At 71.2% G+C, this 57671-nt stretch carries 50 protein-coding genes and 1 pseudogene (1 of these 51 running past the window's edge); 46 read left to right on the top strand and 5 right to left on the bottom strand.

Translation table 11 applies throughout. The annotated features are described in order from the left end of the window. On the bottom strand, nt 1-250 hold the 5' portion of the coding sequence (locus tag ACFRFC_RS34985) for an elongation factor G-like protein EF-G2 (RefSeq protein WP_382687629.1). The gene continues 1946 nt to the left of window position 1, outside the view; the window shows 250 of its 2196 coding nt (coding positions 1-250); its start codon is at nt 248-250; its stop codon lies beyond the left edge, outside the window. 227 nt (nt 251-477) lie between these two features. Here ACFRFC_RS34985 and pgsA point away from each other — a divergent pair, with 227 nt between their 5' ends. From pgsA to ACFRFC_RS34910, 15 genes and pseudogenes are all read left to right on the top strand, one after another. Next, nucleotides 478-1278 carry a phosphatidylinositol phosphate synthase gene (gene pgsA, locus ACFRFC_RS34980; RefSeq protein ID WP_382687947.1) on the top strand — a complete coding sequence of 267 codons (801 nt, stop codon included), beginning with the start codon at nt 478-480 and terminating at the stop codon, nt 1276-1278. Next, nucleotides 1275-2192, top strand: a complete 918-nt coding sequence (locus tag ACFRFC_RS34975) for a phosphatidylinositol mannoside acyltransferase (protein ID WP_382687626.1) — start codon at nt 1275-1277, stop codon at nt 2190-2192. The genes pgsA and ACFRFC_RS34975 overlap by 4 nt, the downstream gene beginning before the upstream one ends. Beyond that, nucleotides 2189-3376, top strand: a complete 1188-nt coding sequence (locus ACFRFC_RS34970; protein WP_382687623.1) for a glycosyltransferase family 4 protein — start codon at nt 2189-2191, stop codon at nt 3374-3376. The genes ACFRFC_RS34975 and ACFRFC_RS34970 overlap by 4 nt, the downstream gene beginning before the upstream one ends. Nucleotides 3377-3695: 319 nt before the next feature. Continuing rightward, complete coding sequence (locus tag ACFRFC_RS34965) at nt 3696-4238, top strand: hypothetical protein (protein WP_382687620.1); 543 nt, start codon at nt 3696-3698, stop codon at nt 4236-4238. 125 nt (nt 4239-4363) lie between these two features. Then, complete coding sequence (pdxS, locus tag ACFRFC_RS34960) at nt 4364-5278, top strand: pyridoxal 5'-phosphate synthase lyase subunit PdxS (protein ID WP_382687617.1); 915 nt, start codon at nt 4364-4366, stop codon at nt 5276-5278. 6 nt (nt 5279-5284) lie between these two features. Continuing rightward, nucleotides 5285-5926 (top strand): pyridoxal 5'-phosphate synthase glutaminase subunit PdxT, encoded by a 642-nt coding sequence (gene pdxT, locus ACFRFC_RS34955; RefSeq protein WP_382687614.1) that lies wholly within the window; start codon nt 5285-5287, stop codon nt 5924-5926. A 47-nt stretch (nt 5927-5973) separates the two neighbouring features. Further along, entirely contained in the window at nt 5974-6726 is a 753-nt protein-coding gene (locus ACFRFC_RS34950; protein WP_382687612.1) for a YebC/PmpR family DNA-binding transcriptional regulator, read from the top strand. A gap of 164 nt (nt 6727-6890) precedes the next feature. Then, nucleotides 6891-7466 (top strand): annotated as a pseudogene (gene ruvC, locus ACFRFC_RS34945) (crossover junction endodeoxyribonuclease RuvC); the annotation flags it as partial. Nucleotides 7467-7910: 444 nt separating this feature from the next. Continuing rightward, nucleotides 7911-8516: a Holliday junction branch migration protein RuvA gene (ruvA, locus tag ACFRFC_RS34940; RefSeq protein WP_382687610.1), complete on the top strand. Its 606-nt coding sequence runs from the start codon at nt 7911-7913 to the stop codon at nt 8514-8516. A 541-nt stretch (nt 8517-9057) separates the two neighbouring features. After that, nucleotides 9058-10152, top strand: coding sequence for a Holliday junction branch migration DNA helicase RuvB (gene ruvB / locus ACFRFC_RS34935; RefSeq protein WP_382687607.1), 1095 nt, complete (start codon nt 9058-9060; stop codon nt 10150-10152). A gap of 164 nt (nt 10153-10316) precedes the next feature. Next, complete coding sequence (yajC, locus tag ACFRFC_RS34930) at nt 10317-10832, top strand: preprotein translocase subunit YajC (protein ID WP_382687604.1); 516 nt, start codon at nt 10317-10319, stop codon at nt 10830-10832. 132 nt (nt 10833-10964) lie between these two features. Beyond that, nucleotides 10965-12818 (top strand): protein translocase subunit SecD, encoded by a 1854-nt coding sequence (gene secD / locus ACFRFC_RS34925; RefSeq protein WP_382687601.1) that lies wholly within the window; start codon nt 10965-10967, stop codon nt 12816-12818. Nucleotide 12819: 1 nt separating this feature from the next. Beyond that, entirely contained in the window at nt 12820-13938 is a 1119-nt protein-coding gene (gene secF, locus ACFRFC_RS34920) for a protein translocase subunit SecF (RefSeq protein WP_382687599.1), read from the top strand. Continuing rightward, complete coding sequence (locus ACFRFC_RS34915) at nt 13935-14474, top strand: adenine phosphoribosyltransferase (RefSeq protein WP_382687596.1); 540 nt, start codon at nt 13935-13937, stop codon at nt 14472-14474. The genes secF and ACFRFC_RS34915 overlap by 4 nt, the downstream gene beginning before the upstream one ends. Before the next feature lie 224 nt (nt 14475-14698). Then, on the top strand, nt 14699-17359 hold the full coding sequence (locus tag ACFRFC_RS34910; protein ID WP_382687593.1) for a RelA/SpoT family protein: 2661 nt from the start codon (nt 14699-14701) through the stop codon (nt 17357-17359). A gap of 129 nt (nt 17360-17488) precedes the next feature. On the opposite strand, the gene ACFRFC_RS34905 is transcribed toward ACFRFC_RS34910, so the two are convergent. Further along, nucleotides 17489-18718, bottom strand: coding sequence for a DUF349 domain-containing protein (locus ACFRFC_RS34905; RefSeq protein WP_382687591.1), 1230 nt, complete (start codon nt 18716-18718; stop codon nt 17489-17491). Between the two features lie 142 nt (nt 18719-18860). Beyond that, on the bottom strand, nt 18861-19697 hold the full coding sequence (locus ACFRFC_RS34900; RefSeq protein ID WP_382687589.1) for a peptidylprolyl isomerase: 837 nt from the start codon (nt 19695-19697) through the stop codon (nt 18861-18863). 202 nt (nt 19698-19899) lie between these two features. Here ACFRFC_RS34900 and ACFRFC_RS34895 point away from each other — a divergent pair, with 202 nt between their 5' ends. The 5 genes from ACFRFC_RS34895 (at nt 19900) to rpsD (ending at nt 25325) form a co-directional block, all read left to right on the top strand. Continuing rightward, complete coding sequence (locus tag ACFRFC_RS34895) at nt 19900-20607, top strand: MBL fold metallo-hydrolase (protein WP_382687586.1); 708 nt, start codon at nt 19900-19902, stop codon at nt 20605-20607. Nucleotides 20608-20620: 13 nt separating this feature from the next. Next, nucleotides 20621-21883 (top strand): histidine--tRNA ligase, encoded by a 1263-nt coding sequence (gene hisS, locus ACFRFC_RS34890; RefSeq protein ID WP_382687584.1) that lies wholly within the window; start codon nt 20621-20623, stop codon nt 21881-21883. A gap of 314 nt (nt 21884-22197) precedes the next feature. After that, on the top strand, nt 22198-22857 hold the full coding sequence (locus tag ACFRFC_RS34885) for a vitamin K epoxide reductase family protein (protein WP_382687581.1): 660 nt from the start codon (nt 22198-22200) through the stop codon (nt 22855-22857). Between the two features lie 151 nt (nt 22858-23008). Then, entirely contained in the window at nt 23009-24364 is a 1356-nt protein-coding gene (locus ACFRFC_RS34880) for a replication-associated recombination protein A (protein WP_382687579.1), read from the top strand. A gap of 346 nt (nt 24365-24710) precedes the next feature. Continuing rightward, entirely contained in the window at nt 24711-25325 is a 615-nt protein-coding gene (rpsD, locus tag ACFRFC_RS34875; RefSeq protein WP_382687576.1) for a 30S ribosomal protein S4, read from the top strand. Nucleotides 25326-25351: 26 nt separating this feature from the next. On the opposite strand, the gene ACFRFC_RS34870 is transcribed toward rpsD, so the two are convergent. Next, a complete protein-coding gene (locus ACFRFC_RS34870) occupies nt 25352-27547 on the bottom strand; it encodes an ATP-binding protein (protein WP_382687573.1) in 2196 nt (731 codons plus the stop codon). 169 nt (nt 27548-27716) lie between these two features. Between ACFRFC_RS34870 and ACFRFC_RS34865 the strand changes: the two genes are divergently transcribed. From ACFRFC_RS34865 to nusB, 13 genes are all read left to right on the top strand, one after another. After that, nucleotides 27717-28142 (top strand): DUF948 domain-containing protein, encoded by a 426-nt coding sequence (locus ACFRFC_RS34865; protein WP_382687570.1) that lies wholly within the window; start codon nt 27717-27719, stop codon nt 28140-28142. 16 nt (nt 28143-28158) lie between these two features. After that, nucleotides 28159-28530, top strand: coding sequence for a hypothetical protein (locus ACFRFC_RS34860; protein WP_382687568.1), 372 nt, complete (start codon nt 28159-28161; stop codon nt 28528-28530). After that, nucleotides 28530-31202: an alanine--tRNA ligase gene (alaS, locus tag ACFRFC_RS34855; RefSeq protein ID WP_382687565.1), complete on the top strand. Its 2673-nt coding sequence runs from the start codon at nt 28530-28532 to the stop codon at nt 31200-31202. Before ACFRFC_RS34860 ends, alaS begins: the two co-directional genes overlap by 1 nt. Before the next feature lie 170 nt (nt 31203-31372). Next, nucleotides 31373-31837 (top strand): Holliday junction resolvase RuvX, encoded by a 465-nt coding sequence (ruvX, locus tag ACFRFC_RS34850; RefSeq protein WP_382687562.1) that lies wholly within the window; start codon nt 31373-31375, stop codon nt 31835-31837. A gap of 122 nt (nt 31838-31959) precedes the next feature. Continuing rightward, a complete protein-coding gene (gene mltG, locus ACFRFC_RS34845) occupies nt 31960-33681 on the top strand; it encodes an endolytic transglycosylase MltG (protein ID WP_382687560.1) in 1722 nt (573 codons plus the stop codon). A gap of 103 nt (nt 33682-33784) precedes the next feature. Beyond that, nucleotides 33785-33982, top strand: a complete 198-nt coding sequence (locus ACFRFC_RS34840; RefSeq protein WP_382687558.1) for a hypothetical protein — start codon at nt 33785-33787, stop codon at nt 33980-33982. Beyond that, nucleotides 33982-34809, top strand: coding sequence for a shikimate dehydrogenase (locus ACFRFC_RS34835; RefSeq protein WP_382687556.1), 828 nt, complete (start codon nt 33982-33984; stop codon nt 34807-34809). Before ACFRFC_RS34840 ends, ACFRFC_RS34835 begins: the two co-directional genes overlap by 1 nt. 332 nt (nt 34810-35141) lie before the next feature. Continuing rightward, nucleotides 35142-36326 (top strand): chorismate synthase, encoded by a 1185-nt coding sequence (gene aroC, locus ACFRFC_RS34830; protein WP_382687553.1) that lies wholly within the window; start codon nt 35142-35144, stop codon nt 36324-36326. Then, the gene (gene aroB, locus ACFRFC_RS34825; protein ID WP_382687550.1) at nt 36323-37966 is read left to right on the top strand and encodes a 3-dehydroquinate synthase; all 1644 of its coding nucleotides are present in this window, start codon (nt 36323-36325) and stop codon (nt 37964-37966) included. Before aroC ends, aroB begins: the two co-directional genes overlap by 4 nt. A 220-nt stretch (nt 37967-38186) precedes the next feature. After that, on the top strand, nt 38187-39011 hold the full coding sequence (locus ACFRFC_RS34820; RefSeq protein ID WP_382687548.1) for a Pro-rich N-terminal domain-containing protein: 825 nt from the start codon (nt 38187-38189) through the stop codon (nt 39009-39011). Nucleotides 39012-39420: 409 nt separating this feature from the next. Continuing rightward, nucleotides 39421-40524, top strand: coding sequence for an aminopeptidase P family protein (locus tag ACFRFC_RS34815; protein WP_382687547.1), 1104 nt, complete (start codon nt 39421-39423; stop codon nt 40522-40524). 48 nt (nt 40525-40572) lie between these two features. Continuing rightward, complete coding sequence (gene efp, locus ACFRFC_RS34810) at nt 40573-41139, top strand: elongation factor P (RefSeq protein WP_382687544.1); 567 nt, start codon at nt 40573-40575, stop codon at nt 41137-41139. Between the two features lie 2 nt (nt 41140-41141). After that, a complete protein-coding gene (nusB, locus tag ACFRFC_RS34805; protein WP_382687541.1) occupies nt 41142-41576 on the top strand; it encodes a transcription antitermination factor NusB in 435 nt (144 codons plus the stop codon). Between the two features lie 504 nt (nt 41577-42080). Here the strand turns inward: nusB and bldD are convergent. Continuing rightward, nucleotides 42081-42584, bottom strand: a complete 504-nt coding sequence (bldD, locus tag ACFRFC_RS34800) for a transcriptional regulator BldD (RefSeq protein WP_382687538.1) — start codon at nt 42582-42584, stop codon at nt 42081-42083. Between the two features lie 298 nt (nt 42585-42882). On the opposite strand from bldD, the gene pyrR reads away from it, so the two are divergent. From pyrR to metK, 13 genes are all read left to right on the top strand, one after another. Continuing rightward, nucleotides 42883-43506 (top strand): bifunctional pyr operon transcriptional regulator/uracil phosphoribosyltransferase PyrR, encoded by a 624-nt coding sequence (gene pyrR / locus ACFRFC_RS34795; protein WP_382687535.1) that lies wholly within the window; start codon nt 42883-42885, stop codon nt 43504-43506. A gap of 117 nt (nt 43507-43623) precedes the next feature. After that, nucleotides 43624-44634 (top strand): aspartate carbamoyltransferase catalytic subunit, encoded by a 1011-nt coding sequence (locus tag ACFRFC_RS34790; protein ID WP_382687533.1) that lies wholly within the window; start codon nt 43624-43626, stop codon nt 44632-44634. Between the two features lie 5 nt (nt 44635-44639). After that, a complete protein-coding gene (locus ACFRFC_RS34785; RefSeq protein WP_382687530.1) occupies nt 44640-45926 on the top strand; it encodes a dihydroorotase in 1287 nt (428 codons plus the stop codon). Then, complete coding sequence (locus ACFRFC_RS34780; RefSeq protein WP_382687527.1) at nt 45923-46504, top strand: hypothetical protein; 582 nt, start codon at nt 45923-45925, stop codon at nt 46502-46504. The genes ACFRFC_RS34785 and ACFRFC_RS34780 overlap by 4 nt, the downstream gene beginning before the upstream one ends. Beyond that, nucleotides 46501-47670, top strand: coding sequence for a glutamine-hydrolyzing carbamoyl-phosphate synthase small subunit (gene carA, locus ACFRFC_RS34775; RefSeq protein ID WP_382687525.1), 1170 nt, complete (start codon nt 46501-46503; stop codon nt 47668-47670). Before ACFRFC_RS34780 ends, carA begins: the two co-directional genes overlap by 4 nt. Then, complete coding sequence (gene carB, locus ACFRFC_RS34770; protein ID WP_382687522.1) at nt 47663-50971, top strand: carbamoyl-phosphate synthase large subunit; 3309 nt, start codon at nt 47663-47665, stop codon at nt 50969-50971. Before carA ends, carB begins: the two co-directional genes overlap by 8 nt. 130 nt (nt 50972-51101) lie before the next feature. After that, nucleotides 51102-52211 carry a quinone-dependent dihydroorotate dehydrogenase gene (locus ACFRFC_RS34765; protein ID WP_382687945.1) on the top strand — a complete coding sequence of 370 codons (1110 nt, stop codon included), beginning with the start codon at nt 51102-51104 and terminating at the stop codon, nt 52209-52211. Further along, a complete protein-coding gene (gene pyrF, locus ACFRFC_RS34760; RefSeq protein WP_382687519.1) occupies nt 52208-53089 on the top strand; it encodes an orotidine-5'-phosphate decarboxylase in 882 nt (293 codons plus the stop codon). The genes ACFRFC_RS34765 and pyrF overlap by 4 nt, the downstream gene beginning before the upstream one ends. A 349-nt stretch (nt 53090-53438) precedes the next feature. Beyond that, the gene (locus ACFRFC_RS34755) at nt 53439-53762 is read left to right on the top strand and encodes an integration host factor (protein ID WP_003977346.1); all 324 of its coding nucleotides are present in this window, start codon (nt 53439-53441) and stop codon (nt 53760-53762) included. Nucleotides 53763-53799: 37 nt separating this feature from the next. After that, on the top strand, nt 53800-54393 hold the full coding sequence (gene gmk, locus ACFRFC_RS34750; protein ID WP_382687517.1) for a guanylate kinase: 594 nt from the start codon (nt 53800-53802) through the stop codon (nt 54391-54393). A 72-nt stretch (nt 54394-54465) separates the two neighbouring features. Beyond that, the gene (gene rpoZ / locus ACFRFC_RS34745; RefSeq protein WP_106415143.1) at nt 54466-54738 is read left to right on the top strand and encodes a DNA-directed RNA polymerase subunit omega; all 273 of its coding nucleotides are present in this window, start codon (nt 54466-54468) and stop codon (nt 54736-54738) included. Between the two features lie 193 nt (nt 54739-54931). Continuing rightward, nucleotides 54932-56134 (top strand): bifunctional phosphopantothenoylcysteine decarboxylase/phosphopantothenate--cysteine ligase CoaBC, encoded by a 1203-nt coding sequence (gene coaBC / locus ACFRFC_RS34740; RefSeq protein ID WP_382687513.1) that lies wholly within the window; start codon nt 54932-54934, stop codon nt 56132-56134. Nucleotides 56135-56375: 241 nt separating this feature from the next. Further along, nucleotides 56376-57584, top strand: a complete 1209-nt coding sequence (metK, locus tag ACFRFC_RS34735) for a methionine adenosyltransferase (protein ID WP_382687510.1) — start codon at nt 56376-56378, stop codon at nt 57582-57584. The last annotated feature ends 87 nt before the right edge of the window (nt 57585-57671 follow it).

Genomic DNA, 57671 nt, shown 5'->3' with positions numbered 1-57671 from the left:
GCGGCACCAGGGAGAGCTGTACCGAGCGCTGCTGGCGGTGCTCGATCTCGTCGTAGTCCGAGACGGTGCCGCCGTCCTCCACGCGGCCCGCCCGGTTCACCGCTCCCGCCGTCAGCGCGAGAGCCTCCACCAGCGTCGTCTTGCCCGATCCCGAGGGGCCGACCAGCACCACATTCCGTACGGATGCGGGGTGGTCGGCCGCCATAGCCCTGCCGGCGGCCCCGGGGTGTGCGTTCGCCTTGTCGCCCATGTCCTTGCCTCCCGTGCACGGTGAGGTCATCCGGGGCGCGGGCGCGGCGGGCCGCGTGCGGTGGCGGCTCCGGTGACGCCCGCGGTCCTTCGAGCTTTCCACTCCCGTCATGGTGCGTCCATACAGGCGACACGAACCCGCCTTCCGGTGGGGGTCGCGTGCGGGGAGCGGGCCGCCGTGACCCCTCGACGGTGCCCGGCAGTCGTACAAGCGCCCGCGTGGCTACGATGGGCCAGCCGGTGGCCAGCAGGGGCCGCGCGGCGACAGCAACCCTCGGGAAGGCCATGCTGAACAAGTACGCGCGTGCATTCTTCACGCGTGTCCTCACTCCGTTCGCCGCGTTTTTGATCCGGCGGGGCGTGAGCCCGGACACGGTGACGCTGATCGGCACCGCCGGAGTGGTCGCGGGCGCGCTGGTCTTCTACCCCCGGGGCGAGTTCTTCTGGGGCACGGTCGTGATCACGCTGTTCGTGTTCTCCGACCTGGTCGACGGCAACATGGCCCGCCAGCTCGGCCGCACCAGCCGCTGGGGCGCGTTCCTGGACTCGACCCTGGACCGGGTGGCCGACAGCGCCATCTTCGGCGGCTTCGCTCTCTGGTACGCCGGTCAGGGCGACAACGATGTGCTGTGCGCGGTGTCCATCTTCTGCCTGGCCAGCGGCCAGGTGGTGTCGTACACCAAGGCGCGCGGGGAGTCGATCGGGCTGCCGGTCGCCGTCAACGGGCTCGTGGAGCGGGCCGAGCGGCTGGTGATCTCCCTGGTCGCGGCCGGGCTCGCGGGCTTCGACACGTTCGGCGTCCCCGGTATCCATGTCCTGCTGCCGATCGCGCTGTGGCTGGTCGCCGCGGGCAGCGTCGTCACGCTGATCCAGCGGGTCGTCACGGTCCGGCGTGAATCGGCCGAGGCGGAGGCGGCGGGCCCGCAGGACAATGGGGGTAATGGACGTAATGGGGGCAAGAGGGGCACCGGGGGAGGGGACGGTGGCGCCCCGGCGAACGCGTCCCACGGGAACGAGGCGGCGAAATGAGCGCACGGGAGCGGTTGACCGACGCTCTGTACGGCGCCGGCTGGGCCACCGTGAAGAAGCTGCCCGAGCCCCTCGCCGTGCGCCTGGGCACCTCGGTCGCCGACCTGGCGTGGAAGCGGCGCGGCAAGGGCGTGCTGCGGCTGGAGAGCAACTACGCGCGCGTGGTGCCCGACGCGAGCCCCGCGCGGCTCAGGGAGCTGTCCCGCGCGGGCATGCGCTCGTACCTGCGCTACTGGATGGAGTCGTTCCGGCTGCCCGCGTGGAGCGCCGAACGCGTCAGGACCGGTTTCGAGGTCAAGGACATCCATCACGTCACCGACGGCCTCGCGACCGGGAAGGGCGTCGTCCTGGCGCTGCCGCACCTGGCGAACTGGGACCTGGCGGGCGCCTGGGTCACCACCGAGCTGAAGATCCCCTTCACCACGGTGGCGGAACGGCTCAAACCGGAGACGCTGTACGACCGCTTCGTCGCCTACCGCGAGGGCCTGGGCATGGAGGTCCTGCCGCACAGCGGCGGCACCGCCTTCGGCACGCTGGCCCGCAGGCTGCGCGAGGGCGGCCTGGTCTGTCTGGTCGCCGACCGTGATCTGTCCGCGTCCGGCGTGGAGGTCTCCTTCTTCGGCGAGACCGCGCGGATGCCGGCGGGGCCCGCCCTGCTGGCCCAGCAGACGGGATGCCTGCTGCTGCCGGTGACCCTGTGGTACGACGACACGCCGGTCATGAAAGGCCGGGTGCATCCCCCGGTCGAGGTACCCGAGTCAGGTGATCGCAGCCGGAAGACGTCTGTCATGACACAGGCGCTGGCCGATGCCTTCGCCGCGGGGATCGCCGACCATCCGGAGGACTGGCACATGCTGCAGAGGTTGTGGGTCGAGGACCTCGAACCCAGGGCGCCGGACGAGGAGCACACGTGAGGATCGGCATCGTCTGCCCCTACTCGTGGGACGTGCCCGGTGGCGTCCAGTTCCACATCCGCGACCTGGCCGACTACTTCGTCCGCGAGGGCCACGAGGTGTCCGTCCTGGCACCGGCCGACGACGACACGCCGCTGCCGCCCTACGTCGTCTCCGCGGGCCGCGCGGTGCCGGTGCCCTACAACGGCTCGGTGGCCCGGCTGAACTTCGGCTTCCTGTCCGCCGCGCGGGTGCGGCGCTGGCTGCACGACGGGGCCTTCGACGTCGTGCACATCCATGAGCCGACGGCGCCCTCGCTGGGCCTGCTCACCTGCTGGGCGGCGCAGGGCCCCATCGTGGCGACCTTCCACACGTCCAACCCGCGCTCGCGCGCGATGATCGCCGCGTACTCGATCCTCCAGGCGGCCCTGGAGAAGATCAGCGCGCGGATCGCGGTCAGCGAGTACGCCCGGCGCACGCTGGTGGAACACCTGGGCGGCGACGCGGTGGTCATCCCCAACGGCGTGGACGTCGATTTCTTCGCCCGCGCGGAGCCCGAGCCGAAGTGGCAGGGCGACACGATCGGCTTCATCGGCCGCATCGACGAACCCCGCAAGGGCCTGCCCGTGCTGATGCGGGCCATGCCCCGCATCCTCGCCGAGCGCCCCCGGACCCGGCTGCTGGTGGCCGGGCGCGGCGACGAGGAGCACGCCGTCGCGGAACTCCCGGAGGAACTGCGCGCCCGGGTCGAGTTCCTCGGCATGATCAGCGACACGGAGAAGGCCCGCCTCCTGCGCAGCGTCGACCTGTACGTGGCACCCAACACCGGCGGCGAGAGCTTCGGCATCATCCTCGTCGAGGCGATGTCAGCGGGCGCCCCCGTCCTCGCCGCCGACCTCGACGCCTTCGCCCAGGTCCTCGACGGCGGCGCCGCCGGCGAACTCTTCGCCAACGAGGACGCGGACGCGCTGGCCAAGACGGCGGTACGCCTGCTGGCGGACCCGCAGCGCCGGGCGGAACTCCGCGCACGGGGCAGCGCCCACGTCCGGCGCTTCGACTGGTCGACGGTCGGCGCGGACATCCTGTCGGTGTACGAGACGGTGACAGCGGGCGCGGCAGCCGTGGCGGCGGATGAGCGGGCGCATGGCGGGGACAGCGGGGATGGTGGGGGGCTGCGGGCGCGGTTGGGGTTGGCGCGGGACTGAGCGATTTTCGAGGTCGGGGTGTTTGGCGCGGGTCGGGGATTGTCGGCCGGTGTGGTGTTTGGGGTCGAAGTGGGTCGGGGTGTTTGACGTCGGCCGCGGATACTCAGCGGGTCTGGTGTTGGGGCGAAGTGGGTCAGGGCGTTCGACGCAGGCCGGGAATCCTCAGCCCGTCCGGCGTTTGAGGACGAGGCCCGTTCAGGGCCGAAGCGGGGGCCTGGGGGCGGCAGCCCCCAGACCGACGGCAACGGCAACCCGCGCCCACCCATCGACGCGGCCGAACCGGACAACACCCCCCGCGGAGCGCCTAGGCTGATCGCCCGTGACCGCAACCCTGATCTGGATCCTCGCCGCCCTCGTGGCGATCGGCCTCTATCTGAGCTGGACGGCCGGCCGCCTGGACCGCCTCCACGCGCGGATCGACGCGACCCGGGCCGCACTGGACGCCCAACTGCTGCGCCGGGCCTCCGTGGCCCAGGAACTGGCCACGTCCGGCGTCATGGACCCGGCGGCGTCGATCGTCCTCTACGAGGCAGCGCACGCGGCCCGGCAGGCCGAGGAGGAGCAGCGGGAGGTCGCCGAGAGCGAGCTGTCCCAGGCGCTGCGGGCCGTCTTCGCGGACCCCCACCAGGTCGAGGGCGTCCGCCGGGCACCCGGCGGAGAGGCGACGGCGCACGAGCTGACGGAGGCGGTACGGCGGGTCCCCATGGCCCGGCGCTTCCACAACGACGCGGTCGGCGCGGCCCGCCGGCTGCGCGAGCACCGTAAGGTCCGCTGGTTCCGCCTCGCGGGCCACGCGCCCTTCCCGATGGCCTTCGAGATGGACGACGAGCCACCGGCGGCCCTGGTGGACCGGGCCGCCTGAGCGGAGGCGCCCGCCGCGCCCCTGCAAAAACGATCCACCCCCTCCTCATTGGCCCTTGCAGTGGCCTGGTCGGCTCGCGTTTCCTCAGTGCTGCACCAACCCCCTTTCACCCAGTGAGGTCACCCGTGTCCACCACGCTTCCCGACTCCGCCCAGACTCCCGAGACCGGCACCGCGCGCGTGAAGCGCGGTATGGCCGAGCAGCTCAAGGGCGGCGTGATCATGGACGTCGTCACGCCGGAGCAGGCGAAGATCGCCGAGGACGCGGGCGCCGTCGCCGTCATGGCCCTGGAGCGCGTCCCGGCCGACATCCGCAAGGACGGCGGGGTGGCCCGTATGTCCGACCCGGACATGATCGAGGGCATCATCGGTGCCGTGTCGATCCCGGTCATGGCGAAGTCCCGGATCGGCCACTTCGTGGAGGCCCAGGTCCTCCAGGCGCTCGGCGTCGACTACATCGACGAGTCCGAGGTCCTCACCCCGGCCGACGAGGTCAACCACTCCGACAAGTTCGCGTTCACCACCCCCTTCGTCTGCGGCGCCACCAACCTCGGCGAGGCCCTGCGCCGGATCGCCGAGGGCGCGGCCATGATCCGCTCCAAGGGCGAGGCAGGCACCGGCAACGTCGTCGAGGCCGTGCGCCACCTGCGTCAGATCAAGAACGAGATCGCCCGCCTGCGCGGCTACGACAACAACGAGCTGTACGCCGCCGCCAAGGAGCTGCGCGCACCCTACGAGCTGGTCAAGGAGGTCGCCGGGCTGGGCAAGCTCCCCGTGGTGCTGTTCTCCGCCGGCGGCGTGGCCACCCCCGCCGACGCCGCGCTGATGCGCCAGCTCGGTGCCGAGGGCGTCTTCGTCGGCTCCGGCATCTTCAAGTCCGGCGACCCCGCCAAGCGCGCCGCCGCCATCGTGAAGGCGACCACCTTCTACGACGACCCGAAGATCATCGCGGACGCGTCCCGCAACCTCGGCGAGGCCATGGTCGGCATCAACTGCGACACCCTCCCCGAGACCGAGCGCTACGCCAATCGCGGCTGGTAACGACCGATGAGCAGTCCGGTCAGTCCCGTCAATCCTGTTGATGCCGCCGGTCCTGTCATAGGCGTCCTGGCGCTCCAGGGCGATGTGCGGGAGCATCTGAGCGCCCTGGCCGCGACCGGCGCCGTGGCCAGGGCGGTGCGGCGGCCCGGGGAACTCGCCGAGGTCGACGGCCTGATCGTGCCCGGCGGTGAGTCCACCACCATCTCCAAGCTGGCCGTCCTGTTCGGCCTCATGGAGGCGCTCCGCGCGCGCGTGCGGGGCGGTATGCCGGTGTACGGCACCTGTGCGGGCCTGATCATGCTCGCCGACAAGATCCTCGACCCGCGGTCGGGCCAGGAGACCATCGGCGGCATCGACATGATCGTGCGGCGCAACGCCTTCGGCCGCCAGAACGAGTCCTTCGAGGCCGCGGTCGAGGTCGACGGCGTCGCGGGCGGCCCCGTGGAGGGCGTCTTCATCCGCGCCCCCTGGGTGGAGTCCGTCGGCGCGGCGGTCGAGGTGCTCGCCGAGTACGGCGGTCACATCGTGGCCGTCCGGCAGGGCGACACACTCGCCACGTCTTTCCATCCGGAACTGACCGGCGACCACCGTATGCATGCGCTCTTTGTCGACATGGTGCGCGAAAAGCGGGCCGCGGAGTCCTTGTAGGATCTCAGGCGTCCTACAGAGACTGGTTACGCGAAGGAGACAGGCAGATGTCCGGCCACTCTAAATGGGCCACGACGAAGCACAAGAAGGCCGTGATCGATGCCAAGCGCGGCAAGCTCTTCGCGAAGCTGATCAAGAACATCGAGGTCGCGGCGCGGATGGGCGGCGTTGACCTCGAAGGCAATCCGACGCTGTACGACGCCGTCCAGAAGGCCAAGAAGCAGTCGGTTCCGAACAAGAACATCGACTCCGCGATCAAGCGTGGTGGCGGACTCGAAGCCGGTGGCGCCGAGTACGAGACGATCATGTACGAGGGTTACGGCCCCAACGGGGTCGCGGTGCTCATCGAGTGCCTCACCGACAACCGCAACCGCGCCGCCTCCGAGGTGCGCGTCGCCATGACCCGCAACGGCGGTTCCATGGCCGACCCTGGGTCGGTGTCGTACCTGTTCCACCGCAAGGGCGTGATCCTCGTCCCCAAGGGCGAGCTGTCCGAGGACGACGTCCTCACCGCCGTCCTGGACGCGGGAGCCGAGGAAGTCAACGACCTCGGCGAGTCGTTCGAGGTCATCAGCGAGGCCACCGACCTGGTCGCGGCCCGCACCGCGCTCCAGGAAGCCGGCATCGACTACGACTCGGCCGAGGCCAACTTCGTCCCGACCATGCAGGTCGAGCTGGACGAGGACGGCGCCAAGAAGATCTTCAAGCTGATCGACGCGCTGGAGGACAGCGACGACGTGCAGAACGTCTTCGCCAACTTCGACGTCAGCGACGAGGTCATGGAGAAGGTCGACGCGTGACACGCGCTTAGCCGGCGGGCCGGGACCGGCGCGAGGCTCAACGGGCCGACGGGGCAACCCCGTCGGCCCGTCGCTTTGCCGGGCGTCGCGCGCGGACGTTGTCAGTGGCAGCGGATAGCCTGCGCAAACAGGTGAGCGAGAGGGCGAGGGAGAGGGAGGGGCCGGTGCGGGTACTCGGGGTGGACCCCGGACTGACGCGCTGCGGGGTCGGTGTCGTGGAGGGCGTCGCGGGCCGGCCGCTGACCATGGTCGACGTCGGCGTGGTCCGCACACCGGCGGACGCCGACCTCGGGCACCGGCTGGTCGCCATCGAACAGGGCATCGAGGAATGGCTGGATCGCCACCGCCCCGAGTATGTGGCGGTGGAGCGCGTCTTCAGCCAGCACAACGTCCGTACGGTGATGGGCACCGCCCAGGCCAGTGCCGTCGCCATGCTCTGCGCCGCCCGCCGCGGCATCCCCGTCGCGCTGCACACCCCCAGCGAGGTCAAGGCCGCCGTCACCGGCTCGGGCCGCGCCGACAAGGCCCAGGTCGGCGCGATGGTCACCCGCCTCCTGCGCCTCGCCGCCCCACCCAAACCGGCCGACGCGGCGGATGCGCTGGCGCTGGCCATCTGCCACATCTGGCGGGCCCCGGCGCAGAATCGCCTCCAGGAGGCGGTGGCCCGGCACGCGGGACGCCCAACGGGGGCGGGCGGGGGTGCGGGCGCGGCGGTGCCTGGGGGGTGGGCCGGGCGTTCGGCTGGTGCTGGTGCTGGTGCTGGTGCTGGTGCTGGTGCTGGTGCTGGGGCGCGCGCGGGGGCGGCGGTGCCCGGGCGGCAGGCCGGGCGTTCGTCGGGGGCGGGGGTGACGGGGGCGCGGGGGGAGCGCTCGTCGGAGGCGGAGACGGGGACACTGCCCGCACACCCGCCCGCCGACGTGCCTACGGCGTCGCCGGGAGCGCCGCCCAGACCCGCGCCCGCCGACACCCCAGGCACCACACCCACGCGCCTTCCGCCGGCCACCCCCTCCTCGCCGCCACCCCTGCCCCCGCCCCCGTGACCCCCGCGCGGGCGCCCGCCTCCTCCACGACGCCCGCCCCCCTCACGACACGCACCCCCACCCCCGCCGACCTCCTCCGCATCGCCGCCGAACCCCCGACCCCCGAACCCCCGCCGATCCCCCCGTACCGAAAGGCCGAACGGCATGATCGCCTTCGTCAGTGGCCCCGTCGCCGCGCTCGCTCCTGATGCCGCCGTGGTGGAGGTCGGCGGGGTGGGCATGACGGTGCAGTGCACGCCGAACACGCTGTCCACGCTCCGTCTCGGCCGGGCCGCCAAGCTGTACACGTCCCTCGTGGTGCGGGAGGACTCGCTGACCCTGTACGGCTTCGTGGACGACGACGAGCGGCAGGTCTTCGCCCTGCTCCAGACGGCCAGCGGGGTCGGCCCCCGGCTCGCCCAGGCGATGCTCGCCGTGCACAGCCCCGACGCGCTGCGCCGGGCCGTGACCACCGCCGACGAGAAGGCGCTGACCGCCGTCCCCGGCATCGGCAAGAAGGGGGCGCAGAAGTTGCTTCTGGAGCTGAAGGACCGGCTGGGCGAGCCCCTCGGCGCCCCCGTGGTCGGCGCCCCGGTCACCACCGGCTGGCGCGACCAGCTGCACGCCGCCCTGATCGGCCTCGGCTATGCCACCCGTGAGGCCGACGAGGCGGTGGCCGCCGTGACCCCGCAGGCCGAGGCCGCAGGGGGGACACCCCAGGTCGGACACCTCCTCAAGGCGGCCCTCCAGACCCTGAACAGAGCGCGATGATCCCCTGGGCGGATTCCCGGGCCGATCGCCGGACGGATCCCGGCGGATCCCGGGCGCATTTCCGGGCCGGTCCCCGGCGGATGCGGGGCGGATGCCCGGATTCCCCGGATCCCTGGGGGGGGGCTTCCCACCCGACCCGCCTGCGGAAGCCGCCGCCCCGTCGGTACCCGTCCGGGAGGAGGAGCCGCCGAATCTCCGCCTCCCCACCCATGAGCCGTCCCCTGAGCCACCCAGAACCCACCCCATGAGCCACCCCTTGAGCCACCCAGAACCCACCCCATGACTCACCCATCCAGCTAGGACCCACCGCATGACCCACCCCATGAGTCACCGCGGACCCACCCCAGGAACCCACCCGCGAGCCACTCCGGACACCTGAGGAGGCACCACCGCACCACCCCCGCACCACCCCCGCTCCCCCCTCGCGCGGACGCCACCTTCCCCCGAACGTGACGTCCGCCCCACCGCCGAAGGCCCCGGCGTCCGACCCGCCCCCCCAGCCGCGCCCCGCGCCCCGCACGCCACCGCAAGGAGAACTTCAGTGAACTGGGACGACCCGACCGACGGCCCCGCCGCCGAGCCCCCCGCCGGTGCCGCCGCGGAGCGGCTCGTGGGCCCGGTCGCCGACCGTGAGGACCAGGCCGTCGAGGCCGCGCTGCGCCCCAAGGATCTGGACGAGTTCATCGGCCAGGAGAAGGTCCGTGAGCAGCTCGACCTGGTGCTGCGGGCCGCACGCGCGCGGGGCGCGACGGCCGATCACGTCCTGCTCTCCGGGGCGCCGGGCCTCGGCAAGACCACCCTCTCGATGATCATCGCGGCCGAGATGGGCGCCCCCATCCGCATCACCTCCGGCCCCGCCATCCAGCACGCGGGCGACCTGGCCGCGATCCTGTCCTCCCTCCAGGAGGGCGAGGTCCTCTTCCTCGACGAGATCCACCGCATGTCCCGGCCCGCCGAGGAGATGCTCTACATGGCGATGGAGGACTTCCGCGTCGACGTGATCGTCGGCAAGGGCCCCGGCGCCACCGCCATCCCGCTGGAGCTGCCCCCGTTCACCCTGGTCGGCGCCACCACCCGGGCCGGTCTGCTGCCGCCCCCGCTGCGCGACCGCTTCGGCTTCACCGCGCACATGGAGTTCTACGAGCCCGTCGAGCTGGAGCGGGTCATCCACCGCTCGGCCCACCTCCTGGACGTCGGGATCGAGCCCGAGGGCGCCGCCGAGATCGCCGGACGCTCCCGCGGCACCCCCCGGATCGCCAACCGCCTGCTGCGCCGCGTCCGGGACTACGCGCAGGTCAAGGCCGACGGATTCATCACCAGAGAGATCGCCGGGGCCGCCCTCAAGGTGTACGAGGTGGACGCGCGCGGCCTGGACCGGCTGGACCGGGCGGTGCTGGAGGCCCTGCTCAAGCTGTTCGCGGGCGGTCCGGTCGGGCTCTCGACGCTCGCCGTCGCCGTGGGGGAGGAGCGCGAGACCGTCGAGGAGGTCGCCGAGCCGTTCCTGGTCCGCGAGGGTCTGCTGGCCCGTACGCCCCGCGGCCGGGTCGCCACCCCGGCGGCCTGGGCACATCTCGGCCTCACCCCGCCCGGCACCGGGCCTGCGGGAAACGGACAACAGGACCTGTTCGGGACGTGACGGCGAGCGCACTGGCCCGCACAGGAACCCCGGTGCCATGCTGAGCGTTGTTCCCTGCGCGCGGACTCGCTTAGACTCCGCCGATGCCGCCCTTGTCGACGGCTGACAATCCCCCAACGATCAGGCCGCTCCCCACCGCGGTCGTGCGAAGGAAGTTCCGACCCGTGAGTCTCGTGACCCTCCTCCCGTTCATCGTGCTCATCGGGGCCATGTTCCTGATGACCCGGTCGGCCAAGAAGAAGCAGCAGCAGGCGGCCGACATGCGGAACCAGATGCAGCCCGGTTCCGGCGTCCGCACCATCGGGGGCATGTACGCGACGGTCAAGGAAGTCAGCGAGGACACGGTCCTCCTCGACGCCGGCCCGGGCGTCGACCTGCTCTTCGCCAAGAACTCGATCGGTGCCGTCCTGTCCGACGACGAGTACAACCGCATCGTCCACGGCATCGAGCACGACCTGAAGTCCGACCTCGTCCCGGACGACGCCTCGGCGCTCACCAAGACGGATGAGCCGGGCGAGACCGACAAGACCGAAGAAACCCCCTCCGACGCCGCCTCCTCCGACGACAAGCCGGTCGACCTCGGCAAGAAGGACTCCGAAGAGCCCTCCGACGACGCCCCCGCCGGGGCCGAGCCGGACGAAGAGCCGAAGAAGACCGACGGCGACTCCGACGCGAAGTAGTCGTGCCCCGGGGCGTGCGGGCCCGGCCCTCACACCCCGGAGTGCGCCCAGCTCGCAGGGGATCCCGACACCATGTCATGGCCGCCCGCCCGCCGACCCGGAGCGCGGCGGCCCGAGAGGGAGTACGAGAAGGTGGCAGCACCTAAGAAGGGCCGGAGCGCGAGCGCCCAGAGCAAGCCGGGGCGCTCGCTGGTCCTGATCCTGATCGCCATCGTGGCGCTCACAGGAGGCATGTTCGCCTCCGGACACACCACTCCGCGTCTCGGTATCGACCTCGCCGGCGGCACCAGCATCACGCTCACGGCGGTCAACGAACCCGGCCAGCCCAACGCGATCAACAAGACGAACATGGACACCGCGGTCGGCATCATGGAGAACCGTGTCAACGGTCTCGGTGTCTCCGAGGCCGAGGTCCAGACCCAGGGCTCCGACAACATCATCGTCAACATCCCCAAGGGCACCGACTCCGAGCAGGCCCGGGAACAGGTCGGCACCACGGCCAAGCTGTACTTCCGCCCGGTCCTCCAGCGCGAGGCGGCCATCGACCCGGCGGCGACCCCCAGCCCGAGCGCGAGCGACAGCAGCAGCGCCTCGCCCTCGCCGAGCACCTCCGCCTCCGGCGGCGACGAGTCGGCCAGCCCCTCGGCCACCCCCTCGTCCTCGGACAGCGCGTCGGCCACCCCCTCGTCCTCGGCCACCTCGCAGGGCCGCCCGGTCACCGACGCCCTCAAGGCCGACGAGACGCCGTCCGCCAGCGCCTCCCCGTCGGCGTCGGCGAGCGACTCCGCCAGCCCCTCCCCGTCGGCGTCGGCGAGCGACTCCGCCAGCCCCTCCCCGTCGGCGAGCGACGACGCCGCCACGGATGACGCCGCCGCCGATGACGCCGCCCTCCAGGCCGAGTACGCCGCGCTGAACTGCGCCGACGCCGACCAGCGCGCCGAGGCGGGCAAGGGCGCCCTGCCCACCGACTCCACCGTCACCTGCGGCCAGGACGACGGCGTGTGGAGCAAGTTCCTGCTCGGCCCGGTCGCCGTCGACGGCACCGACATCGACAGCGCCGAGGCGCTCTTCGACACGCAGAGCGCGGCCGGCTGGAAAGTGACGATGGACTTCAACTCCGACGGAGCCACGAAGTTCGCCGACATCACCGGCCAGCTCGCCACCCAGACCTCGCCGATGAACGAGTTCGCGATCGTCCTGGACGACGAGGTCGTCTCCCACCCGTACGTGAGCACGACGATCACCGGCGGCAACGCCGAGATCTCCGGAAACTTCACCCAGGAACAGGCCGAGAGCCTGTCCAACATGCTCTCCTACGGTGCGCTCCCGCTCACCTTCAAGGAGTCCAGCGTCACCACCGTGACCGCCGCGCTCGGCAGCGAGCAGCTGCACGCCGGTCTGATCGCGGGCGCCATCGGCCTCGGCCTGGTCGTGCTCTACCTGGTCGCCTACTACCGCGGCCTCTCCCTGATCGCGCTCGCCTCGCTGCTGATCTCCGCCGCCCTGACGTACGTGATCATGTCGCTGCTCGGTCCGGCCATCGGCTTCGCGCTGAACCTGCCCGCCGTCTGCGGCGCCATCGTCGCCATCGGCATCACGGCGGACTCGTTCATCGTGTACTTCGAACGGGTCAGGGACGAGATCAGAGAGGGCCGCTCCCTGCGTCCCGCCGTGGAGCGGGGCTGGCCGCGCGCCCGGCGCACCATCCTGGTCTCCGACTTCGTGTCGTTCCTGGCCGCCGCGGTGCTCTTCGCCGTCACCGTCGGCAAGGTCCAGGGCTTCGCGTTCACACTCGGCCTGACCACCGTGCTCGACGTCGTCGTGGTGTTCTTCTTCACCAAGCCGCTGCTGACCCTGCTGGCCCGCCGCAAGTTCTTCGCGAACGGCCACAAGTGGTCCGGCCTGGACCCGAAGCGTCTGGGTGCCCAACCCCCGCTGCGCCGCAGCCGCCGTCCCGTCGCCCCCGTCGACCCGAAGGAGGCGTGAGATGTCGAAGCTCGGCAACCTCGGCGCCCGGCTCCACCGCGGCGAGGTCGGATACGACTTCGTCAAGAACCGCAAGCTCTGGTACGGCATCTCGATCCTGATCACCATCACGGCGATCGTCGGCCTGGCCGTGCGCGGCCTGAACATGGGCATCGAGTTCCAGGGCGGCGCCGTCTTCACCACCCCGAAGACCTCCGTCTCCGTCGCCCAGGCCGAGGCCTACGCCGAGGAGTCCGCCGGTCACCAGGCGGTCGTCCAGGAGCTGGGCTCCGGCGGGATGCGCATCCAGATCTCCGGCGTGGACACCGCGAAGTCCGACCAGATCAAGCAGGACCTCGCGCAGAATCTGAAGGTCGACGCGGACGCCATCAACGCCGATCTGGTCGGCCCCAGCTGGGGTGAGCAGATCGCCAACAAGGCATGGCAGGGACTGGGGATCTTCCTGGTCCTGGTGGTGATCTATCTGGCGATCGCCTTCGAGTGGCGCATGGCGGTCGCCGCGTTCATCGCGCTGATCCACGACATCACCATCACCGTCGGCATCTACGCCCTGGTGGGCTTCGAGGTCACCCCGGGCACGGTGATCGGTCTGCTCACGATCCTCGGCTATTCGCTGTACGACACGGTGGTGGTCTTCGACTCCCTCAAGGAACAGACGAAGGACATCACCAAACAGAGCCGCTGGACCTACAGCGAGATCGCCAACCTCTCGATCAACGGCACCCTGGTCCGCTCGATCAACACCACGGTGGTCGCGCTGCTGCCGGTGGCGGGCCTGCTGTTCATCGGCGGCGGTGTGCTCGGCGCCGGCACGCTCAACGACATCTCGCTGTCGCTGTTCGTCGGCCTCGCGGCCGGCGCGTACTCCTCGATCTTCATCGCCACACCGCTGGTCGCCGATCTCAAGGAGCGCGAGCCGCAGATCAAGGCGCTGCGCAAGCGGATCCTGGCCAAGCGGGCGCAGGGCACCGAGGAGAGCGAGCCCACCGCGCCCCGGCCCAGCGCCGAGGAGACGTACGACGACCTCCCGGAGGACGTGGCCGCCGCCGTCGTAGGACCGCGCAACCAGCCCGTGTCCCGGACCCGGGGCCGTGGCCGGCCCTCGGGCAAGCGCCGATGACGGACATCAGGGAGCTGCTGCTCAGCCGTATCCGGGACGTGGCCGACTATCCGGAGCCGGGTGTGGTGTTCAAGGACATCACCCCGCTCCTGGCGGACCCCGCCGCGTTCGGCGCGCTCACCGACGCCCTCGCCGATGTCGCCGTGCGCCAGGGCGCCACCAAGGTGGTCGGCCTGGAGGCCCGCGGGTTCATCCTGGGCGCGCCGGTCGCGGTCCGCGCGGGCGTCGGCTTCATCCCGGTCCGCAAGGCGGGCAAGCTCCCCGGCGCCACCCTGCGCCAGGCGTACGACCTGGAGTACGGGTCGGCGGAGATCGAACTGCACGCCGAGGACCTCAGCGCGGGCGATCGGGTGCTGGTCGTCGACGACGTGCTGGCCACGGGCGGCACGGCGGAGGCGTCCCTGAAGCTGATCCGCCGCGCGGGCGCCGAGGTCGCGGGCGTCGCGATCCTCATGGAGCTGTCCTTCCTCGACGGCCGCAGCCGGCTGGAGCCCTCCCTCCAGGGGGCTCCGCTGGAGACGCTGCTCACCGTCTGAGCGGACGCGAGCCGCCCCCGAGGCAGTGTCACGGGCGTCCCGGGCTTCGGCCCGGGGCGCCCGTTTCCCTTGGGGGCGCCCGGCAGGGAATCAAACCTCCCCTCACCGGTGTTTTCGGCCAAAGGTCCGCAGATCGTCCTGAAGGCGATGTCGAAGCCCAGGATCGCTACCATGGGGTCTCCGGAACCTGCCCGGGGGACCCGGATCGCGCACGAGGAGCCCTCTTGCCAGACGAGGCCCAGCACCTGACCGCCGCCAAGCCCGAGCCCGCCTCGGAGCCCGCGGCCCAGCCCGCGCCCCACGCGAAGAACGCGCCCCACGCGAAGAGCGTGCAGAACGAGGCGCACGGGCCGGTCGAGCACGCCCAGTCGGCGCCCGTCGAGCCCCCCGCCGAAGCCCCGCGCCCCAAGCCGGCCCCGCCCGAGGGCACACCCGCGATCCGCCCCGCCGCGACCCCCGCCCCCGTATCCCCTGCCCCTGACCCCGCCCCCGCGTCCCCGGCCCCAGCGTCCCCGGCCCCCGTGCCTCCCGCCCCCGTGCCCCCCGCCCCCGTGGCCCCCACGCCCCAGCAGCCCGCCCGCTCCGGCTCCTCCAACCGTGTCCGGGCCCGGCTCGCCCGCCTCGGCGTGCAGCGCTCCAACCCGTACAACCCGGTCCTGGAGCCGCTGCTGCGGATAGTGCGCAGCAACGATCCGAAGATCGAGACCGCCACGCTCCGCCAGATCGAGAAGGCGTACCAGGTCGCCGAGCGCTGGCACCGCGGCCAGAAACGCAAGAGCGGCGACCCCTACATCACCCACCCCCTCGCCGTCACCACCATCCTCGCCGAGCTGGGGATGGATCCGGCCACCCTGATGGCGGGTCTGCTGCACGACACCGTCGAGGACACCGAGTACGGCCTCGACCAGCTCCGCCGCGACTTCGGCGACCAGGTCGCGCTGCTCGTCGACGGCGTCACCAAGCTGGACAAGGTCAAGTTCGGCGAGGCGGCACAGGCCGAGACCGTGCGCAAGATGGTCGTCGCCATGGCCAAGGACCCGCGCGTCCTGGTCATCAAGCTGGCCGACCGCCTGCACAACATGCGCACCATGCGCTACCTCAAGCGCGAGAAGCAGGAGAAGAAGGCGCGCGAGACCCTGGAGATCTACGCGCCGCTCGCCCATCGCCTGGGCATGAACACCATCAAGTGGGAGCTGGAGGATCTCGCGTTCGCGATCCTCTACCCCAAGATGTACGACGAAATCGTCCGGCTGGTGGCCGAGCGGGCACCGAAGCGTGACGAGTATCTGGCCATAGTGACCGACGAGGTCCAGCAGGATCTGCGCGCGGCCCGTATCAAGGCCACCGTCACCGGCCGCCCCAAGCACTACTACAGCGTCTACCAGAAGATGATCGTCCGGGGCAGGGACTTCGCGGAGATCTACGACCTGGTGGGCATCCGGGTCCTGGTGGACACCGTCCGCGACTGTTACGCGGCCCTGGGCACCGTCCACGCGCGCTGGAACCCCGTTCCCGGGCGCTTCAAGGACTACATCGCGATGCCCAAGTTCAATATGTACCAGTCGCTGCACACCACGGTCATCGGCCCCAACGGCAAGCCCGTCGAACTCCAGATCCGCACCTTCGACATGCACCGCCGCGCCGAGTACGGCATCGCCGCGCACTGGAAGTACAAGCAGGAGGCCGTCGCCGGCGCCTCCAAGGTGCGCACCGACGTGCCCAGGTCCGGCAAGGGCAAGGACGACCACCTCAACGACATGGCGTGGCTGCGCCAGCTCCTGGACTGGCAGAAGGAGACCGAGGACCCGGGCGAGTTCCTGGAGTCCCTGCGCTTCGACCTGTCCCGCAACGAGGTCTTCGTCTTCACCCCGAAGGGCGACGTCATAGCGCTGCCCGCGGGCTCCACCCCGGTCGACTTCGCGTACGCCGTCCACACCGAGGTCGGCCACCGCACCATAGGAGCACGGGTCAACGGCAGACTCGTACCGCTGGAATCGACCCTGGACAACGGCGATCTGGTGGAGGTCTTCACCTCCAAGGCGTCCGGCGCGGGCCCCTCCCGCGACTGGCTCGGATTCGTGAAGTCACCGCGCGCCCGCAACAAGATCCGGGCCTGGTTCTCCAAGGAGCGCCGGGACGAGGCGATCGAGCAGGGCAAGGACGCCCTCGTGCGCGCGATGCGCAAGCAGAACCTGCCGATCCAGCGCATCCTCACCGGCGACTCCCTGGTCACCCTCGCCCACGAGATGCGCTACCCGGACATCTCCGCCCTGTACGCGGCGATCGGCGAGGGCCATGTCTCCGCGCCGAACGTCGTGCAGAAACTGGTGCAGGCCTTCGGCGGCGAGGAGGCGGCCACCGAGGAGATCGACGAGAGCGTCCCGCCCGCCCGGGGCCGCAGCCGCAAGCGCCGCTCCAACGCCGACCCCGGCGTCGTCGTCAAGGGCGTCGAGGACGTCTGGGTCAAGCTGGCCCGCTGCTGCACCCCGGTACCCGGCGACCCGATCATCGGGTTCGTCACCCGCGGCAGCGGCGTATCGGTGCACCGCAGCGACTGCGTCAACGTGGACTCACTGTCCCGGGAACCCGAGCGGATCCTGGAGGTCGAGTGGGCGCCCACCCAGTCCTCGGTCTTCCTGGTCGCCATCCAGGTCGAGGCGCTGGACCGCTCCCGGCTGCTCTCCGACGTCACCCGGGTGCTGTCCGACCAGCACGTCAACATCCTCTCGGCGGCCGTCCAGACCTCCCGCGACCGGGTCGCCACCTCCCGCTTCACCTTCGAGATGGGCGACCCCAAGCACCTGGGCCATGTCCTGAAGGCGGTCAGGGGCGTGGAGGGCGTCTACGACGTGTACCGCGTGACATCGGCGCGCAGCCGCTCGTAACCCTGGCAGCGGACCCGGACCCGTGAGCCAGGCGGCACACACGGACCCGTAACCCCGGCAGCGCATGCGAAAGGGGCTCCCCCGAGGGGGAGCCCCTTTCGCATGCGAACCGCTACCGCACCGGCGGTCTCAGCCGCCGAACTCCTGGAGACCCTTCAGCGCCTGGTCCAGCAGGGCCTGGCGGCCGTCCAGCTCCTTCTGGAGCTTGTCGGCCCGTGCGTTGTTGCCCTGCGTACGCGCCTGCTCGATCTGCTGACCGAGCTTGTCGACGGCCGCCTGGAGCTGGCCCGTCAGCCCCTCGGCACGCGCGCGTGCCTCCGGGTTGGTGCGGCGCCAGTCGGCCTCCTCGGCGTCCTGGATCGCCCGCTCCACCGCGTGCATCCGGCCCTCGACCTTCGGCCGGGCGTCGCGCGGCACATGACCGATGGCCTCCCACCGCTCATTGACCGTGCGGAACGCGGCCCGCGCGGTCTTCAGATCGGTGACCGGGAGGATCTTCTCGGCCTCCTCGGCCAGCTCCTCCTTGAGCTTGAGGTTCTCCGACTGCTCCGCGTCCCGCTCGGCGAACACCGAGCTGCGGGCGGCGAAGAAGACGTCCTGCGCGCCGCGGAAGCGGTTCCACAGGTCGTCCTCGTGCTCGCGCTGGGCGCGGCCCGCCGCCTTCCACTCCGCCATCAGCTCGCGGTAGCGCGCGGCCGTGGGACCCCAGTCGGTGGAGCCCGACAGCGCCTCGGCCTCGGCGACCAGCCGCTCCTTGGTCTTGCGGGCGTCCTCGCGCTGCGCGTCGAGCTGCGCGAAGTGCGCCTTGCGCCGCTTGGAGAACGCCGAGCGGGCGTGCGAGAAGCGGTGCCACAGCTCGTCATCCGACTTGCGGTCGAGCCGGGGGAGGGCCTTCCAGGTGTCCACCAGCGCGCGCAGGCGCTCACCGGCCGAGCGCCACTGGTCCGACTGGGCCAGCTGCTCGGCCTCGGTGACCAGGGACTCCTTGGACTGACGGGCCTCGTCGGCCTGCCGGGCGCGCTGCGCCTTGCGCTGCTCGCGACGGGCCTCCACCAGCTCCACGAGCTTGTCCAGCCGGGCCCGCAGCGCGGCCAGATCGCCCACCGCGTGATGCGCGTCCACCTGCTCGCGCAGATGGTCGACGGCGGCCTGGGCGTCCTTCGCGGACAGATCGGTGGTCTTCACCCGCTTTTCGAGGAGGCCGATCTCGACCACCAGGCCCTCGTACTTGCGCTCGAAGTAGGCCAGCGCCTCATCGGGGGAGCCGGCCTGCCAGGAACCGACGACCTGCTCACCGTCGGCCGTACGCACGTACACGGTCCCCGTCTCGTCGACGCGGCCCCACGGGTCGCTGCTCACAGCGCCTCCTCCACATGATGCCGCGACGGGCTTCCGCGCCCCCGGCATCGTCCACAGTTTCGTCACGGCCAACATAGGCGACCGGCGGGTTGCCTGTCCGCATCCAGCACGACCGAAATTTGCCGGCCGGCCGCCCCGGTCGTCAGGACTTCGTGACCGTCGCCTTGTTGATCACCACGGTCGCGTTGGGGGCCCCGTCACCTGCGCCGGTGTTCTCCCCGGCACCCGCGATCTTCTCCAGCACGGCCATCCCGGACTCGGAGACCGTACCGAAGGGGGTGTAGTCCGGGGGCAGCGGACTGTCCTGGAAGACGAGGAAGAACTGGCTGCCGCCGCTGTCCCGTCCCTCGCCCGTCGTCGCGTCGTACTGGTTCGCCATCGCGACCGTGCCCGTCGGGTACACATCGCCTTCGAGGCTGGTGTCGTCGAGGTTCTCGTCCGGGATGGTGTAGCCCGGTCCGCCGGTGCCGTCGCCCAACGGGTCGCCGCACTGGAGGACGTAGATACCGCTGGTGGTGAGGCGGTGGCAGTTCGTGTGGTCGAAGTAGCCCTCGCCCGCGAGGAACGCGAACGAGTTCACCGTCTGCGGCGCCGCCGCCGTCTTCAGGTCGATGTCTATGTCACCGCACGTCGTCGCCAGCGTCATCGTGTACGTCGCCGACTCGTCGATGGACATCGCGGGCTCCTTCTCCCACGTCTTCGTCGCGACCTCGCCGGCCGCCGGCTCCTCGCAGGGATCCGGGGGCGGGGTGGTCGGCGCCGCGCTCGGGGTCGTCTCCGAGGACGCGTTCGCGCTGTCGTCGCTCTTGAACGCGTCCGTCGTGTACAGCGCGAGGCTGCCGATCAGGACGACGCCGATCACCGACGCGATCACGGCATTGCGTGTCCGTGCCTTGCGGCGCGCGTCGGTACGACGCGTCTGCTGCCGCAAGAACTTCTCCCGGGCGAGCTGACGCCGCCGCTGCTCCTGGCTGACCACCGGGTTTACTCCTCATGCGTCTCGTACGACGGCCACGGTTCGTGTGCGTCCGATGGGCCGACCGCCTGCGTGTGCCCGTACCGTATATGGGTTACCTGAGGATCCGGCAGCGCCGGTAGGCTCTGACGACGGGCGTGGCCGCTCACCGGCCGCCCGAGGCGTCGCAAACCCGCCGCCCGAACCGACACAACGAAGGACGATCGTGCTCATTGCCGGGTTCCCCGCCGGGGCCTGGGGGACGAACTGTTATCTCGTCGCCCCCGCCGCCGGTGAGGAGTGCGTGATCATCGATCCGGGCCACCAGGCCGCCCCCGGGGTCGAGGAGGCGCTGAGGAAGCACCGCCTCAAGCCCGTCGCCGTCGTCCTCACCCACGGCCACATCGACCATGTGGCCTCGGTCGTCCCGGTGTGCGGCGCGCACGGCGTGCCCGCCTGGATCCACCCCGCGGACCGCCACATGATGAGCGACCCCGAGAAGGGCATCGGACGCGCCATCGGGATGCCGCTCATGGGCGAACTGACCGTGGGGGAGCCGGACGATGTCAGGGAACTGACCGACGGCGGCGCGCTGGACCTCGCCGGACTGGAGTTCTCCGTCGCGCACGCGCCGGGCCATACCAAGGGGTCGGTGACCTTCAGGATGCCGGAGACGGCCGACGTCCCGTCGGTGTTCTTCTCCGGGGACCTGCTCTTCGCCGGCTCCATCGGACGCACCGACCTGCCCGGCGGCGACATGGCCGAGATGCTCGACTCGCTGGCCCGTGTGTGCCTGCCGCTCGACGACTCGACCGTGGTGCTGTCCGGGCACGGCACCCAGACGACCATCGGCCAGGAGCGCGCCACCAACCCGTATCTGCGGCAGGTGGCCGACGGCCTCGGGAGCGCCGACGCTCCCCGACGAGGAATGTGACGAGAGACCTTCCGTGAGTACCTTCCAGGCCCCCAAGGGCACGTACGACCTGATCCCGCCGCGCTCCGCCGTCTTCCTCGCGGTGCGCGAGGCGATCGCGGCCCCGCTGCGCGACGCGGGCTACGGCTACATCGAGACCCCCGGCTTCGAGAACACCGAACTGTTCGCGCGCGGCGTCGGCGAGTCCACCGACATCGTCACCAAGGAGATGTACGCCTTCGAGACCAAGGGCGGCGACCGGCTCGCCCTGCGCCCCGAGGGCACCGCCTCCGTACTGCGCGCCGCGCTGGAGGCCAGTCTCCACCGCGTGGGCAATCTGCCGGTCAAGCTCTGGTACTCGGGCTCCTACTACCGCTACGAGCAGCCCCAGGCGGGCCGCTACCGCCACTTCTCCCAGGTCGGCGCCGAGGCGATCGGCGCCGAGGACCCGGCGCTGGACGCCGAGCTGATCATCCTCGCCGACCAGGCGTACCGCTCGCTGGGCCTGCGCGATTTCCGCATCCTGCTCAACAGCCTCGGCGACAAGGAGTGCCGCCCGGTCTACCGGGCCGCGCTCCAGGATTTCCTGCGCGGCCTGGACCTCGACGAGGACACCCTGCGCCGCGCGGAGATCAACCCGCTGCGCGTCCTGGACGACAAGCGCGCCGACGTCCAGAAGCAGCTCACCGGCGCCCCGCTGCTGCGCGACTACCTGTGCGACGCCTGCAAGGCGTACCACGAGGAGGTCCGCGAGCTGATCCGCGCGGCGGGCGTCGCCTTCGAGGACGACCCCCGGCTGGTGCGCGGCCTGGACTACTACACCCGTACGACGTTCGAGTTCGTCCACGACGGACTGGGCGCCCAGTCCGCGGTGGGCGGCGGCGGGCGGTACGACGGCCTGTCCGAGATGATCGGCGGCCCCGCGCTCCCGTCCGTCGGCTGGGCCCTCGGCGTCGACCGCACGGTCCTCGCCCTGGACGCGGAGGGCATCGCCCTCGACCTGCCGTCCCCCACCAGCGTCTACGCCGTCCCCCTCGGGGAGGAGGCGCGGCGGGTGCTGTTCGCCAAGGTCACCGAGTTGCGCAAGGTGGGCGTGGCGGCCGACTTCGCCTTCGGCGGGCGGGGCCTCAAGGGCGCCATGAAGAGCGCCAACCGCAGCGGCGCCCGCTACACGATCGTCGCGGGCGAACGCGACCTCGCCGAGGGCGTCGTCCAGCTCAAGGACATGGAGTCCGGCGAACAGACGGCGATCGGCGTGGGCGAGATCGTGGCGGAACTGGAGTCACGGCTCGGCTGAGACGGTACGGGGACCCGCGGGGCGCGTGGGACATGTGGGGCGTTCGGTGCCGTGGGGCATCGGGCGCCCCGCCCGCTTTCCGACGTCTCTCCTGCGCCCCTGCGACGCCTCTCGCAACACCGAAGGGCGGGGGACCGGGACGGTGTCCGTCAGCCTCGGCCGCCAGGGCCGTCCGTCCCGAAAACCTGTCCGGAACCGGCCGCTGACAAGGGACCATCGGCCCCGCTCGTCCACAGGGTCCGGTGCGGCGCGGGAGGGTGCGGCACAATGGCCCTGCCCGAAGCAGGACCCTCTCCAGTGACGGAATCGGCGTGATGAGCAAGACGACTGTCAACGACGTCTCCACCGAGCCCGAGCCGCCGCGCAGTACCCCGGCCGCGCCGCACACGGCCGGTGGCAGCCGCGCCTTCGCGCTGATGCTGGTGATCACGGGCGCCGCGGGACTGCTGGCCGCGTGGGTCATCACGCTCGACAAGTTCAAGCTCCTCGAAGCCAAGGTGGCCGGCGAGACCTATGTCCCCGGGTGCAGCGTCAACCCGGTCGTGTCCTGCGGCTCCATCATGGAGAGCGACCAGGCGTCCGTCTTCGGCTTCCCCAACCCGATGCTCGGACTCGTCGCCTACGGCATCGTCATCTGCGTCGGCGTGAGCCTGCTGACCCGGGTCCGCTTCCCGCGCTGGTACTGGCTCACCTTCAACGCGGGCACGTTCTTCGGCGTCGCCTTCTGCACCTGGCTCCAGTTCCAGTCGCTGTACCGGATCAACGCCCTGTGCCTGTGGTGCTCCCTGGCGTGGGTCGCGACCATCGTCATGTTCTGGTACGTGACCTCCTTCAACGTCCGTAACGGCTTCCTGCCGGCGCCGGGCCCCGCCAAGCGCTTCCTGGCCGAGTTCACCTGGGTGCTGCCCGTCACGCACATCGGCATCATCGCCATGCTGATCCTGACCCGCTGGGGCGCCGACCTCTGGGCGTGACCGGGACGACGACCCGGCCCACGCCCACAGGGGCGCGGGGAACTGCCCGAGCGACCACGGCGGACCCGCGCCCGTCCGCCGTCCGTCCCCCGGCAGACGGGCGGCCCGCACTCAGGCGAGCGTTGTCAGTGCCGTGATTTAGGGTTTCAGCGTGGAACCCGATCTGTTCACCGCCGCCGCCGAAGAGCGCCAGGAGAAGGACCCGGCCGCGAGTCCCCTGGCGGTCCGGATGCGCCCGCGCGTCCTGGACGAGGTGGAGGGCCAGCGGCATCTGCTCAAACCCGGCTCGCCGCTGCGCCGGCTCGTCGGCGAGGGCGCCGGAGGACCGGCCGGGCCGTCCTCGGTGATCCTCTGGGGCCCGCCCGGCACCGGCAAGACCACCCTCGCGTACGTCGTCTCCAAGGCCACCGCCAAGCGGTTCGTGGAGCTGTCCGCGATCACCGCCGGAGTCAAGGAGGTCCGCGCGGTCATCGACGGGGCCCGCCGCGCCACCGGCGGCTACGGCAAGGAGACCGTCCTCTTCCTGGACGAGATCCACCGTTTCAGCAAGGCCCAGCAGGACTCCCTGCTGCCCGCCGTGGAGAACCGCTGGGTCACCCTCATCGCGGCCACCACCGAGAACCCGTACTTCTCGGTGATCTCCCCGCTGCTCTCCCGCTCCCTCCTGCTCACCCTCGAACCCCTCACCGACGACGACCTGCGCGGCCTGCTGCGCCGCGCCCTCACCGAGGAGCGCGGCCTCAAGAGCGCGGTCACCCTCCCCGAGGCCACCGAGGACCACCTCCTGCGGATCGCCGGCGGCGACGCCCGGCGCGCACTGACCGCCCTGGAGGCGGCGGCCGGCGCCGCCCTCGACAAGGGCGACACGGAGATCGCCCTCACCACCCTGGAGGAGACCGTCGACCGCGCGGCCGTGAAGTACGACCGCGACGGCGACCAGCACTACGACGTCGCCAGCGCCCTGATCAAGTCCATCCGCGGCTCCGACGTGGACGCCGCCCTGCACTACCTGGCCCGGATGATCGAGGCCGGCGAGGACCCCCGGTTCATCGCCCGCCGGCTGATGATCTCCGCCAGCGAGGACATCGGCCTCGCCGACCCCACCGCGCTGCCCCTCGCGGTCGCCGCCGCCCAGGCCGTCGCCATGATCGGCTTCCCCGAGGCAGCCCTCACCCTCAGCCACACCACCATCGCCCTCGCCCTCGCCCCCAAGTCCAACGCCGCGACCACCGCCATCGGCGCCGCCCTGGAGGACGTACGCAAGGGACTGGCCGGACCCGTCCCGGCGCATCTGCGGGACGGGCACTACAAGGGCGCCGCCAAGCTGGGGCACGCGCAGGGGTACGTGTATCCGCACGATGTGCCCGAGGGCATCGCCGAGCAGCAGTACGCGCCCGACGCCCTCAAGGACCGCGCTTACTACACCCCGACCCGGCACGGCGCCGAGGCCAGATACGCGGACGCCGTGGAGTGGACCAGAAAGCACCTCGGTCGCAAGCGGCCCTGAGTGGCCTGTAGAATCCCCGGAGCGCTGCGTCCCGTGCCCGGCACCCGAAAGGGCAGCCGGCACCACCAGAACGGGACATCCAGCCGGAACCCCGTCGCCGCGAGGCACAGGATTCCAGGAGCGTCGCGCACCGTCGATCGGTGTCGCGGGCAGCCCATCACCCCCCGGAGTCCCGGGACCGGCGATGGGCGACTCGCGTGCTGCACGTATGTGCCCAGACCAGGGAGCGGCTGCCCGGCAGGACCGTGTTCGCGCACGGCCCCGCGGGGTTTCCCAGGCTGCGGATGCGACCTCCCCTAACCCTGGTGAAGCCGTATTCGCACACAGAACACGAGGTGTTTGGTTCATGCCGAACCAGTCCCGCCCCAAGGTCAAGAAGTCGCGTGCCCTCGGCATCGCGCTGACCCCGAAGGCCGTCAAGTACTTCGAGGCGCGTCCCTACCCGCCCGGTGAGCACGGCCGTGGCCGCAAGCAGAACTCGGACTACAAGGTCCGGCTGCTGGAGAAGCAGCGGCTGCGCGCGCAGTACGACGTGTCCGAGCGCCAGCTCGTGCGCGCCTACGACCGCGCCTCCAAGGTCCAGGGCAAGACCGGTGAGGCCCTGATCATCGAGCTGGAGAAGCGTCTCGACGCCCTGGTCCTGCGGTCGGGCATCGCCCGCACCATCTACCAGGCCCGCCAGATGGTCGTCCACGGTCACATCCAGGTCAACGGCAAGAAGGTCGACAAGCCGTCCTTCGTCGTGCGCCCGGACGACGTGGTGCAGGTCCGCGACCGCAGCAAGGAAAAGACGCTGTTCCAGATCTCCCGCGAGGGCGGCTTCGCCCCCGACGGTGAGACCCCGCGCTACCTCCAGGTGAACCTCAAGGCCCTGGCGTTCCGCCTGGACCGTGATCCGAACCGCAAGGAGATCCCGGTGATCTGCGACGAGCAGCTCGTCGTCGAGTACTACGCCCGCTGACCCGGACGTAGCACCCCCCCCGCGCGTCAGCCCGCCGTCTCCCCGCCCTTCCCGGTGGGCGAGGCGGCGGGCTTGTGCGTGACGGACGCCGGATCCGCGCTCCCACGCGCGTGCCGCACGGTCCCGCGCGGCACCCCCGGCAGCTCCGGCGACCGCGCCGGACACCACTCCAGCGCCCGCGCCACCGCCGCCCGCCGGTCCAGCCGCGCCCCGAGCCGGACGCACTCCTCGTACCGCTCGTCGCCCAGCCGGGCCCGGGACAGCGCCTCGCACCGCTCGTGCGGCCGGTTGTAGTGGGCGGAGCCGAACAGCGGCAGCCCCACCGACGGCCACATCCGGGAGGCCGCGCCCTGGAGCACCGCCGCCTCCGCGAACTCGCCCTCGGCGGCCGTGACCAGCGCGAGCAGCTCCACCGCCAGCACCGCGCCGAGCAGATCGTTGAAGGCGTCGGCGGTGGCGAGACAGTCGGCGAGCAGGGTGCGCGCACCCGTCCGGTCGCCCTCGCTCCAGGCGGCATAGCCGAGGACGTACAGCGCGTACGCCCGCGACCAGCGCTCCCCATGGTCCTCGCACACCCGCCGGACGTCCTCGCACAGCCGCACCGCCTCCGCGAGATCGCCCTGGAACGCGCGGGTCATCGCCAGCTCGACCTGGCACATCAGGACATTGCTGTTCAGCTCGCCGATCTCGTGATAGCGCTCCAGCGCCGAGCGCAGCAGCGTTTCTGCACGGGGCATGTCGTCACAGACCAGCGCCAGACAGCCGGTGCGGTGCTCGGCGTACGCCACCGCCGTGGCGCTCGCGAGGCGTTCCGACTCCTCGCGGCACTCCTGGAGCGCGGTCAGCGCCGGCACCCGGTCGCCCTGGAGGACGGCCACGTAGCCGAGCACCCACAGCGCCTTCAGCCGGGACTGCTCATGTCCCACGTCCTCCACCGGCAGCTCCACGCTCCGCTCCAGCCAGCGCCGCCCCTCCGACAGCCGCCCGCAGCCGGCCCAGTAGAACCACAGCGACCCGGACAGATACAGCGCCAGATGCGCGTCGTCCGGCTCGGTCAGGCAGTGCTCCAGCGCCCAGCGCAGATTCGGCAGCTCCGCCTCCACCCGCGCGGCCACCTCGCCCTGACGCGCCGAGAACCAGTCCAGCTCGCACCAGGTCGCCAGCCCCAGATACCAGTCACGGTGGCGCCGCCGCATCCGGGCCGCGTCGCCCGCGGCCTCAAGCCACTCGGCGCCGTACGCGCGGATCGTGTCGAGCATCCGGTAGCGGGTCCCGGCCGGGGTCTCCTCCCGGCTCACCACCGACTGCGCGAGCAACTGCGTCAGCACATCGAGAACATCGTCGGCGTGCAGACCGTCGCCACTGCACACATATTCGACAGCCTCCAGGTCGAAGGTGCCCGCGAACACCGACAGCCGCGACCAGAGCAGCCGCTCGGGCGGCGCGCACAGCTCATGGCTCCAGCCGATCGCCGTGCGCAGCGTCTGATGCCGGGGCAGCGCGTCCCGCCCGCCGCCGGTCAGCAGCCGGAACCGGTCGTCCAGCCGCTCCAGCAGCCGCGCGGCCGACAGCGCGCCCAGCCGCCCCGCCGCCAGCTCGATCGCCAGCGGGATCCCCTCAAGACGCCGGCACAGCTCCCGCAGGGCCGTGTCGTCCTCCGGCGGCGGGCCCAGCTGCGCCGCCCGGACACGCAGCAGTGCCACCGCCTCGTGCTCGGCCGGCGGCGCCAGCGCGAAGATCCGCTCGCCCGCGACGCCCAGCGGCCTGCGCCCCACCGCGAGCACCCGCAGCCCCGGCAGCCGGCGCAGCAGCTCGGTCACCAGCGCGGCGCACCCGTCCACCAGATGCTCGAACCCGTCCAGCACCAGCAGGAATTGGCGGCCGACGAGCTGGGTGAGCAGGGTCTCGCGCGGCGGCCGGGTGGTGTGATCGGTCAGCGCCAGCGCCTCCACCACCGCGTACTCCACGAACTCCGGGTCGCGCAGGGACGCGAGATCCACCCGCCACACCCCGTCCCGCGGCGCCGAACGCGCCGCCGCGCGGGCCGCCAGCCGGGACTTGCCGATCCCGCCCGGCCCGGTCACCGTGACCAGCCGGGCGCCCCCGAGCGCCCGTGCCAGCCCGGCCAGTTCGGCGGAGCGGCCCACGAACGCGTCGAGTTCCAGGGGGAGATTGCCGAGCACACTGTCCACTTGGTCACCGGTGGTCTGATCTGGTCGCATAGGACACGGAGCGTACTGAAACGTAAACACTCCGTACAATCGCTCTCCGCGATTGCGCTCGTTCCGCTGCGCGCCGGACGGAAATCCGGTACGGACCCGCATCCCCGGCGCGATAGGCTCGGTGCACGACTTTCTCGATGTTCAGGACGTTTCAGGGAGCGGGTGCGCAGTGTCCGGTGGAGAGGTGGCCGGGATCCTGGTGGCCGTCTTCTGGGCGATCCTGGTCTCCTTCCTCGCGGTGGCTCTGGCGAGGCTGGCCCAGACGCTCAAGGCGACCACCAAGCTCGTCGCGGACGTGACCGACCAGGCCGTCCCGCTGCTCGCCGACGCCTCGGCGGCGGTGCGCTCGGCGCAGACCCAGATCGAGCGGGTCGACGCGATCGCCTCCGACGTCCAGGAGGTCACGTCGAACGCGTCCGCGCTGTCCACCACCGTCGCCTCCACCTTCGGCGGCCCGCTGGTGAAGGTCGCCGCCTTCGGCTACGGCGTGCGCCGGGCGCTTGTCGGCCGCAAGGACGACGCACCCGCGAAGGCCCCCCGGCGTACGGTGATCGTGGGCCGCACGGTCCCCGCCGGCCGCCGCAAGCGGAAGTAAGGACTGAGACCGAGCGATGTTCCGCCGTACGTTCTGGTTCACCACCGGCGTGGCCGCCGGTGTCTGGGCCACCACCAAGGTCAACCGCAAGCTGAAGCAGCTGACGCCCGAGAGCCTGGCCGCCACCGCGGCCGACAAGGCACTGGAGGCCGGTCAGCGGGTCAGGGACCGGGCCGTCGGCTTCGCGCTCGACGTCCGCGACAACATGGCCCGGCGCGAGGCCGAACTGGGCGACGCGCTGGGCATCACCGAGGACCCCGAACTCCCCGCGCCGCGCCGCCGCCCCGCCATCGAGAACCCCGGCACGCACCCCACCATCCACCACCCCAGCACACCGAAGTACATCGAATCCCCGATGCGCTCGTACAACCGGAATGAGGACCACTGATGGAGTCGGCTGAGATCCGTCGTCGCTGGCTGAGCTTCTTCGAGGAGCGCGGGCACACCGTCGTCCCTTCGGCGTCGCTCATCGCGGACGACCCGACTCTGCTCCTGGTCCCGGCCGGCATGGTGCCCTTCAAGCCCTACTTCCTGGGCGAGGTCAAGCCGCCCTTCGCGCGCGCCACCAGCGTGCAGAAGTGTGTGCGCACCCCGGACATCGAAGAGGTCGGCAAGACCACCCGGCACGGCACGTTCTTCCAGATGTGCGGCAACTTCTCCTTCGGCGACTACTTCAAGGAAGGCGCCATCACCTACGCCTGGGAGCTGCTCACCAGCCCCCAGGACAAGGGCGGCTACGGCCTCGACCCCGAGCGGCTGTGGATCACCGTCTATCTGGAGGACGACGAGGCCGAGCGCATCTGGCGCGAGGTCGTCGGCGTGCCCGCCGAGCGCATCCAGCGCCTGGGCAAGAAGGACAACTACTGGTCCATGGGCGTCCCCGGCCCCTGCGGCCCGTGCTCCGAGATCAACTACGACCGCGGCCCCGAGTTCGGCGCCGAGGGCGGCCCCGCCGTCAACGACGAGCGGTACGTGGAGATCTGGAACCTGGTCTTCATGCAGTACGAGCGCGGCGAGGGCACCTCGAAGGAGGACTTCGAGATCCTCGGCGACCTGCCCAGCAAGAACATCGACACCGGCCTCGGTCTCGAACGGCTCGCCATGATCCTCCAGGGCGTGCAGAACATGTACGAGATCGACACGTCCATGGCCGTGATCGACAAGGCCACCGAGCTGACCGGCGTGGCCTACGGCACCGACCACGGCTCCGACGTCTCCCTGCGCGTGGTCACCGACCACATGCGCACCTCCGTGATGCTCATCGGCGACGGAGTGACCCCCGGCAACGAGGGGCGCGGCTATGTGCTGCGCCGGATCATGCGCCGCGCCATCCGCAACATGCGCCTGCTGGGCGCCACCGGCCCGGTCGTCAAGGACCTGATCGACACGGTCGTCGCGATGATGGGGCAGCAGTACCCCGAGCTGGTCAGCGACCGCGAGCGGATCGAGAAGGTCGCCGTCGCCGAGGAGAACGCCTTCCTGAAGACGCTGAAGGCCGGCACCAACATCCTGGACACCGCCGTCACCGAGACCAAGGCCGGCGGCGGCACCGTCCTCGCCGGCGACAAGGCGTTCCTGCTCCACGACACCTGGGGCTTCCCGATCGACCTCACCCTGGAGATGGCCGCCGAGCAGGGCCTGTCCGTGGACGAGGACGGCTTCCGGCGCCTGATGAAGGAGCAGCGCGAGCGAGCCAAGGCCGACGCCAAGGCCAAGAAGACCGGCCACGCCGACATGGGCGCCTACCGGGAGATCGCCGACGCCGCCGGGGCCACCGAGTTCATCGGCTACACCGACACCGAGGGCGAGTCCACCGTCGTCGGCATCCTGGTCGACGGCGTCTCCTCACCCGCCGCCACGGAGGGCGACGAGGTCGAGATCGTCCTCGACCGCACCCCGTTCTACGCCGAGGGCGGCGGGCAGATCGGTGACACCGGCCGGATCAGGGTCGACACCGGTGCCGTCATCGAGATCCGCGACTGCCAGAAGCCGGTGCCGGGCGTGTACGTCCACAAGGGTGTCGTCCAGGTGGGTGAAGTCACCGTCGGCGCCAGGGCCGAGGCCGTCATCGACATCCGCCGCCGCACCGCCATCGCCCGCGCCCACTCGGCCACCCACCTCACCCACCAGGCCCTGCGCGACGCCCTCGGCCCGACCGCCGCCCAGGCCGGTTCCGAGAACCAGCCCGGCCGTTTCCGCTTCGACTTCGGCTCGCCGTCCGCCGTCCCGACGGCCGTGATGACCGACGTCGAGCAGAAGATCAACGAGGTCCTCGCCCGCGACCTCGATGTGCGCGCCGACGTCATGGGCATCGACGAGGCGAAGAAGCAGGGCGCCATCGCCGAGTTCGGCGAGAAGTACGGCGACCGGGTGCGGGTCGTCACCATCGGCGACTTCTCCAAGGAGCTGTGCGGCGGCACGCATGTGCACAACACCGCCCAGCTCGGCCTGGTCAAGCTGCTCGGCGAGTCCTCCATCGGCTCCGGCGTACGCCGGATCGAGGCCCTTGTCGGCGTGGACGCCTACAACTTCCTGGCCCGTGAGCACACGGTCGTCAACCAGCTCACCGAACTCCTCAAGGGCCGCCCCGAGGATCTGCCCGAGAAGGTGTCCGGGATGCTCGGCCGGCTCAAGGACGCGGAGAAGGAGATCGAGAAGTTCCGCGCCGAGAAGGTGCTCCAGGCCGCCGCCGGTCTCGCCGGGTCCGCCAAGGACGTACAGGGCGTCGCCGTGGTCACCGGCCAGGTCCCGGACGGCACCACCGCCGACGACCTGCGCAAGCTGGTCCTCGATGTGCGCGGCCGGATCCAGGGCGGCCGGGCCGCGGTGGTGGCCCTGTTCACCACGGCGAACGGCAAGCCGCTGACGGTCATCGCCACCAACGAAGCCGCCCGCGAGCGCGGTCTCAAGGCCGGTGACCTGGTCCGCACGGCCGCGAAGACGCTCGGCGGCGGCGGCGGCGGCAAGCCGGACGTCGCCCAGGGCGGCGGCCAGCACCCGGCCGCCATCGGCGACGCCGTGGACGCCGTGGAACGGCTCGTGGCGGAAACGGCCAAGTGAGCGGGAATGGCCAAGTGAGCGGGAACGGCCGAATGAGCGGGAGCGGCCGGAACGGCCCGGCGCGGGGGAACGGCTGGGTGACACAGGACAGCCAGGTGACCGAGGTCAGCCGGATGAGTGGAGTCGGCCAGGTGAGCGGAGTCGGCCAGGTGAGCGGAGGCGGTCGGACCATGCGACACGGACGCCGCCTCGCGGTCGATGTCGGGGACGCCCGGATCGGGGTCGCGTCCTGCGACCCCGACGGGATCCTCGCCACGCCGGTCGAGACGGTGCCCGGCCGGGACGTCCCCGCGGCGCACCGCCGGCTGAAGCAGCTGGTCGCGGAGTACGAGCCGATCGAGGTGGTCGTCGGCCTGCCCCGCTCCCTGAAAGGGGGCGAGGGCCCGGCCGCCGTCAAGGTCCGCGGCTTCGCCCAGGAGCTGGCGAAGGGCATCGCGCCGGTCCCGGTCCGGCTGGTCGACGAACGGATGACGACGGTGACCGCGGGTCAGGGACTGCGGGCTTCGGGGGTGAAGGCGAAGAAGGGACGCGCGGTCATCGACCAGGCCGCGGCCGTGATCATTCTCCAGCAGGCCCTGGAATCCGAACGGGTGTCAGGTAAAGCCCCCGGCGAGGGCGTCGAAGTGGTCATCTGATCGCGATACGGTAACGTTCCGCGCGGGCGGCGGCATTCGAACAGCCTCCGCACAACAAGAGGCGGAACGGGAACCGGGGCCTTGGAACCGCGCCCCCACCGGCTCGCGGCTTTAGGGGATCGATGACTGAGTATGGCCGGGGCCCAGGCTCCGAACCGTGGCATCCCGAGGACCCGTTGTACGGGGACGGCGGATGGGGAGGGCAGCAGCAGGCCCCGGTGGGCCAGCAGGCTGCCTACGGCGGCCAGCAGCAGTATCCGCAGCCGCAGCAGGGTTACGGCGACTGGGACGTCGGCCAGCCGGGGCACGACCCGCAGGGCCATGACCAGCAGCAGTACGACCAGCAGGGCTACGGCCAGCAGCAGACGCCGTACCCCCACCCGTACGAGCAGCAGCACTACGGCGACCAGGGCCAGCAGCCGTACGACGCCGGCTGGGGCACCGGCAACCAGCAGCAGCCGCCGTACCCGGGCACGGCCGACCCCGTGGATCCCTACGGGCAGCAGGCCGCCGCCTCCTACGGCGGTGAGCACGGCGACTTCTACAACACGCCGGACGCCTATCCGCCCCCCGAACCGCCCAGCAGGCGCCGGGCCGAGCCGGAGCCGCGCACGGACTGGGACCCCGAGCCGGGCCAGGAGGACCACGCGTTCTTCGCCGACGGCGAGGAGGACGGGGACGACGGGAGAGACACCGGCGACGGGTCCACGCCGAGAGACCGGGGCGGTCGTGGTGAGCGGCGGGGCCGTGGCGGCAAGTCCAAGAAGAGCCGCAACGGCTGCGCCTGCCTGGTGGTCGCGCTGGTCTTCGGCGGCGGCATCTCGGGCGTCGGCTACTTCGGCTACCAGTTCTACCAGGACCGTTTCGGCGCGGCCCCGGACTTCGCCGGAGCGGGCAACGGCGAGCAGGTCACCGTCACCATTCCCCAGGGCGCGACCGGCTCGGTGATCGGGCAGGAGCTGAAGAAGGCCGGCGTGGTCAAGAGCGTCGACGCCTTCGTCGCCGCCCAGACGGCCAACCCCGAGGGCAAGACCATCCAGGACGGTGTGTACACCCTCCAGAAGGAGATGTCCGCCGACAGCGCGGTCGATCTCATGCTCAGCCCGGACAGCCGCAGCAACCTGATCATCGCCGAGGGCAAGCGCAACGCCGAGATCTACACGCTGATCGACAAACGCCTGGAGGTCGAGGACGGCACCACGGCCGAGGTCGCCAAGAACGACTGGAAGGAACTCGGCCTGCCCGACTGGGCCACCAATCACACGAACGTCAAGGATCCGCTGGAGGGCTTCCTCTACCCCTCCAGCTATCCCGTCGCCAAGGGCCAGAAGCCCGAGGACGTGCTCAAGCAGATGGTGGCCCGCGCCACCGACAGCTACGAGGAACTCGGCCTGGCGCAGCAGGCGGAGAGCGTCGGGCTCGAGAACGCCTGGGAACTGGTCACCGTCGCGAGCCTGGTCCAGGCCGAGGGCAAGACCCACGACGACTTCCGCAAGATGGCCGAGGTCATCTACAACCGTCTCCAGCCGGACAACACCGAGACGAACCAGGAGCTTCAGTTCGACTCGACCTTCAACTACCTCAAGGGCCAGAGCGAGATCGACATCTCCGAGTCGGAGATCAACAGCAACCCCGACCCGTACAACACGTACACCAACCGGGGTCTGCCGCCCGGACCGATCGGCAACCCGGGCGAGGAAGCGATCAAGGCGGCGCTCGACCCGACGGACGACGGCTGGATGTACTTCGTCGCCACGGACGGCATGAGCAAGACCGAGTTCGCCAGGACGATCGACGAGCACCAGGAACTGGTCGACAAGTTCAACGAGTCGCGGACCAATTGACGCGGACGTCCGGACGGACGCCTCCTGGGCGCTCCGACGGACGTCTCCCCGCGCGCCCGGAGGACACCCCTCCGGCGGGCTCCGTGGCCGCTCGCAAAGAGCAGTGATCTCGCAGTGGGCGGTGATCTCGGAACGAGCAGTGATCTCACAGCAAGTCGTGATCTCATTGCGAGCCGTGATCGCGCAGCAGGCGGTGATCGCGCAGCAAGAAGTGTTCTGGCAGCAGGCAGTGTTCTCGCAGCAGGCAGTGATTGCGTGGCAAGCAGTGTTCTCGCAGGAAGCAGTGATGAGGCAGCAGTGATGACCGTACGCCGCCGGGCCGCCGTCCTCGGCTCGCCGATCGCCCACTCCCTCTCCCCGGTGCTGCACCGCGCCGCCTACGCGGCACTGGGCCTGGAGGGATGGTCGTACGACCGTTTCGAGATCGACGAGGCCGCGCTCCCGGCCTTCGTGGCGGGGCTCGGTGCCGGGTGGGCGGGGCTCTCGCTCACCATGCCGCTGAAGCGGGCGATCATCCCGCTGCTCGACGAGATCAGCGAGACCGCGGCCTCCGTCGACGCGGTGAACACCGTCGTCCTCACCCCCGACGGCCGCCGAACGGGCGACAACACGGACATCCCCGGCATCCTCGCCGCGCTCAAGGAGCACGGCATCGACAAGGTCGACTCCGCCACGATCCTCGGCGCGGGCGCCACCGCGTCCTCCGCGCTCGCGGCGCTCTCCCGGATCTGCACCGGAGAGGTCACCGTCTACGTCCGCAGCGCGGCCCGCGCCGCCGAGATGCGCGCGTGGGCCGAGCGGCTCCAGGTCGGCATCCGGACGCGTGACTGGGCCGAGGCCGCCCAGGGCCTGCACGCCCCCCTGGTCGTCGCGACCACCCCCGCGGGCGCCACCGACGCCCTCGCCCCGGCCGTCCCGGAACGCCCGGCCGCCCTTTTCGACGTCCTGTACGACCCCTGGCCCACCACCCTCGCCGCCCGCTGGTCGGCGTACGGCGGCGCCGTCGTCAGCGGCCTCGACCTGCTGGTGCACCAGGCGGTCCTCCAGGTCGAGCAGATGACGGGGCATGCCCCGGCCCCCCTGAGCGCGATGCGGGAGGCGGGCGAACGGGCGCTGGCGGGGCGCTGAGATCCGCTGTGCGGGGCAGGGGCGCCGGTCACCTCGGGGAGTACGCGCGCCGCGGGCGCAGCCGCGCCACCTTCGGCGTGCCTACCCCCTGGGCCCGTACGCGCCGTGGGCCCGGCGCGACGACCCGGCATGATCCTCGCGGTGGCCCGCCGGTCCGGTGCGGGAATGGTGGCCGTTTCGCGTCCGCCTGATGGACCGGGCGCCGGGTCGGCGACGGGGACATGGGAGGATCGGGGTGGCGGGCTCGGGCCGCGCACCCGGTCGCCGTCACCGCGCGTGTGGACGCGCGGACACTCAGGGGCAGTACCAGGCGCGAACACTGAGGAGCACCGTTGAGCAGGTTGCGCTGGCTGACCGCGGGGGAGTCCCACGGTCCCGCACTCGTCGCGACGCTGGAGGGGCTGCCCGCGGGCGTGCCGGTCACCACGGAGATGGTGGCGGATCATCTGGCGCGGCGGCGGCTCGGTTACGGGCGTGGCGCGCGGATGAAGTTCGAGCGGGACGTGGTCACTTTCCTGGGCGGGGTGCGGCACGGTCTGACGCTGGGTTCTCCGGTCGCGGTGATGGTGGGGAACTCGGAGTGGCCGAAGTGGGAGCAGGTCATGGCGGCGGACCCGGTGGATCCGCAGGTGCTGGCGGGGCTGGCGCGTAATGCCCCGCTGACGCGGCCGCGTCCCGGGCATGCCGATCTGGCGGGGATGCAGAAGTACGGTTTCGACGAGGCGCGGCCGGTCCTGGAGCGGGCGTCCGCGCGGGAGACGGCGGCGCGGGTGGCGCTGGGTGCGGTGGCCCGTTCGTATCTGAGGGAGACCACCGGTATCGAGATCGTCAGCCATGTGGTGGAGCTGGCGGGGGCGAGGGCGCCGCAGGGGGTGTATCCGGTGCCCGCCGATGTGGGGCGGCTGGACGCGGATCCGGTGCGCTGTCTGGACGCGGACGCGTCGGAGGCGATGGTCGCGGAGATCGACCGGGCTCACAAGGACGGTGACACGCTGGGCGGGGTGGTCGAGGTTCTGGCGTACGGGGTTCCGGTGGGGCTGGGCTCGCATGTGCACTGGGACCGCAGGCTGGATTCCCGGCTGGCGGCCGCGCTGATGGGTATCCAGGCGATCAAGGGTGTGGAGCTGGGTGACGGGTTCGAGCTGGCCCGGGTGCCGGGTTCGCAGGCGCATGACGAGATGGTGAACACGCCGGAGGGTATCCGGCGGGTGTCGGGGCGTTCGGGTGGTACGGAGGGTGGTCTGTCGACGGGTGAGCTGCTGCGGGTGCGGGCGGCGATGAAGCCGATCGCGACGGTGCCCAATGCCCTGCGGACGGTGGATGTGACGACGGGTGAGGCGGCGCAGGCCCATCACCAGCGTTCGGATGTCTCCGCGGTCCCGGCCGCCGGGATCGTCGCCGAGGCGATGGTCGCGCTGGTCCTGGCCGACGCGGTCGCGGAGAAGTTCGGCGGCGACAGCGTCCCCGAGACCCGCCGCAACGTCACCTCCTACCTCGACCAGCTGGCGATCCGGTGAGCGGCCCCCTGGTCGTGCTGGTCGGCCCGATGGGGGTCGGCAAGTCCACCGTGGGCGGACTGCTCGCCGAGCGGCTGGGCGTGGCCTTTCGCGACACGGACGCGGACATCGTGGCCGCCCGGGGCAAGGAGATCGCGGACATCTTCGTCGAGGAGGGCGAGGCCGCCTTCCGGACGCTGGAGAAGCAGGCCGTGCGCCAGGCGCTCACCGAGCACGACGGCGTACTCGCCCTCGGCGGCGGCGCGATCCTCGACGCGGACACCCGGCTGAACCTCGCGGGCCTCCCGGTCGTCTATCTGTCCATGGACGTCGAGGAAGCGGTCCGGCGCACCGGGCTGAACGCGCCCCGGCCCCTGCTGGCCATCAACCCGCGCAAACAGTGGCGGGAACTGATGGAGGCCCGGCGGCAGTTGTACGAGGGGGTCGCCCGCTCGGTGGTGGCCACCGACGGCCGTACCCCCGAAGAGGTCACCCAGGACGTGCTGGACGTGCTGGAACTGAAGACCGCCACCGCCGGGGACCACCCGGACACCCCGCAGGAGGACGTCGTGACAGCGTCGGTGACGAGGATCCAGGTCGGTGGTACGGCGGGCAGCGAGCCGTACGAGGTCCTGGTGGGCCGTCAGCTCCTCGGTGAACTCGGCGGGCTGATCGGCGAGAAGGCCAAGCGGGTCGCCGTACTGCACCCCGAGGCGCTCGCCGAGACCGGGGACGCGCTCCGCGCCGACCTGGCCGGACAGGGCTACGACGCTGTCGCCATCCAGGTGCCCAACGCCGAGGAGGCCAAGACCGCCGAGGTCGCCGCCTACTGCTGGAAGGCGCTCGGCCAGTCCGGGTTCACCCGCACCGACGTGATCATCGGGGTGGGCGGCGGCGCCACCACCGACCTGGCCGGGTTCGTCGCCGCGACCTGGCTGCGCGGCGTGCGCTGGATCGCCGTACCGACGACCGTGCTCGGCATGGTCGACGCGGCGGTCGGCGGCAAGACCGGCATCAACACCGCCGAGGGCAAGAACCTGGTGGGCTCCTTCCACCCGCCCGCCGGGGTGCTGTGCGACCTGGCCGCGCTGGACACCCTGCCGGTCAACGACTTCGTCTCCGGGCTCGCCGAGATCATCAAGGCCGGGTTCATCGCCGACCCGGTGATCCTCCAGCTCATCGAGGCCGACCCGGAGGGCGCCCGCAGCCCGGCCGGACCGCACACCGCCGAGTTGATCGAGCGGTCCATCAAGGTCAAGGCCGAGGTGGTCTCCTCGGACCTGAAGGAATCCGGCCTGCGCGAGATCCTCAATTACGGTCACACCCTCGCGCACGCCATCGAGAAGAACGAGCGCTACCAGTGGCGGCACGGCGCCGCGGTGGCCGTCGGCATGCACTTCGCCGCCGAACTCGGCCGGGTCGCGGGCCGCCTCGACGACGCCACGGCCGACCGGCACCGCACCATCCTGGAAGCCGTCGGACTCCCCCTGCACTACCGCTACGACCAGTGGCCCAAGCTGCTTCAGACCATGAAGGTCGACAAGAAGTCCCGCGGCGACCTGCTCCGCTTCATCGTGCTGGACGGTCTCGCCAAGCCGACCGTCCTGGAGGGCCCCGACCCGGCCGTGCTGCTCGCCGCGTACGGCGAGGTGGGGGAGTAGGTCCGCGCGCGTTCCTCGCGTCCGTTCCGCCTTGCGGCGGCGGGCACTCGGGGCCGTTCCCGGCCGTTCACCATACGACGGCCGGGGGCGGTACGGTTCGGTGGCGACGGGGTGCGCGCCCCGCCGCCGGCACCCATCGCCATGTCGCGCGTGACCCGGAGGGCGACGAAGCCCGCCCGCAGGCGCACGCGCCGAGAACGACGAGACGGAGTGGCACCGGATGCAGCACGCAGGGGGGTATCCGTTGCCGCCCCACCAGCCGGGGCAGGGCCCGTCGTCCGGCTGGTCACCCGCCGCGCACCATCCCATGGGCGGCCCTCAGGCACCCCGCGGTTCCGGCCCCGTGCCCGTCCCGCCGCCGCCCCCTCCTCCCCCTCCCCCTCACGCGGCGCCCGCCCCGGAGAGCACCGGCCATGTCACGCTGCCGCCCGGCGGCCCCGTCGGCATGCCCGGCCCCCTCCCGGCGACGGCCGCCCCCGACCCGCTGACCACCACCCTCGCCGTGCTGCTGATCGGCCCCGCGGGCGCCGGGAAGACCAGCGTCGCCAAGTACTGGGCCGACCACCGCCGGGTCCCCACGGCCCACATCAGCCTCGACGACGTCCGCGAGTGGGTCCGCGCCGGTTTCGCCGACCCCCAGTCCGGGTGGAACGACCACTCCGAGGCCCAGTACCGCCTGGCCCGCCGCACCTGCGGCTTCGCCGCCCGCAACTTCCTCGCCAACGGCATCTCCTGCATCCTCGACGACGCCGTCTTCCCCGACCGCCCGGTCGTCGGCCTCGGCGGCTGGAAACGCCATGTCGGCCCCGGCCTGCTCCCGGTCGTCCTCCTCCCCGGCCTGGAGATCGTCCTGGAGCGCAACGCGGAACGCCGCGGCAATCGCCGCCTCAGCGACGAGGAGGTGGCCCGCATCCACGGCCGCATGGCCGGCTGGTACGGCTCCGGCCTCCCGATCATCGACAACTCCCACCTGGACGTCCCCACCACCTCCCACGTCCTCAACGAAGTCCTGGCCCGCTCGATAGCCAGCCCCCCGAACTGGTAAGGGAGGGAGGGGGGAGGGGGCACGGGACGTGTGGTGATCGCGACCTGATCCGGCCGCCGAGGGGCCCAGCTCCGACCTGACCTGCCCATCCCGGGCGCCGACCCCGCCCCAAAGGGGCGCGGGGAACTGCGCGACCAGCCACATCGAACCCGCACCGGCCGAACGCTGCGGCAAGCCTCCGTCAACTGATGATCATGGCCCCCGCCCGCCGACCAGGGGCGCGGGGAACTGCGCAGGACGCCCCACCGGCCGGCACCCGGCGACGACCCGGCACCACCTCCCCGCCGACCCGCCCCCGGCGACGACCCGGCCCCCCACCGACCCGCCCCCGGCGACGCCCCGGCACCCCCCAACCCCCTTCGGCGCACGCCAACCGGCACAAACCCCCCATCCCTCCTACGCTCGACACATGTCAGAGGTGTACGCGACCCGCCGAGCCCGGCTGAGGGAACACAGCAACGCCAGCGGCAGCGCCACCGCGCTGGTCACCCGCCCCGCCAACGTGCGCTACCTCGCCGGCGCCGCCCCGCAGGGCTCCGCCCTGCTGCTGGGCAGGCGCGAGGACTTCCTGGTCTGCACCGGCCCACCGGACGAGCAGGCGGGCGACGGCCGCCCCGACGACACCCTCCGCCTGCACCTGCTGGAAGGAACCGGCGACTGCGCCGTGGCCGGGGCCGGCCTCGCCGTGGCCCAGGGCGCCGACTCCCTCGCCGTGGAGGAGCACCACCTCACCGTCGCCCGGCACCGGGCCATCGGCTCGGCCGCCCCCGGCCTCCGGCTGACCGACGTCGCCGGGGTGGTGGAGCAACTCCGCGTGATCAAGGACGAGGAGGAGATCTCCTGTCTGCGCATCGGCGCCGAGATCGCCGACCAGGCCCTCGGTGAACTGCTGGAGTCGATCCTCGTGGGCCGCACGGAACGCCACCTCGCCCTCGAACTGGAGCGCCGTCTGGTCGACCACGGCGCCGACGGCCCCGCCTTCGCCACCTCCGTCGCCACCGGCCCGCACGCCGGGCGCCGCGGCCACCGCCCCACCGACCGCCGGGTGGAGGAGGGCGACTTCCTCTCCGTGTGCCTGGGCGCGACCTACCGCGGCTACCGCTGCGAGATCGGCCGCACCTTCGTCATCGGGACCTCCCCCGCGGACTGGCAGATCGAGCTGTACGACCTGGTCTTCGCGGCGCAGCGGGCCGGACGTGAGTCGCTGACGCCGGGCGCCGCCTGCCGTGACGTGGACCGCGCCGCCCGTCAGATGCTGGACTGGGCCGGGTACGGCGCGGGACTCCCGGCGCTCACCGGACACGGCGTCGGACTCGAAATCGACGAGGACCCGCAGATCGCCCCCGCGGCCATGGGTAAACTGGACGCTTGCGTGCCGGTCACCGTCGAACCCGGGGTCCACCTCCCGGGCCGGGGCGGCGTCCGGATCGATGACACGCTCGTCGTCCGCCCCGAGGCGGACGGCGGACCCGAGCTACTTACCATCACGACCAAGGAGCTGCTCGCGTTGTAGGCGCGTGCCCCGGGGTCGTCCACGTCAGTCCAGGAGATTGAAGCAACCGTGGCTTCCACGAACGACCTCAAGAACGGCATGGTGCTCAGGCTCGACGGCGGCCAGCTGTGGTCCGTTGTCGAGTTCCAGCACGTCAAGCCCGGCAAGGGCCCCGCTTTCGTGCGCACCAAGCTGAAGAACGTGCTGTCCGGCAAGGTGGTCGACAAGACCTTCAACGCCGGCGTCAAGGTCGAGACGGCCACCGTCGACAAGCGCGACATGCAGTTCTCCTACATGGACGGCGACTACTTCGTCTTCATGGACATGGAGACCTACGACCAGCTGCACATCGACCGCAAGACCGTCGGTGACGCCGCCAACTTCCTGATCGAGGGCTTCGAGGCCACGGTCGCGCAGAACGAGGGCAGTGTGCTCTTCGTGGAGCTGCCCACCGCCGTCGAGCTGAACATCGCCGAGACCGAGCCGGGCCTCCAGGGCGACCGCTCCACCGGCGGCACCAAGCCCGCCAAGCTGGAGACGGGCTACGAGATCCAGGTCCCGCTCTTCATCGCCAGCGGCGAGAAGATCAAGGTCGACACCCGCTCCGGCGACTACCTCGGCCGGGTGAACAGCTAACCGTGGCTGCCCGCAACACGGCCCGCAAGCGTGCCTTCCAGATCCTCTTCGAGGGCGATCAGCGCGACGCCGGCGTCCTGACGGTGCTCGCGGACTGGATCCGGCACTCCCGGACCGACCCGCGCCAGCCCCCGGTGAGCGAGTACACGATGCAGCTGGTGGAGGGGTACGCGGAGCACGCGACCCGGATCGACGAGCTGATCTCGCAGTACGCCGTCGGCTGGACGCTGGACCGTATGCCGGTCGTCGACCGCAACCTGCTGCGCCTGGGCGCGTACGAACTGATCTGGGTGGACGCGACGCCGGACGCGGTCGTGCTGGACGAGATGGTGCAGCTCGCGAAGGAGTTCTCGACGGACGAGTCCCCGTCGTTCGTCAATGGGCTGCTCGGGCGGCTGAAGGAACTCAAGCCGTCGCTCCGCCGGGAAGGTGCGTAGGCGGCGGACCGGGTGCCGCCGGAGGGGGTTCGTGGGGAGTGGTGGCCGTAGCGTCGCCGGGTGCCGGTCCGGTGGGGCGTCTCGCGCAGTTCCCCGCGCCCCCAGGTCCCGACGCCCGCCCGGCACACAGAAGGGCCCCCAGTGGTCACTGGGGGCCCTTCTCACGTCCGCGGGCGGTGGTCCCCGGGGGCTCACACGCGTACCGGGCGGCATCGCCTGTACCTACGCAGGCGTACACCGGTAGGGCGGCGGAGGCTCAGGCCCGCGCGGGGCGGCTCGCCCCCGTACGACGGCGGCTCGCACCCGCACGAGCCCGGCTCGTGCCCTTACGAAAGCCGTTCACGCCGCCCGTACGACAGCGGCTCCCGCCCGGATACGTGGTGGCGGCACGTTTCTGCTGGGCCCGTCCCGACGGACCGGCACCGAAGGGACTGGCCCGTCGGGACGGGCCCAGCTGGACTGGACCGGCCTCGCCGGACCGCCTCCGCCGAACCCGCGGAGCGCTCAGCTCTCGTCGGCGTGGGAGACCGCGCGGCGCGCGTCCGCGTCCAGGACGCCCCAGCTGATCAGCTGCTCGGTGAGGACCGAGGGCGACTGGTCGTAGATCACGGCGAGTGTGCGCAGGTCGTCCTGGCGGATCGACAGCACCTTGCCGTTGTAGTCGCCGCGCTGGGACTGGATCGTCGCCGCGTAGCGCTGGAGGGGGCCCGCCTTCTCGGCCGGGACCGTGGCCAGCCGCTCCAGGTCGAGGACCAGCTTGGGCGGCGGCTCGGCGGCGCCGCCGGGTGTGGTGCCCGGCAGCAGCTCCTGCACCGGCACGCCGTAGAAGTCCGCCAGCTCGGCGAGGCGCTGCACGGTCACCGCGCGGTCACCGCGCTCGTACGAACCGACCACCACGGCCTTCCAGCGGCCCTGGGACTTCTCCTCGACACCGTGGAGGGAAAGGCCCTGCTGGGTGCGGATGGCCCGGAGCTTGGCCCCGAGCTGTTTGGCGTATTCGCTGGACATATAGCTCCCCGGCACTGTGTCTACGCGGCCGGCTCGGGTGCCGAGCCGCGCGGCTGGTAACTCACTGTGAGGTTACGCAGCGTTACTCTGCTGCGTCAAGCCGAATGGTCCGCACCGACTCTTCCGTGGTAGTGCCGACCGATTGCGCCAAGCGGGTGATCCGGGGTCCTCGGGAGGGTGATCCGGGGTGACCTGGGGGTGTGCCGTAACGTTTCGCGCGGGCCTGCTACCGTAGACGGCGCAATCTCGACGTCCTTTAAGGTCCGTCCCGTGAGGCGGAGAAGGAGGTCCGTTTCGTATGGACAACCAGCAAGATCAACAGCAGCAGGGCGAGCAGCGGGAAGCGGAGCATGACACGTCCGCGTCCGAGGCGCGGCCCGTGCTCGAAGGCCCCGACATCGCGCGGGTCCTGACCCGTATCGCCCACGAGATCGTCGAACGCGCCAAGGGCGCCGACGACGTGGTGCTCCTCGGCATTCCGACCCGCGGCGTCCATCTCGCCCGCCGGCTCGCCGCCAAGCTCGAAGAGATCACCGAGCGCAAGGTCCCCTGCGGCGCGCTGGACATCACCATGTACCGCGACGACCTGCGCATGCACCCGCCGCGCGCCCTGGCCCGCACCGAGATCCCCGGTGACGGCATCGACGGCCGGCTCGTCGTCCTCGTCGACGACGTGCTGTTCTCCGGCCGCACCATCCGCGCCGCCCTGGACGCGCTCAACGACATCGGGCGCCCGCGCGCGGTGCAGCTCGCCGTCCTGGTCGACCGAGGCCACCGCGAACTGCCCATCCGCGCGGACTACGTCGGCAAGAACCTCCCCACGTCGCTGCGGGAGACGGTCAAGGTCCAGCTCGCCGAGGAGGACGGTCGCGACACCGTGCTGCTCGGCGTCAAGCCGGCCGCTCCGGGCGGGCGTCGGTAGCGAGCGAGCGGCGTACGGCACGGGCCGTACGCCGCACCCGTGTGCCCCGCTCCTCGCCACCCCGATCCGCCTCGCCCGAATTCTCCCGAAACTGAACTGCCTTACGGAGCCTGAAAGATGCAGCGTCATCTCATCTCGGCCGCCGACCTGACCCGCGACGACGCCGTGCTGATCCTCGACACCGCCGAGGAGATGGCCCGGGTCGCCGACCGGCCGATCAAGAAGCTGCCGACCCTGCGCGGCCGCACCGTGGTCAATCTCTTCTTCGAGGACTCGACCCGGACCCGGATCTCCTTCGAGGCCGCCGAGAAGCGGCTGTCCGCGGACGTCATCAACTTCACCGCCAAGGGGTCGAGCGTCTCCAAGGGCGAGTCCCTGAAGGACACCGCCCAGACCCTGGAGGCGATGGGCGTCGACGCCGTCGTCATCCGGCACGGCGCCTCCGGGGCCCCGTACCGGCTCGCAAACTCCGGCTGGATCGACGCGGCCGTGATCAACGCCGGGGACGGCACCCACCAGCACCCCACCCAGGCGCTGCTGGACGCCTTCACCATGCGCCGCCGGCTGGTCGGCCGGGACGCCGGACTCGGCCAGGATCTCGCCGGGAAGCGCATCACCCTCGTCGGCGACATCCTGCACAGCCGGGTCGCCCGCTCCAACGTCGATCTGCTGCACACCCTCGGCGCCCACGTCACCCTGGTCGCCCCGCCCACCCTGCTCCCGGTCGGCATGGAGAACTGGCCCTGCGAGGTGTCCTACGACCTCGACGCCACGCTCCCCAAGTCCGACGCGGTGATGCTGCTGCGCGTCCAGCGCGAGCGGATGAACGCGGCCTTCTTCCCCACCGAGCGGGAGTACTCGCGCCGCTACGGCCTCGACGGCGACCGCATGGCGCGGATGCCCGAGCACTCCATCGTGATGCACCCCGGCCCGATGGTCCGCGGCATGGAGATCTCCGCCGAGGTCGCCGACTCCCCGCGCTGCACCGTCGTCGAGCAGGTCGCCAACGGCGTGTCCATCCGGATGGCCGTGCTGTATCTGCTGCTCGGCGGCAACGAACCCGCCGTGACCCCCTCCCGTACCGCCGAGTCCGCCGCCCCCGCCGCCCCCGTCACCAAGGAGAAGTAACCGACATGAGCAAGATCCTGATCCGTGGTGCGAAGGTGCTCGGCGGCGAGCCGCAGGACGTGCTGATCGACGGCGGGACGATCGAGGCGGTCGGCGCCGGACTGCCCGCCGAGTTCGCCGAGGTCATCGAGGCCGGCGGCAAGGTGCTGCTGCCGGGCCTGGTCGACCTGCACACCCATCTGCGCGAGCCGGGCCGCGAGGACTCCGAGACCGTGCTGACCGGCACGCGCGCGGCGGCCTCCGGAGGCTTCACCGCCGTCTTCGCCATGGCCAACACCTTCCCCGTCGCCGACACCGCCGGCGTGGTCGAGCAGGTCTACCGGCTCGGCCGGGAACACGGCTACTGCGACGTCCAGCCGATCGGCGCGGTCACCGTCGGCCTGGCGGGCAAGCAGCTCGCCGAGCTGGGCGCCATGCACGAGTCGGCGGCCGGCGTCACCGTCTTCTCCGACGACGGCAAGTGCGTCGACGACGCGGTGATCATGCGCCGCGCGCTGGAGTACGTGAAGGCGTTCGGCGGGGTCGTCGCCCAGCACGCCCAGGAGCCGCGGCTGACCGAGGGCGCCCAGATGAACGAGGGCGTGGTCTCCGCCGAACTGGGGCTGGGCGGCTGGCCGGCGGTGGCCGAAGAATCGATCATCGCCCGGGATGTCCTGCTCGCCGAACATGTCGGATCCCGCGTCCATATCTGCCATCTGTCGACCGCGGGCTCCGTGGAGATCGTCCGCTGGGCCAAGTCCCGCGGCATCGACGTCACCGCCGAGGTCACCCCGCACCACCTGCTGCTCACCGACGAACTGGTCCGCACCTACAACCCGGTGTACAAGGTCAACCCGCCGCTGCGCACCGAGCGCGATGTGCTCGCCCTGCGCGAGGCGCTCGCCGACGGCACGATCGACATCGTCGCCACCGACCACGCCCCGCACCCGCACGAGGACAAGGACTGCGAGTGGGCCGCCGCCGCCATGGGGATGGTCGGCCTGGAGACCGCGTTGTCAGTGGTGCAGGAGACCATGGTGGACACGGGCCTGCTGGACTGGGCCGGCGTCGCCGACCGGATGTCCGCCGGGCCCGCCCGGATCGGACAGGCATCCGGACACGGCCGTCCCGTCTCGGCTGGTGAGCCCGCCAACCTCACCCTCGTCGACACGGAATACCGTGGCCGGGTGGACCCCGCGGGCTTCGCCTCGCGCAGCCGCAACACCCCGTACCAGGGGCGTGAGCTGCCGGGCCGTGTCACGCACACCTGGCTCCGGGGCAAGGCGACGCTCGTCGACGGGAAACTCACGTGACAACTCTGCATGTACTGGCCACCGACCTGCACGGTCTGGCAGCCGACCAGAAGTCGGCCGAGGTGACCGACTGGGCCGCCCGCGTGGGCTGGATCGTGGGCCTCGCCCTGTTCGTCGCGCTCGTGTACTGGCTGATGCGCGAGGGCTGGAAATGGCGCGGCACCCTCCAGGGCGACGTCCCGGAGCTGCCCGCCGCGCCCGAGGACCCGGGCCCGGCGACACTGACGATGACCGGCCGCTACCACGGCTCGACCACGGCCGGCCACTGGCTCGACCGCATCGTGGCGCACGGCCTGGGCTCCCGCAGCCGCGCCGAGCTGACCCTGACGGACGCGGGACTGGACGTCGTACGCCCCGGTGCGAACGACTTCTTCGTCCCCGCCGAGCGGCTGCGCGAGGCCCGGCTCGACAAGGGCATCGCGGGCAAGGTGCTCACCGAGGGCGGTCTCCTGATCGTCACCTGGGAGCACGGGGACCGGCTGATCGACTCCGGGTTCCGCTCCGACCGGGCCGCCGAGCACGGGGAATGGGTCCACACGCTCAACAACATGATCAAGAAGACGGAAGGCGCACGATGACAACCTCCACCAGGGGAGCCGTCAAGGTTCCCGCCGTACTCGTCCTGGAGGACGGCCGGATCTTCCGCGGCCGTGCCTACGGGGCCGTGGGGGTGACCTTCGGCGAGGCCGTCTTCTCCACCGGCATGACCGGCTACCAGGAGACCCTCACCGACCCGTCGTACCACCGCCAGGTCGTCGTCATGACCGCCCCGCACGTCGGCAACACGGGCGTCAACGACGAGGACAGCGAGTCGCAGCGCATCTGGGTCGCCGGGTACGTGGTGCGCGACCCCGCGCGCGTGCCGTCCAACTGGCGCTCCCGGCGCTCGCTGGACGAGGAGCTGACCGCCCAGGGCGTCGTCGGGATCTCCGGCATCGACACCCGCGCCCTCACCCGGCATCTGCGCGAGCGCGGCGCCATGCGCGTCGGGATCTTCTCCGGCAACGCCCTGCCCGACGACGGCACCCTGCTCGCCGAGGTCCGCCAGGCCCCCGAGATGACCGGCGCCGACCTCTCCGCCGAGGTCGCCACCGAGCAGGCGTACGTCGTCCCCGCCATCGGCCCCGACGGCGCGGCCGTCCCGATCGGCACCGCGCGGTTCACCGTCGCCGCCGTGGACCTCGGCATCAAGGGCATGACCCCGCACCGGATGGCCGAGCGCGGCATAGAGGTGCATGTGCTGCCCGCCACGGCGAGCGTCGAGGACGTGTACGCCGTCCGGCCCGACGGCGTGTTCTTCTCCAACGGCCCCGGCGACCCCGCCACCGCCGACCACCCGGTCTCCGTGATGCGGGCGGTGCTGGAGCGCGGCACCCCGCTCTTCGGCATCTGCTTCGGCAACCAGATCCTCGGGCGCGCGCTGGGCTTCGGCACCTACAAGCTGAAATACGGCCACCGCGGCATCAACCAGCCGGTGCAGGACCGTACGACCGGCAAGGTCGAGGTCACCGCGCACAACCACGGCTTCGCCGTGGACGCCCCGCTCGACCGGATCTCCGAGACCCCCTACGGCCGCGCCGAGGTCTCCCACGTCTGCCTCAACGACGACGTGGTGGAGGGCATCCAGCTCCTGGACCGCCCGGCCTTCAGCGTCCAGTACCACCCCGAAGCGGCAGCCGGCCCGCACGACGCCGCCTATCTCTTCGACCGCTTCACATCCCTGATGGAGGGCCAGCGTGCCTAAGCGCACCGATATCCAGTCCGTCCTGGTCATCGGCTCCGGCCCGATCGTCATCGGCCAGGCAGCCGAGTTCGACTACTCCGGCACGCAGGCGTGCCGCGTCCTGAAGGCCGAGGGCCTGCGCGTCGTCCTGGTCAACTCCAACCCGGCGACGATCATGACGGACCCGGAGATCGCCGACGCCACCTACGTCGAGCCGATCACCCCCGAGTTCGTCGAGAAGATCATCGCCAAGGAGCGCCCCGACGCCCTGCTGCCCACCCTGGGCGGCCAGACGGCCCTCAACACCGCGATCTCGCTGCACGAGAACGGGGTCCTCACCAAGTACGGCGTCGAGCTGATCGGCGCCAATGTCGAGGCGATCCACAAGGGCGAGGACCGCGAGCAGTTCAAGGTGGTCGTGGAGGCCGTCCACGCCAAGATCGGGCACGGCGAGTCCGCCCGCTCGGTGATCTGCCACACCATGGACGACGTCCTCGCGGGCGTGGACACCCTCGGCGGCTACCCGGTCGTGGTCCGCCCGTCCTTCACCATGGGCGGCGCCGGCTCCGGCTTCGCGCACGACGAGGACGAGCTGCGCCGCATCGCCGGCCAGGGCCTGACCCTCTCCCCGACCACCGAGGTGCTCCTGGAGGAGTCCATCCTCGGCTGGAAGGAGTACGAGCTGGAGCTGATGCGCGACAAGCACGACAACGTCGTGGTGGTCTGCTCCATCGAGAACTTCGACCCCATGGGCGTGCACACCGGCGACTCCATCACCGTCGCCCCCGCGATGACCCTCACCGACCGCGAGTACCAGACCCTGCGGGACATCGGCATCGCCGTGATCCGCGAGGTCGGCGTCGACACCGGCGGCTGCAACATCCAGTTCGCGGTGGACCCCGAGGACGGCCGGGTCATCGTCATCGAGATGAACCCGCGCGTGTCGCGGTCCTCGGCGCTCGCCTCCAAGGCCACCGGCTTCCCCATCGCGAAGATCGCCGCGAAGCTCGCCGTCGGCTACACCCTGGACGAGATCCCCAACGACATCACCCAGGAGACCCCCGCGTCCTTCGAGCCCACGCTCGACTACGTGGTGGTCAAGGCCCCCCGCTTCGCCTTCGAGAAGTTCCCGCAGGCCGACTCCACGCTCACGACCACCATGAAGTCGGTCGGCGAGGCCATGGCCATCGGCCGCAACTTCACCGAGGCGTTCCAGAAGGCCCTGCGCTCGCTGGAGAAGAAGGGCAGCCAGTTCACCTTCACCGGCGCCACCGGCGACAAGGCGTCCCTGCTGGCGGAGGCCGTACGGCCCACGGACGGCCGGATCAACACCGTCATGGAGGCCATCCGCGCGGGCGCCACGCCCGAGGAGGTCTTCGAGGCGACCCGGATCGACCCCTGGTTCGTCGACCAGCTCTTCCTCATCAAGGAGATCGCCGACGAACTGACGGACGCGCCCGAGCTGACCGCCGAGCTGCTCGCCGAGGCCAAGCGGCACGGCTTCTCCGACCAGCAGATCGGCGAGATCCGCGGCCTGCGCGAGGACGTGGTCCGCGAGGTGCGGCACGCGCTGGGCATCCGCCCGGTCTACAAGACGGTCGACACCTGCGCCGCCGAGTTCGCCGCGCGCACGCCGTACTTCTACTCCTCCTACGACGAGGAGACCGAGGTCGCGCCGCGCGAGAAGCCCGCCGTGATCATCCTGGGCTCCGGGCCCAACCGCATCGGCCAGGGCATCGAGTTCGACTACTCCTGCGTCCACGCCTCCTTCGCGCTGAGCGACGCCGGGTACGAGACGGTGATGGTCAACTGCAACCCCGAGACCGTCTCCACCGACTACGACACCTCCGACCGGCTCTACTTCGAGCCGCTCACCCTGGAGGACGTCCTGGAGATCGTCCACGCGGAGGCGCAGGCCGGGCCGATCGCGGGCGTGATCGTCCAGCTCGGCGGCCAGACCCCGCTCGGCCTGTCCCAGGCGCTCAAGGACAACGGCGTACCGATCGTCGGCACCTCCCCGGAGGCCATCCACGCCGCCGAGGACCGCGGCGCCTTCGGCCAGGTCCTCGCCGAGGCCGGCCTCCCGGCACCCAAGCACGGCACGGCCACCACCTTCGCCGGCGCCAAGGCCATCGCCGACGAGATCGGCTACCCGGTCCTGGTCCGCCCCTCCTACGTGCTCGGCGGACGCGGCATGGAGATCGTCTACGACGAGACCCGCCTCGCCTCCTACATCGCCGAGTCGACCGAGATCAGCCCCTCCCGGCCGGTGCTGGTCGACCGCTTCCTGGACGACGCCATCGAGATCGACGTCGACGCCCTGTACGACGGCGAGGAGCTGTACCTCGGCGGCGTCATGGAGCACATCGAGGAGGCCGGCATCCACTCCGGCGACTCGGCGTGCGCCCTGCCCCCGATCACCCTGGGCGGCTTCGACATCAAGCGGCTGCGCGCCTCCACCGAGGCCATCGCGCGCGGGGTGGGCGTCCGGGGCCTGATCAACATCCAGTTCGCCATGGCGGGCGACATCCTCTACGTCCTGGAGGCCAACCCGCGCGCGTCCCGCACGGTCCCCTTCACCTCCAAGGCGACCGCCGTGCCGCTGGCCAAGGCCGCCGCGCGGATCTCGCTGGGCGCGACCGTCGCCGAACTGCGCGCCGAGGGCCTGCTCCCGGCCGCCGGTGACGGCGGTGAGCTGCCGCTGGATGCGCCGATCTCCGTCAAGGAGGCCGTCATGCCGTGGTCCCGCTTCCGGGACATCCACGGCCGCGGTGTCGACACGGTCCTCGGCCCGGAGATGCGCTCCACCGGCGAGGTCATGGGCATCGACTCCGCCTTCGGCACGGCGTACGCCAAGTCGCAGGCCGGTGCCTACGGCCCGCTGCCCACCAAGGGCCGCGCCTTCATCTCCGTCGCCAACCGCGACAAGCGCTCGATGATCTTCCCGGCGCGCGAGCTGGTCGCCCACGGCTTCGAGCTGCTGGCCACCTCCGGCACCGCCGAGGTCCTCAAGCGCAACGGCATCAACGCCACGGTCGTGCGCAAGCAGTCCGAGGGCCCCGGGCCGGACGGCGAGCCGACCATCGTCCAGCTCATCCACGCCGGCGAGGTCGACCTCATCGTCAACACGCCGTACGGCACCGGCGGGCGCCTCGACGGCTACGAGATCCGGACGGCGGCCGTCGCCCGCTCCGTGCCCTGTCTGACCACCGTCCAGGCACTCGCCGCGGCCGTCCAGGGCATCGACGCCCTGCACCACGGCGACGTGGGGGTCCGGTCCCTCCAGGAACACGCCGAGCATCTGACGGCGGCCCGCGACTAGCAGCCCCGAGGGGACACCGGAAACGGTGTCCCCCTCTTGCTGAGGACCCTTGCTTGCTGAGGCCCCTTGCTGAGGACCCGCTCCTCTCGCTGAGGACCCGTTCAGGACACCAGGTGTGGTGAAGGACTCCATGTACAAGATCTTCTTCAATCTTCTCTTCCGGCGGATGGACCCCGAGCAGGCCCATCACCTGGCCTTCCGCTGGATCCGGCTCGTCGCGCGCGTCCCCGTGCTGCGGACGTTCGTCGCCGCCGCGCTGGCCCCGCGCCACGAGGAACTGCGGACCGAGGCGCTCGGGCTGCGGATGCACGGGCCGTTCGGGCTCGCCGCCGGGTTCGACAAGAACGCCAACGCCGTCGACGGCATGTCCATGCTGGGCTTCGACCATGTCGAGATCGGCACGGTCACCGGCGAGGCACAGCCCGGCAACCCCAGGAAGCGGCTGTTCCGGCTGGCGCCGGACCGGGCGCTGATCAACCGGATGGGCTTCAACAACGACGGCTCGCTCACCGTCGCCGCGCGCCTGGCCTCCCGTGAGCCCGTCTTCCGGACGGTCGTCGGGGTGAACATCGGCAAGACCAAGGCGGTGCCGGAGGCCGAGGCGGTGAGCGACTACGTGAAGTCGGCCGAACGCCTGGCCCCGTACGCGGACTACCTGGTCGTGAACGTCTCCTCGCCCAACACGCCCGGACTGCGCAGCCTCCAGGCCACCGAGGCGCTGCGCCCGCTGCTGACCGCCGTGCGCGAGGCCGCCGACCGGACCGTCACCGCCCGGCGGGTCCCCCTGCTGGTGAAGATCGCCCCCGACCTCGCCGACGAGGACGTCGACGCCGTCGCCGACCTGGCCGTGGAACTGGGCCTGGACGGGATCATCGCCACCAACACCACCATCGCGCGCGAAGGGCTGGGCCTGCGCTCCGCCCCCTCCCTGACCGAGGAGACCGGCGGCCTGTCCGGCGCCCCGCTCAAGAACCGCTCCCTGGAGGTGCTGCGCCGCCTCTACGCGCGCGTGGGCGACCGGATCACCCTGGTGGGCGTCGGCGGCGTCGAGAACGCCGAGGACGCCTGGCAGCGCATCCTGGCCGGCGCCACGCTGGTCCAGGGCTACAGCGCCTTCATCTACGAGGGCCCCTTCTACGCCCGCGCGATCCACAAGGGCCTGGCCGCGCGCCTGCGGACCAGCCCGTACGCCACCCTCGCCGACGCGGTCGGCGCCGACGTCAGGAAGGCCGCGGCATGATCCAGGAGCCTTTCGGCGCCCGGCTGCGGCGCGCGATGGACGCGCGCGGGCCGCTGTGCGTCGGCATCGACCCGCACGCCTCGCTGCTCACCGAGTGGGGCCTGAACGACGACGTGGCCGGTCTGGAGCGGTTCAGCCGGACGGTCGTGGAGGCCACCGCGGACCGGGTCGCCGTGCTGAAGCCGCAGAGCGCGTTCTTCGAGCGGTTCGGCTCGCGCGGGATCGCCGTGCTGGAGCGGACGGTGGCTGACGCCCGCGCGGCGGGCGCCCTGGTGCTGATGGACGCCAAGCGCGGCGACATCGGCTCCACCATGGCCGCCTACGCCGAGACCTTCCTGCACAAGGACTCCCCGCTGTTCTCGGACGCGCTGACCGTCTCGCCGTTCCTCGGCTACGGCTCGCTCGCCCCGGCCGTGGCGCTCGCGCGCGAGAGCGGCTCCGGCCTGTTCGTGCTGGCGCTGACCTCCAACCCGGAGGGCGGCGAGGTGCAGCGCGCCCTGCGCGCGGACGGCCGGGACGTGGCCGCCACGATGCTGGCCCACCTGGCGGCGGAGAACGCGGTCGAGAACGCTGCTGACAACGCGGCCGAGAACGCGGGGGAGGAGCCGCTCGGCTCCTTCGGCGCGGTCGTCGGGGCCACGCTGGGCGATCTGTCGTCGTACGACCTCGCCATCGGCGGTCCGCTGCTCGCGCCCGGCATCGGGGCCCAGGGCGCGGCCGTCGCCGATCTTCCGAGGCTGTTCGGGGCGGCGGTCCGCGCGGTGGTGCCGAACGTCAGCCGGGGAGTGCTGCGGCACGGGCCCGACGCGGGGGCGCTGCGCGCCGCCGCCGAGCGGTTCGCGGGGGAGGTCCGGGAAGCGCTGGAGGGGACGGGGTAGGGGCCGGGTGGAGGGGCGGGCGGGGACCCGGCCCAGGGCGTGGGAGGGGGTGCCCGAGGGACGGGATCGACGTCCCGGTGGAGTGCTGGATAAACGTCCGATGACTGGCCGGGAGGGCTCCTGAGGCTGGATACATCCTCAAATCCGGGGCAATATGTCTGCAATGTACCGTCCTGCCAGAGGCTGACCAGGACTTTTCCGCTGTTCTCGCTGACTCTGGCGGACTTGACCGCTAGTCTCCGACGAGAGTGAACGGGCAAAGCGTGTTGCTCGTGGCTCCCCAGGTGTGGGGCGACTAGGTTCCTCACCGGTCCGTATCCGACAGTTCGACATCCGAGGTGACGTAGGCGTGGCTCTTCCGCCCCTTACCCCCGAACAGCGCGCAGCCGCGCTCGAAAAGGCCGCCGCGGCTCGCCGGGAGCGGGCCGAGGTCAAGAATCGACTCAAGCACTCCGGCGCCTCCCTGCACGAGGTCATCAAGCAGGGCCAGGAGAACGACGTCATCGGCAAGATGAAGGTCTCCGCGCTCCTGGAGTCGCTCCCCGGCGTGGGCAAGGTCCGCGCCAAGCAGATCATGGAGCGCCTCGGCATCTCCGAGAGCCGTCGTGTGCGCGGTCTCGGGTCCAATCAGATCGCCTCGCTGGAGCGTGAGTTCGGCAGCACCGGCAGCTGAGTCCGGACCACTCCGGCTTTGCTGGAATAATCGCAGCATGGCTGCAACATTCCGGGGGACGACCCCCGAGCCCCCGGACGCACGTCCGCGGCTGACCGTGCTCTCCGGCCCCTCAGGGGTCGGCAAGAGCACGGTCGTCGCTCATCTGCGCAAGGCACACCCCGAGGTCTGGCTCTCGGTGTCGGCGACGACCCGCAGGCCGCGCCCCGGCGAGCAGCACGGCGTCCACTACTTCTTCGTCACCGACGAGGAGATGGACAAGCTGATCGCCAACGGCGAACTGCTGGAGTGGGCCGAGTTCGCCGGGAACCGCTACGGCACTCCGCGCGCGGCCGTCCATGAGCGGCTGGCGGCGGGCGAGCCCGTCCTGCTGGAGATCGATCTCCAGGGCGCCCGGCAGGTCCGTGACTCCATGCCGGAGGCCCAGCTGGTGTTCCTGGCGCCGCCCAGCTGGGAGGAGCTGGTGCGCAGACTCACCGGGCGGGGCACCGAGCCCCCCGAGGTGATCGAGCGCCGGCTGGAGGCCGCGAAGATCGAGCTGGCGGCCGAGCCGGAGTTCGACACCACCCTGGTCAATACCTCCGTCGAGGATGTGGCGCGTGAGCTGCTAGCCTTGATGGATGTTGTGTGAGCGATCGTGATGTGATCACGGCCAGTGCTTCCACTCCTTGAAAGCTCCACCCACCCATCGGAAGGTTAGAGCGTGTCCTCTTCCATCTCCGCGCCCGAGGGCATCATCAACCCGCCGATCGACGAGCTTCTTGAGGCCACCGACTCGAAGTACAGCCTCGTGATCTATGCGGCCAAGCGTGCCCGCCAGATCAACGCGTACTATTCGCAGCTCGGCGAGGGTCTCCTTGAGTACGTCGGTCCGCTGGTGGACACCCACGTCCACGAGAAGCCGCTGTCGATCGCCCTTCGCGAGATCAACGCGGGGCTGCTGACGTCCGAGGCCGTCGACGGCCCGGCGCAGTGAGCGGTCCGCGCGACGGACAGTGACGCGTCCGACAGTGATGCGGCATACAGTGACGCGATAGGCAGTAACGCGATAGGCGGTAATTCATACGATTTACTGCTCGCGGCAGACTTTTCCACAGGCCCGGCGACATTTCGCCGGGCCTGTGGTGTGTCATAGAACCCGTACGTGATCGCGAACCCGGGGAGAGACGGTGGACAAGCCCAAGGTCGTGCTGGGGGTCAGCGGTGGCATCGCCGCCTACAAGGCGTGCGAGCTGCTGCGCCGACTGACCGAGTCCGGCCATGACGTCCGGGTCGTGCCGACCGCGTCGGCGCTGCATTTCGTGGGCGCCGCCACCTGGTCCGCGCTCTCCGGCCACCCCGTCTCCACGGAGGTCTGGGACGACGTCCACGAGGTGCCGCACGTGCGCATCGGACAGAGCGCCGACCTGGTCGTGGTCGCCCCCGCCACCGCCGACACCCTCGCCAGGGCCGCCCACGGCCTCGCCGACGACCTGCTCACCAACACCCTGCTCACCGCCCGCTGCCCGGTGGTCTTCGCACCCGCGATGCACACGGAGATGTGGGAACACCCGGCGACCCAGGAGAATGTGGCGACACTGCGCCGCCGCGGCGCCCTCGTCATCGAACCCGCCGTCGGCCGGCTCACCGGCGTCGACACCGGCAAGGGCCGGCTCCCCGACCCCGCCGAGATCTTCGAGGTCTGCCGCCGGGTGCTCGCCCGGGGCGTGCGCGAGCCCGATCTCGCCGGGCGCCATCTGGTGGTCAGCGCCGGCGGCACCCGGGAGCCGCTCGACCCGGTGCGCTTCCTCGGCAACCGCTCCTCCGGCAAGCAGGGCTACGCCCTCGCCCGCACCGCCGCCGCGCGGGGCGCCCGGGTGACCCTGATCTCCGCCAACGCCGCGCTGCCCGACCCGGCGGGCGTGGACGTGGTCCGGGTCGGCACGGCCGTCCAACTGCGCGAGGCCGTCCTCAAGGCCGCCGCCGACGCCGACGCGGTGGTCATGGCCGCCGCCGTCGCCGACTTCCGGCCCGCCGTGTACGCCCAGGGGAAGATCAAGAAGCGGGACGACCACGGGCCCGACCCCATCGCGCTGGTACGGAATCCGGACATCCTCGCGGAGATCTCCACCGAACGGGCCCGGCCCGGACAGGTGATCGTGGGCTTCGCCGCCGAGACCGACGAGGTGCTCGCCAACGGCCGCGCCAAGCTGGCGCGCAAGGGCTGCGACCTGCTGGTGGTGAACGAGGTGGGGGAGCGCAAGACCTTCGGTTCCGAGGAGAACGAGGCGGTTGTGCTGGGCACCGACGGCTCCGAGACCCCCGTACCGTACGGGCCGAAGGAGGCCCTGGCCGAAACCGTGTGGGACCTGGTGGCGGCGAGACTGCGCTGAGGCGCCCACCCCTCACCCCCTCGCCCACCCCACCGGTCACATTGGCGCGTGGCGCCCCTGGCCAATGCCGCCCGGCATTGGGCAGAATGCCCGTGCCGCAGGTCACAGGGGATCCGAGAGGCGAGACAGATGGGCCCGCGGCGGAGCGCGACCGATAAACTGTTCTCGGACGCGGCCGGGCGCAGCTCCCGACCCGTCCGCCAATGATCAGCCAGCAGCCGCTGCAACCTCAGGGAGCGTTGTGTCCCGTCGCCTTTTCACCTCGGAGTCCGTGACCGAGGGTCACCCCGACAAGATCGCTGACCAGATCAGCGACACCATTCTCGACGCGCTTCTGCGCGAGGACCCGACCTCCCGGGTCGCGGTCGAGACCCTGATCACGACCGGTCTGGTGCATGTGGCCGGAGAGGTCACGACCAAGGCTTACGCGCCGATCCCGCAGCTGGTCCGGGAGAAGATCCTGGAGATCGGCTACGACTCGTCCAAGAAGGGCTTCGACGGCGCCTCCTGTGGTGTGTCGGTGTCGATCGGCGCGCAGTCCCCGGACATCGCGCAGGGCGTCGACACGGCGTACGAGAACCGGGTCGAGGGCGATGACGACGAGCTGGACAAGCAGGGCGCCGGCGACCAGGGCCTGATGTTCGGCTACGCGTCGGACGAGACGCCGACGCTGATGCCGCTGCCGATCTTCCTGGCGCACCGTCTGTCGAAGCGCCTCTCCGAGGTCCGCAAGAACGGCACGATCCCCTACCTGCGCCCCGACGGCAAGACGCAGGTCACCATCGAGTACGACGGCGACAAGGCGGTCCGCCTGGACACCGTCGTCGTCTCCTCGCAGCACGCGTCGGACATCGACCTGGAGTCGCTGCTCGCGCCGGACATCCGCGAGTTCGTGGTGGAGGTCGAGCTGAAGGCGCTCCTGGACGAGGGCATCAAGCTGGACACCGACGGCTACCGACTGCTGGTCAACCCGACCGGCCGCTTCGAGATCGGCGGCCCGATGGGCGACGCCGGACTGACCGGCCGGAAGATCATCATCGACACGTACGGCGGCATGGCCCGGCACGGCGGCGGTGCCTTCTCCGGCAAGGACCCGTCCAAGGTCGACCGCTCGGCCGCGTACGCGATGCGCTGGGTCGCGAAGAACGTCGTGGCGGCCGGCCTGGCCTCCCGTTGCGAGGTTCAGGTCGCCTACGCGATCGGCAAGGCCGAGCCGGTCGGTCTGTTCGTGGAGACCTTCGGCACCCACAAGGTCGAACCGGAGAAGATCGAGAAGGCCATCGACGAGGTCTTCGACCTCCGCCCGGCCGCCATCATCCGCGACCTGAATCTGCTGCGCCCGATCTACGCCCAGACCGCCGCGTACGGCCACTTCGGCCGCGAGCTGCCCGACTTCACGTGGGAGCGCACGGACCGCGTGGACGCGCTGCGCACGGCCGTGGGGCTGTAGGACAACCGGTTCGCGTGAGGCCCGGTTCCCTTCGGGGATGCTGTTGGTTAATTCGGGCGTGTGCGTGACGTCGGCCTTCGAGACCTG

The organism is Streptomyces sp. NPDC056734, assembly GCF_042790455.1.
In the GTDB taxonomy this organism is placed as follows: Bacteria; Actinomycetota; Actinomycetes; order Streptomycetales; family Streptomycetaceae; genus Streptomyces.
The sequence above is the reverse complement of the archived record's forward strand: the minus strand, read 5'-3'. Positions and strand labels throughout refer to the sequence as shown.

Coding starts and splice junctions, on each gene's coding strand:
- rpsD (WP_382687576.1), top strand. CDS start 24,711: ATGCCGAACCAGTCCCGCCCCAAGGTCAAGAAGTCGCGTGCCCTCGGC.
- ACFRFC_RS34815 (WP_382687547.1), top strand. CDS start 39,421: ATGTCAGAGGTGTACGCGACCCGCCGAGCCCGGCTGAGGGAACACAGC.
- bldD (WP_382687538.1), bottom strand. CDS start 42,584: ATGTCCAGCGAATACGCCAAACAGCTCGGGGCCAAGCTCCGGGCCATC.
- ACFRFC_RS34835 (WP_382687556.1), top strand. CDS start 33,982: ATGACCGTACGCCGCCGGGCCGCCGTCCTCGGCTCGCCGATCGCCCAC.
- pgsA (WP_382687947.1), top strand. CDS start 478: ATGGGCCAGCCGGTGGCCAGCAGGGGCCGCGCGGCGACAGCAACCCTC.
- ACFRFC_RS34885 (WP_382687581.1), top strand. CDS start 22,198: ATGAGCAAGACGACTGTCAACGACGTCTCCACCGAGCCCGAGCCGCCG.
- secF (WP_382687599.1), top strand. CDS start 12,820: ATGTCGAAGCTCGGCAACCTCGGCGCCCGGCTCCACCGCGGCGAGGTC.
- pyrF (WP_382687519.1), top strand. CDS start 52,208: ATGATCCAGGAGCCTTTCGGCGCCCGGCTGCGGCGCGCGATGGACGCG.
- ruvX (WP_382687562.1), top strand. CDS start 31,373: ATGCGACACGGACGCCGCCTCGCGGTCGATGTCGGGGACGCCCGGATC.
- ACFRFC_RS34785 (WP_382687530.1), top strand. CDS start 44,640: ATGAGCAAGATCCTGATCCGTGGTGCGAAGGTGCTCGGCGGCGAGCCG.
- pdxT (WP_382687614.1), top strand. CDS start 5,285: ATGAGCAGTCCGGTCAGTCCCGTCAATCCTGTTGATGCCGCCGGTCCT.
- carA (WP_382687525.1), top strand. CDS start 46,501: ATGACAACCTCCACCAGGGGAGCCGTCAAGGTTCCCGCCGTACTCGTC.
- pyrR (WP_382687535.1), top strand. CDS start 42,883: ATGGACAACCAGCAAGATCAACAGCAGCAGGGCGAGCAGCGGGAAGCG.
- ACFRFC_RS34820 (WP_382687548.1), top strand. CDS start 38,187: ATGCAGCACGCAGGGGGGTATCCGTTGCCGCCCCACCAGCCGGGGCAG.
- ACFRFC_RS34790 (WP_382687533.1), top strand. CDS start 43,624: ATGCAGCGTCATCTCATCTCGGCCGCCGACCTGACCCGCGACGACGCC.
- ACFRFC_RS34860 (WP_382687568.1), top strand. CDS start 28,159: ATGTTCCGCCGTACGTTCTGGTTCACCACCGGCGTGGCCGCCGGTGTC.
- ACFRFC_RS34950 (WP_382687612.1), top strand. CDS start 5,974: ATGTCCGGCCACTCTAAATGGGCCACGACGAAGCACAAGAAGGCCGTG.
- ruvA (WP_382687610.1), top strand. CDS start 7,911: ATGATCGCCTTCGTCAGTGGCCCCGTCGCCGCGCTCGCTCCTGATGCC.
- ACFRFC_RS34765 (WP_382687945.1), top strand. CDS start 51,102: ATGTACAAGATCTTCTTCAATCTTCTCTTCCGGCGGATGGACCCCGAG.
- ACFRFC_RS34870 (WP_382687573.1), bottom strand. CDS start 27,547: ATGCGACCAGATCAGACCACCGGTGACCAAGTGGACAGTGTGCTCGGC.
- gmk (WP_382687517.1), top strand. CDS start 53,800: ATGGCTGCAACATTCCGGGGGACGACCCCCGAGCCCCCGGACGCACGT.
- mltG (WP_382687560.1), top strand. CDS start 31,960: ATGACTGAGTATGGCCGGGGCCCAGGCTCCGAACCGTGGCATCCCGAG.
- ACFRFC_RS34975 (WP_382687626.1), top strand. CDS start 1,275: ATGAGCGCACGGGAGCGGTTGACCGACGCTCTGTACGGCGCCGGCTGG.
- ACFRFC_RS34915 (WP_382687596.1), top strand. CDS start 13,935: ATGACGGACATCAGGGAGCTGCTGCTCAGCCGTATCCGGGACGTGGCC.
- alaS (WP_382687565.1), top strand. CDS start 28,530: ATGGAGTCGGCTGAGATCCGTCGTCGCTGGCTGAGCTTCTTCGAGGAG.